Annotated in this window: 32 protein-coding genes and 2 tRNA genes (2 of these 34 cut by a window edge); 13 read left to right on the top strand and 21 right to left on the bottom strand. The window is 62.4% G+C overall.

What is annotated here, in order from left to right; translation table 11 throughout:
* Nucleotides 1-378 carry the 5' portion of a hypothetical protein gene (locus Q4S41_RS01965; RefSeq protein ID WP_305029452.1) on the bottom strand. The gene continues 1,137 nt to the left of window position 1, outside the view, so the window shows 378 of its 1,515 coding nt (coding positions 1-378); its start codon is at nucleotides 376-378; the stop codon falls past the left edge of the window.
* A gap of 253 nt (nucleotides 379-631) precedes the next feature.
* Between Q4S41_RS01965 and Q4S41_RS01960 the strand changes: the two genes are divergently transcribed.
* The 4 genes from Q4S41_RS01960 to Q4S41_RS01945 all read left to right on the top strand — a co-directional run bounded on the left by Q4S41_RS01960 (nucleotide 632) and on the right by Q4S41_RS01945 (nucleotide 6,464).
* A complete protein-coding gene (locus Q4S41_RS01960; protein ID WP_305029451.1) occupies nucleotides 632-1,492 on the top strand; it encodes a hypothetical protein in 861 nt (286 codons plus the stop codon).
* Between the two features lie 162 nt (nucleotides 1,493-1,654).
* Nucleotides 1,655-2,347, top strand: coding sequence for a response regulator transcription factor (locus Q4S41_RS01955; RefSeq protein WP_305029450.1), 693 nt, complete (start codon nucleotides 1,655-1,657; stop codon nucleotides 2,345-2,347).
* 166 nt (nucleotides 2,348-2,513) lie between these two features.
* Entirely contained in the window at nucleotides 2,514-3,935 is a 1,422-nt protein-coding gene (locus Q4S41_RS01950; RefSeq protein ID WP_305029449.1) for a histidine kinase dimerization/phospho-acceptor domain-containing protein, read from the top strand.
* A gap of 219 nt (nucleotides 3,936-4,154) precedes the next feature.
* Nucleotides 4,155-6,464: a patatin-like phospholipase family protein gene (locus Q4S41_RS01945; RefSeq protein ID WP_305029448.1), complete on the top strand. Its 2,310-nt coding sequence runs from the start codon at nucleotides 4,155-4,157 to the stop codon at nucleotides 6,462-6,464.
* A gap of 111 nt (nucleotides 6,465-6,575) precedes the next feature.
* On the opposite strand, the gene Q4S41_RS01940 is transcribed toward Q4S41_RS01945, so the two are convergent.
* Together Q4S41_RS01940 and Q4S41_RS01935 are read right to left on the bottom strand one after the other, a co-directional pair.
* The gene (locus Q4S41_RS01940; protein WP_305029447.1) at nucleotides 6,576-7,289 is read right to left on the bottom strand and encodes an alpha/beta fold hydrolase; all 714 of its coding nucleotides are present in this window, start codon (nucleotides 7,287-7,289) and stop codon (nucleotides 6,576-6,578) included.
* 186 nt (nucleotides 7,290-7,475) lie between these two features.
* Nucleotides 7,476-10,628, bottom strand: a complete 3,153-nt coding sequence (locus tag Q4S41_RS01935) for a rhamnogalacturonan lyase family protein (RefSeq protein WP_305029446.1) — start codon at nucleotides 10,626-10,628, stop codon at nucleotides 7,476-7,478.
* A 21-nt stretch (nucleotides 10,629-10,649) separates the two neighbouring features.
* Between Q4S41_RS01935 and Q4S41_RS01930 the strand changes: the two genes are divergently transcribed.
* Nucleotides 10,650-11,057 (top strand): hypothetical protein, encoded by a 408-nt coding sequence (locus tag Q4S41_RS01930; protein WP_305029445.1) that lies wholly within the window; start codon nucleotides 10,650-10,652, stop codon nucleotides 11,055-11,057.
* A gap of 85 nt (nucleotides 11,058-11,142) precedes the next feature.
* Nucleotides 11,143-11,697, top strand: a complete 555-nt coding sequence (locus tag Q4S41_RS01925; protein WP_305029444.1) for an RNA polymerase sigma factor — start codon at nucleotides 11,143-11,145, stop codon at nucleotides 11,695-11,697.
* Between the two features lie 129 nt (nucleotides 11,698-11,826).
* On the opposite strand, the gene Q4S41_RS01920 is transcribed toward Q4S41_RS01925, so the two are convergent.
* From Q4S41_RS01920 to Q4S41_RS01895, 6 genes are all read right to left on the bottom strand, one after another.
* Entirely contained in the window at nucleotides 11,827-12,747 is a 921-nt protein-coding gene (locus tag Q4S41_RS01920; RefSeq protein ID WP_305029443.1) for an NAD(P)/FAD-dependent oxidoreductase, read from the bottom strand.
* A gap of 143 nt (nucleotides 12,748-12,890) precedes the next feature.
* Nucleotides 12,891-23,126, bottom strand: coding sequence for a right-handed parallel beta-helix repeat-containing protein (locus Q4S41_RS01915; protein WP_305029441.1), 10,236 nt, complete (start codon nucleotides 23,124-23,126; stop codon nucleotides 12,891-12,893).
* 678 nt (nucleotides 23,127-23,804) lie between these two features.
* Nucleotides 23,805-24,476 carry a hypothetical protein gene (locus Q4S41_RS01910; protein ID WP_305029440.1) on the bottom strand — a complete coding sequence of 224 codons (672 nt, stop codon included), beginning with the start codon at nucleotides 24,474-24,476 and terminating at the stop codon, nucleotides 23,805-23,807.
* The gene (locus Q4S41_RS01905) at nucleotides 24,470-25,195 is read right to left on the bottom strand and encodes a hypothetical protein (RefSeq protein ID WP_305029439.1); all 726 of its coding nucleotides are present in this window, start codon (nucleotides 25,193-25,195) and stop codon (nucleotides 24,470-24,472) included. Before Q4S41_RS01905 ends, Q4S41_RS01910 begins: the two co-directional genes overlap by 7 nt.
* A 228-nt stretch (nucleotides 25,196-25,423) precedes the next feature.
* Nucleotides 25,424-28,771, bottom strand: coding sequence for a T9SS type A sorting domain-containing protein (locus Q4S41_RS01900; RefSeq protein WP_305029438.1), 3,348 nt, complete (start codon nucleotides 28,769-28,771; stop codon nucleotides 25,424-25,426).
* Between the two features lie 601 nt (nucleotides 28,772-29,372).
* Entirely contained in the window at nucleotides 29,373-32,189 is a 2,817-nt protein-coding gene (locus Q4S41_RS01895; protein ID WP_305029437.1) for a 4-alpha-glucanotransferase, read from the bottom strand.
* 298 nt (nucleotides 32,190-32,487) lie between these two features.
* Here Q4S41_RS01895 and Q4S41_RS01890 point away from each other — a divergent pair, with 298 nt between their 5' ends.
* On the top strand, nucleotides 32,488-37,743 hold the full coding sequence (locus Q4S41_RS01890; RefSeq protein WP_305029436.1) for a translocation/assembly module TamB domain-containing protein: 5,256 nt from the start codon (nucleotides 32,488-32,490) through the stop codon (nucleotides 37,741-37,743).
* A 10-nt stretch (nucleotides 37,744-37,753) separates the two neighbouring features.
* Nucleotides 37,754-40,129, top strand: coding sequence for a translocation and assembly module lipoprotein TamL (gene tamL / locus Q4S41_RS01885; RefSeq protein WP_305029435.1), 2,376 nt, complete (start codon nucleotides 37,754-37,756; stop codon nucleotides 40,127-40,129).
* 105 nt (nucleotides 40,130-40,234) lie between these two features.
* Here tamL and Q4S41_RS01880 read toward each other — a convergent pair whose 3' ends face one another.
* The 4 genes from Q4S41_RS01880 to Q4S41_RS01865 form a co-directional block, all read right to left on the bottom strand.
* On the bottom strand, nucleotides 40,235-41,401 hold the full coding sequence (locus tag Q4S41_RS01880) for a hypothetical protein (RefSeq protein WP_305029434.1): 1,167 nt from the start codon (nucleotides 41,399-41,401) through the stop codon (nucleotides 40,235-40,237).
* A gap of 126 nt (nucleotides 41,402-41,527) precedes the next feature.
* A complete protein-coding gene (locus Q4S41_RS01875; RefSeq protein ID WP_305029433.1) occupies nucleotides 41,528-41,809 on the bottom strand; it encodes a hypothetical protein in 282 nt (93 codons plus the stop codon).
* 367 nt (nucleotides 41,810-42,176) lie between these two features.
* The gene (locus tag Q4S41_RS01870; protein WP_305029432.1) at nucleotides 42,177-42,476 is read right to left on the bottom strand and encodes a hypothetical protein; all 300 of its coding nucleotides are present in this window, start codon (nucleotides 42,474-42,476) and stop codon (nucleotides 42,177-42,179) included.
* Nucleotides 42,477-42,674: 198 nt separating this feature from the next.
* Nucleotides 42,675-44,009, bottom strand: coding sequence for a tol-pal system protein YbgF (locus Q4S41_RS01865; RefSeq protein WP_305029431.1), 1,335 nt, complete (start codon nucleotides 44,007-44,009; stop codon nucleotides 42,675-42,677).
* A gap of 353 nt (nucleotides 44,010-44,362) precedes the next feature.
* Here Q4S41_RS01865 and Q4S41_RS01860 point away from each other — a divergent pair, with 353 nt between their 5' ends.
* Nucleotides 44,363-45,343 (top strand): aldo/keto reductase, encoded by a 981-nt coding sequence (locus Q4S41_RS01860; RefSeq protein ID WP_305029430.1) that lies wholly within the window; start codon nucleotides 44,363-44,365, stop codon nucleotides 45,341-45,343.
* Nucleotides 45,344-45,480: 137 nt separating this feature from the next.
* Here Q4S41_RS01860 and Q4S41_RS01855 read toward each other — a convergent pair whose 3' ends face one another.
* The 3 genes from Q4S41_RS01855 to Q4S41_RS01845 form a co-directional block, all read right to left on the bottom strand.
* Nucleotides 45,481-46,890 carry an alpha-amylase family glycosyl hydrolase gene (locus tag Q4S41_RS01855; RefSeq protein WP_305029429.1) on the bottom strand — a complete coding sequence of 470 codons (1,410 nt, stop codon included), beginning with the start codon at nucleotides 46,888-46,890 and terminating at the stop codon, nucleotides 45,481-45,483.
* A 48-nt stretch (nucleotides 46,891-46,938) separates the two neighbouring features.
* Complete coding sequence (locus tag Q4S41_RS01850; protein WP_305029428.1) at nucleotides 46,939-49,059, bottom strand: glycoside hydrolase family 97 protein; 2,121 nt, start codon at nucleotides 49,057-49,059, stop codon at nucleotides 46,939-46,941.
* Nucleotides 49,060-49,311: 252 nt separating this feature from the next.
* Complete coding sequence (locus Q4S41_RS01845; RefSeq protein ID WP_305029427.1) at nucleotides 49,312-50,955, bottom strand: DUF6377 domain-containing protein; 1,644 nt, start codon at nucleotides 50,953-50,955, stop codon at nucleotides 49,312-49,314.
* A gap of 202 nt (nucleotides 50,956-51,157) precedes the next feature.
* Here Q4S41_RS01845 and Q4S41_RS01840 point away from each other — a divergent pair, with 202 nt between their 5' ends.
* Nucleotides 51,158-52,033 carry a DNA/RNA non-specific endonuclease gene (locus Q4S41_RS01840; protein WP_305029426.1) on the top strand — a complete coding sequence of 292 codons (876 nt, stop codon included), beginning with the start codon at nucleotides 51,158-51,160 and terminating at the stop codon, nucleotides 52,031-52,033.
* Nucleotides 52,034-52,116: 83 nt separating this feature from the next.
* On the opposite strand, the gene Q4S41_RS01835 is transcribed toward Q4S41_RS01840, so the two are convergent.
* Complete coding sequence (locus Q4S41_RS01835) at nucleotides 52,117-52,467, bottom strand: hypothetical protein (RefSeq protein ID WP_305029425.1); 351 nt, start codon at nucleotides 52,465-52,467, stop codon at nucleotides 52,117-52,119.
* A gap of 312 nt (nucleotides 52,468-52,779) precedes the next feature.
* On the opposite strand from Q4S41_RS01835, the gene Q4S41_RS01830 reads away from it, so the two are divergent.
* A complete protein-coding gene (locus tag Q4S41_RS01830; RefSeq protein WP_305029424.1) occupies nucleotides 52,780-53,106 on the top strand; it encodes a hypothetical protein in 327 nt (108 codons plus the stop codon).
* A gap of 104 nt (nucleotides 53,107-53,210) precedes the next feature.
* On the opposite strand, the gene Q4S41_RS01825 is transcribed toward Q4S41_RS01830, so the two are convergent.
* Both Q4S41_RS01825 and Q4S41_RS01820 read right to left on the bottom strand, forming a co-directional pair.
* A tRNA-Val gene (locus tag Q4S41_RS01825) sits at nucleotides 53,211-53,285 on the bottom strand.
* 103 nt (nucleotides 53,286-53,388) lie between these two features.
* Nucleotides 53,389-53,463 (bottom strand) — tRNA-Val (locus Q4S41_RS01820).
* Nucleotides 53,464-53,716: 253 nt separating this feature from the next.
* On the opposite strand from Q4S41_RS01820, the gene Q4S41_RS01815 reads away from it, so the two are divergent.
* Nucleotides 53,717-54,634, top strand: a complete 918-nt coding sequence (locus tag Q4S41_RS01815; protein ID WP_305029423.1) for a TerB family tellurite resistance protein — start codon at nucleotides 53,717-53,719, stop codon at nucleotides 54,632-54,634.
* A gap of 75 nt (nucleotides 54,635-54,709) precedes the next feature.
* Here the strand turns inward: Q4S41_RS01815 and Q4S41_RS01810 are convergent, their stop codons facing one another.
* Together Q4S41_RS01810 and Q4S41_RS01805 are read right to left on the bottom strand one after the other, a co-directional pair.
* Nucleotides 54,710-55,828 (bottom strand): mechanosensitive ion channel family protein, encoded by a 1,119-nt coding sequence (locus Q4S41_RS01810; RefSeq protein WP_305029422.1) that lies wholly within the window; start codon nucleotides 55,826-55,828, stop codon nucleotides 54,710-54,712.
* 143 nt (nucleotides 55,829-55,971) lie between these two features.
* Nucleotides 55,972-57,234 (bottom strand): ABC transporter permease, encoded by a 1,263-nt coding sequence (locus Q4S41_RS01805; RefSeq protein ID WP_305029421.1) that lies wholly within the window; start codon nucleotides 57,232-57,234, stop codon nucleotides 55,972-55,974.
* Between the two features lie 260 nt (nucleotides 57,235-57,494).
* Between Q4S41_RS01805 and queA the strand changes: the two genes are divergently transcribed.
* Nucleotides 57,495-57,671, top strand: partial view of a tRNA preQ1(34) S-adenosylmethionine ribosyltransferase-isomerase QueA gene (gene queA, locus Q4S41_RS01800; RefSeq protein ID WP_305009841.1) — the start only. 873 nt of this gene lie beyond the right edge of the window; 177 of the gene's 1,050 nt are visible here — the first part of the coding sequence; the start codon lies at nucleotides 57,495-57,497; its stop codon lies off the right edge, out of view.

Here is a 57,671-nt window from a genome sequence, read left to right as displayed (position 1 = left end):
TAGCGGATAGCGCGGGCGCAGCACGAACTGTCTGAAATACTGCAGATTGCCATAGTCGCCAAAAACTAACTGGTATTCTACCTGCATGCTGCCGGCGCGAAGAATGCCTAAATAGCCACCAAACAGATTGTCCGAATAGCGGCAATAGCGGCAATTCGGCGTAGAAACCGCTCCCAGGTTAGGACCAACGCGGGAATTGAAGAAATAAGCGGAGTCGTTTCCCAGTCCTTCACCGCCGCGCTCCAGCCGCAGCGAGTAGAGCGAATCGCTGCCCGCTTGGCTGAATTCGTAAGCAACCCCAGGCCGGAATGGGCGGAAGTTTTGCCCCCGGGCCGTTAGCGTGAACAGTAGAAGGAATAGCCAGTAGCCGTTTTTCATAAGCATTGCGGGAATCGGGGCCGCAGCGGCGCGGCAGCTTGCCAGCAATATAGAAATTAAATAATCAGCTTGTTACTCATTTTTCAGCCGTTGATTTTGGTGTAGTTGAGCGGCAGCTGAAACAGCTGAAGAAAAATTAATGTGGCCTTCAGCCCGGCCTCAGGGCGCGGTAGAAATTTTGTAGCGTCGGAAGAGCAACCGGGGCTCGCCGACACTGACGACTCATCTTTTCAACCCAACTTTATCAATTCCCATGAACAAGCCCTTTTATTCGGTGGCCCTGCTGGCTGCCGCCCTGCTCGCCGGCACCATTCAGGCCGATGCCCAAACCACGACCAAAGTCAAAACCAAAACCTCAAAATCGGCCAAAGCCACGGCCGGCAACCTCGCCACTCCGCCCCCGCCGCCCGCCGACGGCGACGGCCCGGAAGGCCCCGACGGCCCCCGCCCGCCCCGTGGCCCCCGCGGCGAGCGCGGCCCCGGCCCGGGCGGCCCCCGCGGTGAACGCGGCCCCGGACCCCGCGGCGAGCGCGGCGGCCTGCAAACCATCACCGACGTGCGCGGCACCCTGAGCAGCTACGTGGCCAACAACGACGAGCAGGTGTACGACGCCTTCATTCTGAAACCCGAAAGCGGCGCCGTGGACACCGTGCGCTTCCCGCGCCACCTGGGCCAGCAGCTGCAGGCCGCCGCCAAAGCCGGCAGCGCCGTGACGGTGAGCGGCGTGCGCCACACCGGCCCCGACGGCCGCTCCCACTTCCGCTTCGTGAGCCTGACCAGCGGCGGCCAGACCATCAACGACACGCCGCCCGTGCGCCCCAGCACCCCGCCTACGCCCGAAACCGCCACCGCCAAAGGCACCATCAAGGAGCTGCGGCGCGACCCCAAAGGCCGCGTGCGGGGCGTGGTGCTCAGCGACCAGACCGTGGTGCAGCTGCCGCCCTCGGCCCTGGAGCAGCTCGGCGACAAGCTGACCGTGGGCGCCGCCCTGGAAGCCACCGGCAACCTGCGCACCGCCCAGCCCGGCGAGGCCCGCGTGGCCGGCACCAGCGCCCCCCGGGTAGTGCACGCCCAGACGCTGGCGCTGAGTGGCGTGAAGTACCTGGTGCGCTAGTTTCAGAACGCACCAAAAGAGCGTTATGCTGAGCTTGTCGAAGCATCTCTACCGCAAGAGTATTCCTGTCGATTGGAGTGCGTTGCGCGGTAGAGATGTTTCGACAAGCTCAGCATGACGTTTTTGCGTAGTACAGCGACTCTTTCACCCTTTCCTTCCCCCATGCGCATTCTCATTGTCGAAGACGAAGCCCGGCTGGCCGGTTTTATTCAGCAGGGGCTGACGCAGGCCGGGCACGTGGCTGACGTAGCCGCCACCGGACCCGAAGGCCTGGAACAAGCCGCCACCACGCCCTACGACGCCGTGCTGCTCGACCTGATGCTGCCCGGCCAAAGCGGCCTCGACGTGCTGCGCAACCTGCGCGAATTCGGCATCGCCACGCCCGTCATCATCCTCAGCGCCCTCACTGATACGCAGCACGTGGTGAAGGGCCTCGAAGCCGGGGCCGTGGACTACTTGCGCAAGCCCTTTGCCTTCGATGAGCTGCTGGCCCGGCTGCACATCATCGGCCGCAAAACCGCCGGCCCGGCCGGGGCTGAAGCTTTGCGCCTGGCCGACCTCGTGCTCGACCCGCTGGGCCGGGTGGTGACGCGCGCCGGCAAAATCATCAGCCTTACCAACCGCGAGTTTGCGGTGCTGGAGCTGCTGCTGCGCAACGCCGGCCGCGTGGTGAGCAAGACCCGTCTTGCCGAAAAGGTGTGGGACGTGGACTACGACATGGGTTCGAACGTGATTGAGGTGCACATCTCGCAGCTGCGCCGCAAGCTGGACCGGGACTTTGCACCCGCGTCGGCTTTGCTGGAAACGGTGATTGGACAGGGCTACCGGCTGCGCGAGCCGGGGGCGGCGGGGTAAGGGCGCGGGGGAGGCAGGTGAAAAAGAACGTCATGCTGAGCGCAGCGAAGCATCTCGCGTGCCACCACTAATCCTTTTTCAACCGAAGGTGCGGCGTATCCAACGATTGATTTACTACCACACGCGAGATGCTTCGACTGCGCTCAGCATGACGTTCTTTTAAATAATGTCTTTATCCTCCTCCCCCACTCCGCCGCCAATCCGCCGCTTCCGCTTGGGCCTGCGCGGGCAGCTGCTGCTGGTGTTCGGGCTGGTGTTTGGGCTGGCCACGCTGGCGGCGGGCAGCTACCAGTACCGCAGCCTGGGCCGCCTGCTGGCCCGCGCCGACGACGACCGCCTGCGCCTGCGCGCCAGCCAGCTGCTGGCCCGCGTTAGCCTCGACCCGCAGCCCACCCTGCCCCTGCCCGACCAAACCGGCGAAACCATGCGGCTGGTGTTTGAGGAAGCAGGCCAGCCGGCCCGCGAGCTGTTTCGCTCGGCCCGCTGGCCGGTGGGCGACACGGCCGGGCTGCCCCGCCCAGCCGCGCCCGGCCGCGAGTTGCGGCACGGCCGCGTAGTGGCCGTGGCCCGGCTGGCCGCCCCGCCCGGCCCGGGCGCCGACTATGCCGAGCCCACCGGCCGCCTCACGCTGTGGCTGGCCCACCCCGCCGCCCCCCTCGAAAAAGCCCTGGCGCGGGTGCGGCGCACGCTGTGGCTGGGCCTACTGGGCAGCGCGGGCTTGGCCGGGGCGCTGGCGCTGCTGGTGGCGGGCGTGGTGCTGCGGCCCCTGCGGCGCATGGCCGCGCAGGCCCGCCGCATTCAGCAGGCCCAAGACATTGCGCCCCTGCCCGTGCCCAACACCGGCGACGAAGTGCAGGAGCTGGCCGAAACCCTGAACCAGCTGCTGGCCCGCCTGAGGGGCCAAGCCACGGCCCAGGCCAACTTTCTGGCCGCGGCCGCCCACGAGCTGCGCACACCCCTGGCTACCCTGCAAACCGGCCTCGACGTGAGTGGGCGCGACCCGAGTCTGCCGCCCGTCACCCGCGCCGCCCTGGCCGGCCACGATGCCGAGCTGGCCCGCCTGGGCCGCCTCGTGGACGACTTCCTGCTGGTGGGTCGACTGGGCCACGGCGCTACGTTGCCCGTCACCCGCCGCCCCGTGGCCCTTGATGAACTGCTGGTGGCGCTGGCTGACCGCGAGTTGCCCCGCTTCCGGGCCGCCGGCCGCACCCTCACAATTGAGCTGCCAGCGGAGGAAACGGATGTTGCACAAGCAACTGTGGCAACCGATGCCGACCAGCTCACCACCCTGCTGCTGAACCTGCTCGACAACGCCCGCAAGCACGCCCGGCCCGGCACCGGCGTGACGCTGCGCCTGCGCACCGAAGCGAAAACCGGCCCCGTGGTCAGCATCGAAAATGAACTAGCCGCTCCGCTGGGCGAGCATCTGGCGCAGCTCACTACCGCTTGGTATCAGGCCGACCCGCTAACCCCCGGCACCGGTCTGGGCCTTTGGATAGCTGGGCGGCTGGCTCAGGGCCTGGGCCTGCAGCTGGCGCTGGTTGAGGAGGCTGGGCGGCTGCGCGTCACGCTGGGCTTTCCGATGTAGGGACGAGTCTTATATCTACCCTGACGATAGTGCCGTTGCGACAGTTCCAGTCCACGGCAGGCGGGGCTAGGCCCCACGCCACAGCGCTACCTGCGCTCGATTATTTTCCTGATAATCAAGCGTCAAATACTTGCCTCCGGCCGATAAAAACCTAGTGGCCCAACGTGGCGTACCAGCGGCAGTAGCGTAGCTTTAGGCCGCGCGCATTATCCGCATTCTATGACCTCTTTCTTCTCACGGGTATTGCTGGCGGCATTGCTGGCAGGTTCTTTTATGTTTTCGGCCCACGCCCAGCGGGTGGGACTGGTGCTCAGCGGTGGCGGAGCCAAGGGGCTGGCGCACATCGGCGTGCTTAAGCAGCTGGAGAAAAACCATATTCCCATCGACTACATCGTGGGCACGAGCATGGGCGCCGTGGTAGGCGGCATGTACGCGGCCGGCTACTCGCCCGAGGAGATTGAGCAGGTGGTGCTCAGCCCCGAGTTCCAGCGTTGGACCTCGGGCAAGCCCCTGGAAAGCAAAACGTTTAACTTTCTCACGGCCGAGCCTTCGCCTTCGGCGCTGCGGCTGGGTATTGCCATCGACTCCACATTTAAGGCGCGGGTGAGCACCAACCTGGTGAACGACCTGAACCTCAACCTGGCGCTGGCCCGGCTGCTGGCCCCGGCCTCGGCCAGCAGCGGCTACGATTTCGACAAGCTGTTTGTGCCCTTCCGTTGCATGGCGTCGGAGGTGTTTACGCGGCAGGTGGTGGAGCAGAAAAAGGGCTCGTTGTCGGACGCCATTCGCAACTCGATGTCGTTTCCGCTGGCTTTCCGGCCCATTCGCAACCTCGACGGCAAGTACTACTACGACGGCGCGGTGTACGACAACTTCCCCACCGGCACCATGAAGAAGACCTTCGCCCCGGACATCATCATTGGGGTGAACGTGGGCGACGTGGCCATGAAGAAGTACCCCAAAAACGACGACCAGCTGCTGGGCAGCACGGTGGCTTTTCTGGGCACGAGCGTGGCCGACACCAGTAGCGTGGGCAAAAACGGCATCTACATCCAGCCCGACCTCGACGGCATGGGCGTGGGCGATTTTGACCGCGTGAAGGACTTTATCGCCGAAGGCGACACAGCCGCCCTGCGCAGCATGGACAAGATAAAAGCCCGTATCGGCCGCCGCGTCGACTCAACCGACCTGCAGAAGCGGCGGCTGGCCTTCCAGGCATTGGCCCCGAAGCCGCGCTTCATTGATGTGAAAGTGAACGGGCTGCGCCCCGACCAGAACGAGTACGCGGCGCGCTTCTTCCGGAAAACCGGCCGCGAGTATTCGCTCGATGACATTGAGGAAGGCTACTACCGGCTGGCGTCGGACGACTATTTCAAGAATATTTACCCACGCATTCGCTACGATGCGGCGCGGCAGGGTTACGTGTTCAGCGTGGACGCGCAGCGCAACAACAACGTGAGCACCGAGGTGGGCTTCGTGCTTTCGAACCGGCCCATCGACAACCTGTATTTTGGGTTGGAGTACCGCTACCTGCGCAGGCTGCTCTACACGGCCTCGGCCGACGTGAGCCTGGGCCGCTTCTACAACGGCGCGCACGGTTCGTTCCGCATCAACATCCCCGCCAAGTACGCTTACTTTTTCGAGCCCGAAATCACCTATAACCAGTGGGATTTCCAGAACACGGGCGGGGTGCTGGGGCGCGACGTCATCAACACCCAGGTGCGGCAGCAGGACACCAAGCTGGGCGGGCAGTTCGGCGTGAGCCCCACCTACCGCAGCCGGATTCTGCTTGATTTGGCCACCTTCGTGACTAAGGACGAGTACACCAATTCCAAGGAAATCAACTCGGCTGATGTGCTCGATGCCACCGTGTTTCGGGGCGCTACGGCGGCCCTGCGCCTGGCTCGCAACACCCTCAATCGCAAGCAGTACGCCACCAGCGGCCACCGCTATGTGTACACGCTGCGTGGCGTCACGGGCGAGTCGACCTACACGCCCGGCTCCACGGCCCAGCAGCTGGCCAGCACCTCCCATCGCGAGTGGCTGCAGTTCCGGGCCACGGTAGAGCGGTACTTCGTGCTGAAGGGCGACCGCCACGCCTGGGGCTATTTTGGCGAGCTGATGGCTAGTTCGCAGGGCACGTTTTCGAATTACCGCTCGACGCAAACCATCTCGCCGGTGTTTGCCCCGCTGCCCGACTCGCGCACGCTGTTTTTGGATGCCTACCGCTCGTCGCGCTACGCCGCCGTGGGCCTGCGCTACACCCAACCCTTCCTGAAAAAGCTGGAATGGCGCACCGAAGTGTACGTGCACGTCAACGGCCAGCCGCTCAAGCAAGGCGCCCTGCAGGAAGCCGTGCGCCAGTCCGGCTTCGACCGGCCGCGCGTGACGGCCAGCACCGGCCTCGTTTTTCAGACACCAGTGGGCCCGCTGGCCCTGCACGCCCGCTTTTACGACGACCCCGCCGAGCGGTTTGGCGTGTATGGGCACCTGGGCTTCCTGCTGTTCCGCAGCCGCGCACTGGAATAAAACTTAAGCGCTGGACAGCTCTGTCATCCTGAGCGCAGCGAAGGACCTTATCACGTATGAGCAATTCAAGCGTGATAAGGTCCTTCGCTGCGCTCAGGATGACAGTTTTTCTTACTCCCGCACCGCCTCGGCCACTTCCCCAACGGCTTCCAGCGGCAGCAGGTGGCCAGCGCCGGGCACTACGGTGAAGGGCGTGCCAGCCGGCAGCAGCGGCAGCGTGAGCCGGCGCTGCGTATCGGGCGGAATGGGCTGGTCGCCGGAGCCTACCAACAGGTGGCAGGGCACCGCCAGCTGCGGCATCAGGCGGGTGATGTCCTCGCGGGCGCCTTGTTCCAGCCAGATATCCCAGGCGGCCTGGGTGCTGCGCAGGTTGTCGGCGATGACGTGGGCGCGCAGCTCGGGCGCCAGCGGCCGGCAGGTGATTTTGCGGAAGGTTTTTTCGGCCTCTTCGGGTTTGCCGTAGGCGGCCAGCGACGCGGCCCGGTCTTGCTCCGACATGGGCTCGCCCGCGGGTGGCGAGGGCGACAGCAGCACCAGCCGCCGCAGGCCCGCCGGGCGCCGCGCGGCCAGGGCCAGAGCCATTTTGCCGCTCATGCTGTGGCCGATGAGCGTGAACTCGGCCACGCCGTGCTCCGCAATGAAGGCGGCTATCCAATCAGCATAAGCACGCACCGAATAATCGAACCCATCGGGCACCGGCTGCGCGCCGAAGCCGGGCAGGTCGGGCGCAAGCAGTTCGGTATCGGCAGGCAGCAGCGTGCGCAGCACGTCGTATTCGCGGCCGGAGCTGGCCCAGCAGTGCAGGGCAATGACGGTATGAGGCATAAGCAGAACCACTAGCGCCGCACTACAGCCGGGGCGCGGCGAGCCTGAGTAAGCGCAACCCTCCCCTACTTGTTTGGCCCTGCGGCGAAAATCAGCCCGGCTTGCTGGCGCTACCGAACTTCAGCCGCCCACAAAAAAGGACTGCCGCTGCGGCAGTCCTTTTTTGTGGGCGAATCCGAGGTTGCGCTATCGGGCAATCATCAGCTTCTGCGTCTGCACCTGGCCGTTCAGCTCTAGGCGGCAGGTGTAGAGGCCGGCGGGCAGCGTCTTGCTTTCCAGCGTGAGCTGGTAAAGGTGGCCCGCTTCGGCTGGAGCCTCATACAAGTGGGCCACTTCCTGCCCCAGCGCATTGAATACCCGCACCCGTGCCGCCGCCTTTTGCTCGGTGCGGAAGCTGATGGTGGTGCGCTCCGCAAACGGATTGGGATATGCCTCAAACACCAGGGGCTGGCCACTAGCGTCGGCCGACGCGCCGCGAGCGGCCGTGGCGCAGGCGCCCAACTTGTCGTGATGCGCCGGGTTGGTGAGGTGCGTATCCACCGCGTTGGCGGCAATGCAGATGACGGCGCCGTTGTGGCACACCAGCACCTTGTCGTTCTTGTTGCCATTGCCGCAGCGCACGTCAACCACCGTGATGGTGACGGTGGCCGTGCCCGTGCAGCCGTATTCGTTGGTGGCCGTGAGGGTGTAGGTGAAGGTGCCGGGCATAGTGGCGGTAAAGGTTGGGCTAGCCACTTTGTAGCTGCTTAGTCCCGTTGGGCCACTCCAGGCGTAGGCCACACCGCCCGAGGCCGTGAGCGTCGCGCTTTGCGGGCCGTAGCCAATGTAGAGGTTGGTGGGCACACCGCCGGTGTACACCGCGCTGGACGGCGTGACGCTGATGCCCGCCGTGGGCAGGCTACCGATGACCGTGACGGTGGCGGTGGCGGTGCTACTGTTGCCGTTGTTGTCGGTCGCGGTCAGGGTCACGGTATTGGCCCCGATGTTGGCGCAGGTGAAGTCGGCGGGCGCTACCGCCAGGCTGCGAATCCCATAAGCGTCGGAGCTGCCGTTGTCGATGTCGGCGGCCGTGATGGCGGCGTGACCGGTGGCATCCAACGTCACGGTGGCCTCTTTGGTCAGCACTACCGGCGGCACGGTATCGGCTACGGTGAAGGACCACACGGCACCGGCCACGGTTTCGCCGTCGTGGGTGGCGTCGCCGTCATAAAGGGCATCGACGCGCCAGTAGTAGGTACCCAACGCGGCCGGGCTGGCCAGGCTGTAGGTGGTTTGAGTGGTGCCGGCGGCTACGAGTTGCAGCGTTTGGGCCGAGGTACCCACGAACACATTGTAGCGCGTGGCCGTGCCCTGCCAGCTGACGACGGCGCTGGTAGGCTGCACATCGGGCGCGCCGTTGGCGGGGGCCACGTTCTGGGCGCCGGGCTGGATGGGGTTGGTATTCACCAGCAGAATGTTGGCCGGCGGCGGGGTGCTCATGCCTTCGCCCAGGTAGAAGCTCGGGTTCGGCGGCTGGTTATAGGCCGAGTTTTCCAGGGCCACCTGGGTGCGGTATTGCGCGTCGTGCATCAGGGTGGGCAGGCGCACGACCGTGGGACTGGTAGTGGTGTAAATCAGCAGCTTGGTGTTGTCGCGCGAGCGCAGAATGAATTCCTCGCGCCAGTCGCCCAGCAAGTCGGCCGAGACGCAGGGGTTGGCTTTGGTGGTGTTGTTGGTCTGGCCGTCGCCGTTTTCGGGCAGGCTGGGCGTGAGCAGGCGCGAGAGGCTGCCGTTGGCGGCTGTGCCCGTCGGGGGATTCCACTTTTCCAGGCGCACGGTGCTCGCGCCCGAAGTCGTATTGTAGGCGGCATCCAGCAATTCGCGCTGCAAGTCGCCGTCCCACCACAGGCCGAAGTTGACTGTGGGCTTGGTGGTGCCAATCTGCACGCCTTTGCAGGTGTAGAGGCCGCCTACGGAACCCCACACTTCGTAGCCGGGGAAACGCGGGTCCACGTCGGCGGCCATGGCGCGGCCCACGTCGGCCCCGCCGCCGGGCACGCCCCAAATGGGCTGGCCCGTGCGGGCATCGCGGAATTCCAGGCCGTACTGGCCGTAGCGGGCGGGTTCTTCGTGGCACTGCCATACTTCCTGGCCGGGGCGGCTGGGGTCCATGTCGGTCATGTGCAGGGCGTCGCCGTGGCCCAGGCCGTTGGCGTAGAGGCCCTGGCCGTTGTCGTCGATGGCGCTGGCGCCGTTGCACACCTCGTCACGGCCGTCGCCGTCCACGTCGCCCACGGTCAACTGGTGGTTGCCCATGCTGGCGTAGGCGCCGTTGCCGGGCGTGTTGCTGTCAAACGTCCAGCGGTTGGTGAGCTGGCCGTTGCGCCAGTCCCAGGCCACGCGCACCAGGCGGGTGTAGTAGCCGCGGCCCATCACCAGGCTGGGGCGCTGCCCGTCGAGGTAGGCAATGGCCGAAATGAAGCGGTCGACGCGATTGCCGTAATTATCGCCCCAGCTGGTCACGGTGCCGCGGGCGGGCAGGTAGTTGGTGGTGGCCATGGCCGCGCCGGTTTGGCCGTTGAAAATGGTGAGGAATTCCGGCCCGCTCAGCACGTAGCCGGCCGAGTTGCGGTAGTCGGCCGCCGCGTTGCCGATGACCACGCCGCGGCCGTCCACGGTGCCGTCGGCAGTTTTCACGGCCACTTCGGCCTTGCCGTCGCTGTCCAGGTCGTACACCATGAGCTGGGTGTAGTGGGCGCCGGCCCGGATGTTGCGGCCCAAATCGATGCGCCACAGGCGGGTGCCGTTCAGCTTGTAGGCATCGAGGTACACGTTGCCGGTGTAGCCGCTCTGCGAGTTGTCTTTGGAGTTCGAGGGGTCCCACTTCACCACAATTTCGTACTCGCCGTCGCCATCCAGGTCGGCGGGGCTGCTGTCGTTGGCGCTGTAGGTGTAGGCCACGCCGTCGGGGGTGGTGCCGCCAACCGGAATCTGCAACGGGATGGCCTTGTACTGCTGCGCCCACACCGTGGCCGTGGCCGAGCCGGCCTGCTCCACGCCATTCAGCACGGGGCGCACGCTGTAGGTGGCGTTGGTGCTGGCATTGTCCACAAAGTTGGTGGCGCCGGTGAGGGGCGCCGCATTGGCTTTCACGCCGTCGCGGTACACGTTGAAGGCGAGGCCGCTGGGGTCGGTGCCAAACAGGCGCCAGCCCACATACACCTGGCTGGGGCTGGTGCGCACGGCCACCACGCCGCGGTTCAGCTTTTCGAGGTAGCGCTGGGCCTGGGCCGGCATGGCCAGCAAGAGGCAGACCAGGGCCAGCAGCGCCGTTTGAAAGGAAAGGAAGCTTTTTCTCATAGGGTAGGAATTTTTGAGTGTGTGGAAAAGGACATTGGCGGCGGCCACCAAGCCGCCAGCCACTCAAAAGTGCCGGCCCCCCGCAGGCCGGGCATCCTGTTCTTTCCTGGTATTCTGAAGGTTCAAAGCGCGATTGGCATACATAAGCGAATACTCCAATCGCCCGCGCAGCCCGCTGGGCAAGCTGCCAATTTGCTAAATGGGCGCCTCTGTGCCCCAAAACATGACAGTGCAGGTGAGTACTCACCCACAACTGCTGCCTTTGCCAGCATCGGCCCAGCCAAAGCCCCGTTTTCATCTTTTTTGCCGGCCCGCCAAACCGCCGGCCTACGCTTTCTCGTAGGTGCCGCCCAACCTCATATTCTTATTCTACGCCAGCACCAGGGCATTTTTTATTCTTTTACCCGCACTTTTTATTTTATCGTCTGACTCCAACAAGTACCATCCTTTTCCGTAATTATCTATCCTCGCTGTCTCGCCTGTCCGGTGGCCAGAGCCAGCTGTTTCCTCCTTTATGAAATCTACTCTGGCGCTGCTGACGGCGACGGACGAGGAGGCGCTGGTGCAGCGCCTTCTGGCTCGCGACGAACAGGCTCTACGATTACTCCATGACCATTATTCGCGCAACCTGCTTAACGTTATCCTCCGCCTCGTGCGCGACGAAGACCTGGCCCAGGATGTGTTGCAGGAAGGATTATTGAAGGTTTGGCTCAGCATTGCCCGCTACGACCCTGCCCGCGGCCGCCTCTTCACCTGGATGGTGCGGGTATGCTGCAACCAAGCCATCGACGCGATGCGCAGCCCCCGGCACCGATTCCACAGCGCCAACAAATCGCTGGAAGCGGGCGGTGCGCAGCAGGCCTCGGCCCCGGTATCGTTCAATCCCGAGCACATCGGGCTGCGTGAGCTGGTGCTGCGCCTCAAGCCCCGGCAGCGCGAAGTCATCGACCTGCTTTATTTCGGCGGCTGTACCCAGGTAGAAGCGGCCGAGCAGCTCGGCATCCCACTGGCTACGGTGAAAACCCGCGCCCGCGCCGCCCTGCTGGTGCTGGGGCAGCTGGCGAAGTAGCTTTTTTCAGCAAAGGCAAGCATCTTTCATCCTGAGCGCAGCGAAGGACCTTATCACGTCATCACTTAATCGTTCTTCGTTGATAAGGTCCTGCGTTGCGCTCAGGATGACAGGTGTTAGTTCAAGTTCTCACTTCGGGCACTCCTCCCGCGTCAGGCTTTCATTAATGAGAATGGCGGCGCGGTTGCCGGCGGCGGCGGCCAGCAGGGCCTGTTGTGCGCCGGGGGTGGTATCGCCGGCGGCGTAGAGGCGGTGAATAGACGTTTCCATGCCGGCATCGACCCATACGGCGCCCTTGCTGGTGAGGCGGGCGCCCATATCAGCGGCCAGCGTGCTGCGCTGCAGCTGCGGCGCGTGCAGAAACAGGGCGGCCCGCTCCAGCTGGCTGCCGTCTTCGAACTCAATGGCCTGCAGCTCCCGCTGCGGCGAGCCGATGAGCCGGACAATAGGCTCTTCGCGGATGCTGATTTTCTGACGGCGCAGGCGGCGGCGGGCGTTGGGCGTGAGGTGGCCGGGGCCGTCGGTTACCACCACAATGTCGGGGCTCCAGCGGCTCACCAGCAGGGCCAGGCCCGTCACGGTGCGGCCCTGGCCATACACAGCCAGGGGCTGGCCGCGCACCTCCCAGCCGTGGCAATACGGGCAGTGCAGTACCCCCACCCCCCACAGTTCGCGAAAGCCCGGCAAGGGCGGCAGCACGTCGGTCACGCCGGTAGCCAGCAGCACGCGCCGGGCCGTGAGGGTCACGGGCGCGTCGTCGGCGGTGCCGTGGCCGGTGGCCGTGAAGCCGCCCGCCTGCGGCGTAATAGCGTCGATGAGCAGGCACTGCACTTCCACGGTTTCGTAGGGGCGTAGCTGCTCGTGGCCCAGGCGCAGCAGTTCGGCGGGCGCCACGCCGTCGCGGGTGAGGAAGCCGTGCACGCCGGGCGAGCATTCGTTGCGGGGGCGGCCGCCGTCGGCCAGCAGCACCTTGCGCAGGCAGCGGCCCAGCGTGAGGGCCGCCGAGAGGCCGGCGCTGCCCGCGCCAATAATCAGGACATCGTATTGCATCAACTTTAGAGGAAAGAACGTCGGGGGCTCTAACTGTTGGCACGGCGCACAGGTTATGTCCGGCTTCTCAAAATCAATAAAAAAAGCCCTCCCCGGCGTGGGGAGGGCTTTTTGTCGAATCACCGGCCAGGCCGGCAGCGGCCCTATTCCTTGATGAGGCGCTTGGTGAGGTTGATGAGCTGGCCGTTGTTCTGGCCGCGCACCAGCACGGTGTAAGTACCGCTGGCAATCGTGTTCACGTCCAGGGCCTGCGACAACCCAGCCTCGCGCGTGGCGCTCAGTACCATGCGGCCCGTGGCATCCAGCACGCTCACCTGGTAGGTGCCAGCGGGCAGGGTTGTCAGGTCAAGCTGCGTGGTCGAGGTGGCCGGGTTGGGGAACAAGCTGATGGACGGCTCAGCAGCCGTGGCCGTGAAGGCCACCGTGCGCACCGGCGAGTAGGTGGCCGTGCCGTCGGTGTCCACCTGCCGGAGGCGGTAGTACACCAGACCGGCGGCCTTGCGGCCGATGCCGGCGTCGGTCAGGGCGTAGGCCGTGGGCGTGGCGGCGTTGCCCTGGCCTTTCACTTGGCCAATCTTGGCGAAGTCCGTGCCGTTGAGGCTGCGCTCCACCTCGAAGTGGTCGTTGTTTTTCTCCGTGGCCGTGTGCCACACCAGCGCCGCGTCCACGTTTTTCACCGCCGTGGCCGTAAAGTCCGTCAGCTCTACCGGCAAGGGGTTGTTGCCCGTGGTCACCGTAAAGTTCTGCACCGTAACACCGCCGAACAGGTCGACCGTAGTGATGCTGACCGTGGTAGAGCGTCCCGCGCGGGGCAGCAGGGTGCGGTTCACCACCGTGAACAAGCCGGTGCTTGAGGTGTAGCGAATGCCGATGAGGGCCAGGGCCGTCGAGTCGGCCACGCTCAGCTTGCCGAACGAGATACCGTTGCTTACAGCGCCGGTGCCGGTAGCAGGCGCCGTACCGGTGTTGGAGTAAATCAGGCCGGCCGTGTTGTACAGCGCACCGTTCGGGTCGATGCCGTAGGCGAGCACGTCGCCGTTGGCATACTGGTTCGTGTTGCCGCCCTTGGTGGGCGTCGACGTGTAGACAGCGGCGTTGTCCGAGCCCACGGGCACCAGGTAGATGGCCGTATTCGACACCGCGCCCAAAGCATCGGTGGCCGTGTACTGGAAGGCCGCGTTGCCCACAAAGCCGGGGGTTGGGTCGAAGCGCAGCGTGGCCGCCTGGGTAGGCGTCAGCGTCAGGGGGGTAGTCGGGTTAATGGTTACTGCCGTGTAGGTGCCGCCGTTGTTGTAGTAGAGCACACCTTGCGCCGCATCAGGCAGTTGCGTCACCAGGTAGGTGATGGCGTTGCCTTCGGGGTCGATGGCGCTCAGGGGCGAGATGGCCAGCTGGTTGGTGTTGGCCGAGTTGCTCTCGGGGGCCTGCAGCGTGTTCACCACGTAAGCCGCCACCGGCGCCTTGTTGATGATGGTCGTGGTCTGGGTCGAGGTGTTGTTGCCGGTGGTGCCGGCGTCGCCGGTGGCCGTGGCAAAACCCGTCACATCAAACGTAGCCGTGGGGGCAGCGAAGGTGATGACATTCGACACCGCGTTGGCCGCGCCGGGGTTGAGGGTGCCGGGCACCGGGATGGTGATGGTAGCACCCGAAGCCACCGTAATCAGAGCGCCGCCGTTCAGCGAGTAGGCCGTTACGCCGGCGGGCAGCTTCACCGTCTGGGTCACGCCGCTCACGTTCGACAGACCGGCGGCACTGGTTACCACCGTGTAGCTTACCGGCGCGCCGGCAATCGTCTGGCCGGGGCCGGTGATGGCCGTGGCCACGTCCGGAGTCAGCGTCACAGGCTGGGCACGAACGGCCGTGTTGTTGGCGTTGCCGTTAACCGGCTCCGACTGGTCGGCCCGCACTACAGCGCTGGCTACCAGCGGCGTAGCGCCAGGGGCCACCAATGTTACGGTATTCGTCTGGAGACCGGTGGGGAAGGTGGCGTAGCTAAACGTCACGAGGCCCGTAGCGGGGTCGTAGGTGGCACCACCGGCGTAGGTGGCCACGCCCGTCGTGGCGTTCACGCTGGTCGGGGCGGCACCGTTCACCAGCAGGGCGTTGGCGCCCGTCACGGGCAGGCCGGTGGTCAGCTCCAGGGTCTGCACCACGTTGGTGGCCGTGGTGCCGACGGTGCTGTTGCGGGTGTTCACGCTAAAGGTTACGGACGTGCCAGCGGCAACCGAGGTCGGGTTGTTGGATGGCGCCGTGACGCTCACGCTGGTAGCCATGTCAATCAGCGTCGAGGTAGCCGGCTTGATGGTCGTGGCGATGGTGGCCGTGTTGTTGCGCTCCACCTGGTCGGGCACCGCGCCCGTTACCACCGCCATTGCCGTCGGCTGAATCAGGTTGGTGTTGGCGGGTACATCGAAGGTGATGGTGCCAATGCTGGCATCCAGCGAACCGGCGGCTTGGCTGGTTTGAACGCCGAAGCGCACAATGCCATCAGCCGCGTTGTAGCCCGCGGTGGTCGAGTTGACGAGGGCTGTGCCGGCCACGTCGCGCACTACCACGTTGCTTAGGCCGGTGGGCAGCTGCACCGTCGTTGTCACGGTGCCCGCCACGCTGGGGCCGTTGTTGGTCGTCACCACGGTATAGGTCACGCCGCCGCCTTGCACGGCCGAAGTCGGGCCCAGGATGGCTACCTGCACATCCGCCGTCGGCGTCAGGGCGGTGGCTACCACCGTGGCGTTGTTTGTCGTGTTGCTTTCCGGCGAGCTGGTGCTCACCTCGGCGGTGTTGGTCAGGTTGGTATTGCCGTTGGCCGGGGCGTAGTAGGCAATGGTGTTGCTGGCCGTGGCGCCCGCCGCCTGCGAGGTAATGGTGGCGAAGGTCACGAGGCCCGTGTTCTGGTTGTAGGTCGCGTTGCCGTAGGTGGCAGTCGTCACGCCGGCCACGGTGGTCACCGAGGTCGGGGCCGCGCCGTTGATGAGCACGGCGTTGGCGCCCGTCACGGGCAGGCCGGCCGGGATGTTAGCCAGCTGCACCACGCTGTTGGCGGGGGCCGGGCCGTTGTTGGTGGTCGTCACGCTGTAGCTCAGCAGCTCGCCAGCCGTAGCGGCGGCGGGGCCAGCTATGGTGGTGACCACGTCGGTCAGGGCCGGGTTCACAGTCACTTGGGCCGTGGCCAGGTTGTTGGCCGGCACGTTGTCGATGGTCGTGGTCGACACATCAGCCGTGGCCGTCACCACGCCCGAAGTCGGAGCGTTGAACACCAGCGCGTAGGTCTGGTAGTTGGCCGAGCCCGTGGCCTGCGTGGCCGTGGAGCCCGAAGTCACAATGCCCGTGTTCAAATCGTAGGTGATGGCCGTGGCGCCCGAGCCGTAGGTGGCCTGGGTGCTCGTGGTGGTGGTGGGTGCCGCGGGCGTGCCACCGTTCACCCCAATCTTCAGGGCGTTGGGGCCCGTGATGGGCAGGTTTGTGGGAATGGCCACGCGCGTCACCACGCCGGTCGCGGCGTCGCGGCCGTTGTTGCCTTCCGTCACCGTGAAGGTGACCGAGGTGCCGGCGTCCACGCTCGTCACCGGCGTGCCGGGAGTAGCCGTCGCGGCCACGCCCACCGTTACGAAGGCGTTGGCAAACGTGGTGGCTACCGGCGGCGCCGTTACCGTGGCCGAGGCCGTGCGGGAGTTATTGGTCCCGTCGGTGTCGCCACCCGTAGTCGTGGGCGCCACGCTGGCCACCACCGAGTAGTTGGAGTTGGCGCCGGGCGCCGTGAAGCTCACCGTGTTGTTCACCGTCTGGCCGGAGGCCAGCGAGGCGATGGTCGGGAAGGTCACCGTGCTGCCGCTGATGGTGGCGTTGCCCGTCACGAAGACGTTGGTGGCACCGGCGGGCAGCGTCACGGTCTGCACCACGTTGGGGGCGGCCGAGGGGCCGTTGTTCGAGGTCGTCACGTTGTAGGCCACCTGCGTGCCCGAAGTAGCTGTGGTGGGCCCGCTGATGGTCGTGGCCACGTCAAACACCGTGTTCGCGTTGATGGTAGCCGACTGCTGGTTGTTGGCCGTGAGGCCGGCTTCGTTCGAAGTGGTGCTGACCGCTGCCGTCGCCGTTACCGCGCCAAGAGGCTGGGTGTAGGAGATGGTAGCCGTGAGGGCATTGCCCGCACCGGCAGCCAGCGAGGCAACCGCGCCCCCGGTTGGGGTAGCCGTGAAGGTCACCAGGCCCGTGGCCGAGTTGTAGAGGATGGACAAACCCGTGGGCGGGGTGATGGTCACGTTCGTCAGGCCAGCCGGCAGCTGGATGGTGGGCACCACGCTGGTAGCCGCCTGCGGGCCGTTGTTGGTGAAGGTGGCCGTGAACGTGGCGAGGGCCCCAGTGTTCTTGGGGCCGTTGCCCGAAATCGTCGCCAATACATCAGCCACGCTGTTCACCGTGATGGGCAGGTTGAAGGCGTCAGGTGCGGCCGTTACGGTGCCCTGGCTGGTGGTGGTGGTCACGTTGCTGGTCAGCGTAGTGCCGGTACCGGCGGTGTTGGAGGCCGTGTAGACGAAGCTGTACGAGTTAGTCGCGCCGCTGGCCAGGCTCACCGGTGCGCCGGTGAAGTAAATCACGTTGCCGCTGAAGGAGGTGCCGGGGTACAAGCCTACTAAGTTCGTCTGCTGCTGGCTGGTCAGCGACGCGCCGGCGGGCAGGGTCACTTTCTGCGTCACGCCAGCGGCCGTGTTGGGGCCGTTGTTGGTGAAGCTGGCGATGTAGGTGCCCGTCGGCTGGCCGGCGTTCATCGTGGCCGGGCCGGTTACCACCGTCGTCACATCGGCCACGTCCACCACCGGAATGGTGTAGGTAGCCGGGCCAGCGGTAATGGCGCCGCCGTTGCTGTTGGTCGTGCTCGTGATGCCGTTACCGTCGGTCGAGGTGTAGGTGAAGCTCACCGTGGTGGGCACGCCGAAAACGGGCGTGAAGGTCAGAGTGTTGAGCAGCGCCGGGGTAATCTGCGTGGCGGCAATGTTGGCCGCCGTCAGCACCGTGCCGTTGTAGGTCAGCGTGCCCGTGGCGGGCAGCGACGTAATGGTGTAGTACTGAATGCTGTTAGCCGTGCCGTTCGAGAGCGTGCCCGACACCGAGCTGCTCAGGTTGGGGTTGAGCACCGTGGCGCCGTTGTTGTCCGGGATGTTCACGTTGGTCACGGTGTTGGGCACCGGAGCGGTGTTCACCAGCGTGCGGCCCGCAAATTCCGAAGTACCAATGCCGCTCAGGGTGGCGGTGGCGGTCACGCCGTTGGTGTTCAGGTTGGCGAGTTGGCCCGTCGTCAGCGAGCCAATGGGCAGGCTGAAGGTGAAGCCGCGGGCCTGGTTCGAGTTGTCGGCGCCCTGGTTCAGGCCGTTGATGGTGCCCGAGTAGGTGACTGTGGTTGTGGCAGTGTTCTGGTCGCCGGCGCCGTTTTCTACGCCGCCGCCCAGGTAGGTCTGGCCTTCGCCGAAGTTGCCGGCGTCGTTGTCGCGGATAAAGAATTCAGCCGTAACGCCGGGGCGGGCGTAGCCTTTCACCACCAGATTGTTGCCCACAATAGTGGCCGAGGTGATAATCGGGAAGTCGAGGCCCCGGTTGGGCAGCGCGCTGGCCGCCGTGGGGTCGTTGCCGTCGTTCAGGGTCACGCCGTCGCCGTTGCCGTAGGCGTTGCCCGAGCCCACGTAGTAAGCGCTGTTGGCAATCAGGTCGATGCCCAGACCAACGTTGCCGTTGGTGTTGTTCTGGCTGATGGTCACGTTTTGCTGGCCGTAGCCCACCACAATACCGGCGGCCTGCGAGCCAGTAATCACGTTCTTGCTGATGACGTCGGCCTGCGTGGCCGTAGGCGTGCCGGCTGCCCGGCGCAGGTACACGATGCCGCCTCTTTCGAGGGCCGAGCCGCCTGCCCCAGCACCGGTGATGGTGTTGTTATCGACCGTGGTAGCCGAGGTGGAAGCCGTTTCAAACTGGATAGCGCTGGAGCTGGGGGCGGTAAACAAGTTGCCGCGCACCAGGGCCGGGCCGCTGCCGCCGCCATCACCAAACGTGATGCCGTCGCCGCCGCCCGAGCCGTACCCGTTCTGCAGGAATTGGTTGTTCAGAATCTGGGTGGTGCCCACGGTGGTCGTGCCGTTGTCGATGTGCAGGCCCGAGTTGCCGGTGTAGGCCACCAAGGAGTTCTGCACGGTGCCAATGCCCGCGTTGCCGCGGATACCGATGCCAAAGCCGGCACTGGTGAGGTTGGCACCGGGCTGCGCGCCCGCGGCCGTCACGCCCACCGCCAGGTTTTCGAAGAGGTAGTCCGTAGCCGAAGCCGTGTTGCCCACCAGTACCGTGTTGTTGTTGGTGCCGTTGCCGCCGTGGATGGCAAAGCCGCGCAGGGTAATGCTGGCGCCTTCCACATCGAGCACCGTGGCAATGTTGTTGCCGCTGATTTCCACTTCCGGAATGTTCAGCGGGGCCACGCTCTGGTTGCCGTCGACGCCCACCGTGGTAGCGGCCGTGCCCGTGCCGGCCACCTGGCCGGGGGCCGTGTTGCCGGCGGCCGTGCCCAGGTTGAACGTTTGGGTGCCGCCGTCGATGATGGTGTTGGCCGCGTTGGCGCCGGTCAGCGTCAGGGTCGAACCCACCGTGATGAGGGCCACGCCGGTGGTGGGGCCGTTGGTCAGGCCCGAAGCCAGGCCGGCGCGGAGGCCGGGCACGGCAGCGGCGCCCGGAATCATGAAGATGCTGGTTTCCTTGTTGGCCGGTAGGGCCACAGCAGCGCCGGTGGCATCGGCCCGAAAGCCGCTTTGGGCCAGCAGGTTTTCGTCGCCCAGCGCGCTGGCGTTGGCAATGAACTGCCGCAGCGAGCCCTGGCCCGCGTCGTTGGTGTTCACCACCACGTCGAAGTTGAAGCCGAAGTCGGGGCCGGTATTGGCGCCCGAGGCCGCCACCGATACCGTGGCAATGCTCTCAGGCGTGGCGGTGCCGCTGGTCAGAGCCGCCAGAGTCTGCGAGCCGGTGTTGGCGGCCGCGTCGGTGAAGGCCGGGTTGACGCCGCCCACGGCGCTGGTGCTGCCGTTGTAGGTCTGCACGGCTACCTGGGTGCTGGTGTAGCCGGCCGTAGCCGAGCCGGTGAAGGTGGCGCCCGTGCGGCTCGAAATAACCGAGCTGTTCACCACGCGCACCGTGTAGCCGGTGCCGGCGGGGGCATTGAGGGCATACTGGCCGTTGGCGTCGGTGATGGCCGTGGCCACCAGCGCGCCGCTGCTGTTGTAGAGTTCCACTTTGGCGCCCGGGCGGCCCACGGCGCCGGTGGCCGTGCGGGGCCGGCCCGCGCCGCCGCCGTAGTTCACGTCTTCAAATACGTAGCCCGTCAGGGCCTGCACCACGGCTGCATTGCCCGAAAACTCGGACGTGGAGTTGCCTACCGTGGCCGTGCTGGTCAGCGCCGAGCCCACGGCGGGCGGCGTAGCCAGCGGAATGATGAAGGAGAAGCGGTTGGTGTTGTCGGTGCCCTGGTTTAGGCCGTTCACGGGGTTGGTGTAGGTGCCCGTGCCGGCGTCGAGGTCGGCGCCGCTGCCTTCGGTGGCGCTGCCCAGGTAGGTGCGGCCCTGGCCGAAGCCCTGGTTGGCCGTCACGCTGTTGGCCGTGCCGTCGGCCGTGAAGAATTCGATGACCGAACCGGGGCGGGCGTAGCCCTGCACCAGCAGGCCGCTGCTGGTGACGGAGGCGGCCGTAATCACCGGGAAGTTGAGCACGCCGTTGCCGCCCGTGTCGCCGTCGCCGTTGTCGTTGATGCTGACGTTGGTGTTGGCGCCGGTAGCACCGTTGTAGGTGGTGGCGGTGGTGTTGCCTTCGGCCGTGGTCAGCAGGTCAATGCCCAGGCGGGTGTTGCCGAAGATGGAGTTCTGCGAAATCGTCACCAGGTTGGCGGCAGCTTCTACCAGCACGCCCGAGCCGTTGTTGCCGCTCAGGATGTTGTTAGTGATGAGCGTGGTGTTGGTGGAACCAAAAATGCGGAGGCCCGAGCCTTCCACGCCGCGGTTGCTCGCCACGCCCACCCCGTTGTTGCTGATGGTGTTGCCAGTGACGGTGTTGCCGCCCGTGCCGTCGTTGCCGTACGAGTCGATGCCGTGGCCCAGGGTTTCCGTAATCAGGTTGTTCGACACGGTGTTGCCCGTGCTGGCGCCCTGCAGTTCCAGGCCGTCGAATACCAACCCCTCGGTGGGATAGGTCCCCACCAGCACTTCCTGGGCGTTGCCGCGCAACTCGTTGTTGGTGATGGTGTTGCCGTTGGCGCCGTTGGTGCTGCCGTATACCCAAATGCCCATGCCGCCGTTGTAACCGATGAGGTTGTTGCGCACGGTGCCGTTGTCGGAGTTGAACAGGTAAATGCCCTGCTCGGTGCCGCGCACGCCCGTGCCGGGGTCGGTGAAGCTGGTGGCCGTCGTGCCAATCATGTTCTGCTCAATCAACGTGTTGGTCACGTCGGCGGCCACCCCGATTTGCTGCGCGTAGCCATAAATGCTGAAGCCGCGCACCGTAGCGTTAGTGGCCCCTGCGATGAACTCCAGGCCCGTGCCCGCGCGGCTGCCTTTCAGCTGTACCTCGGGGCCGTTGAGCTGGCTCAGGGCCGTGGCGCCGGTGCCCACGGTGCCGCCCACGCCCAGCAGCCGGTCGTTGGTGTTGCCGATGTTGTAGGTCTGGGTGGCGCCGTTGATGGCCACGTTGGCACCCGTAATCTGCGGCAGCACAGCCGCCGTGTTGATGACGGCCACACCGTTGGTGAGCTGGCCGGCCGGAATCATGAAAATGCTGGTCTCGCGCCCGGCGGGCAGGGCTAGGCCAGCGCGGCCAGCGGCCGTGGAGGTAGCGGCCAGGTTTTCGGCGTTGGTGTAGAAACCGGCCTGGGCCAACAGGGTAGAACCCGTCAGCGCGTTGGAGTTGATGATGAATTGCCGCAGCGTGCCCTGGGCGTTGTTGCCGGTCACGGTAGCCACGTCCCGGGTGTTCACCACAGTGTCAAAGTTGTAGCCGAAGTCCGGGCCGGTCACGGTGGCGCCGGCGGTAATGTTCACCACCGCCTGGCTTTCGGCAACGGTGTTGGCGGTGCTGAGGGCCGCCAGGCCCGTGGTCGTGCTGCCGTTGCCGGCATCGTACCTGGCCGGGTCGACGCCCCCTACGGCCGTGGTTGTGCCGTTGTAAGTTTGCACCGGTATCAGGGCCGTGGTGTAGCCGGCCCGCGAACTGGTTACGGTGTTGTTCACCACGCGCACGGTGTAGCTGCCGGCACCCGTTACGCTGAAAGCGTATTGACCATTGGCGTCGGTGGTCGTGGCCGATAGATAAGTACCGCCCGAGTTGTACAACTCGACGCGGGCATTAGGACGGGCCACGCCTCCCGAAGCGGCCAGGCTACGGCCGGCGCCGCCGCCGTAATTCACGTCCTCAAACACGTAGCCGGTAAGCAGGCTGGCCGCAGCCGGCGCCAACTGCGACACACCCACCAGGAATTTCTCCCCCACGTGCATGTTGTCGTTGGTAGCACCGGGGCTTGGGTGCCACCGGTTGCCGTTGCCATCATTAATGAGGTAGAGCCGGAATGAAACGGTGGTGATGGGGGCCGTCGTGTTTACGACCACCGAGCCGCTCGCCCCCCCCGAACCGGTGGTGGGAGAAATGGTGCCGGCGTTGTTCCGAATCCGCGTGTTTGCGTTGGTTACGATAAACTCGGTCGACCCGCTCAGCCGCGACAAGCTGACGCCCGTGGTCAGCAGGTCCATATCGACGGCAAAACCTAAAACGCCATTACTTCCGCCGTCATAGCTTCCCCCCATGCCCGTGATGTGTAGGACCGGGTTGGAAACGGGTTGGTTAAAAGTAATGGTCAGGTCAGCGTACCGGTAGCGGGTGTTGGTGTTTGCATTAAACGCCAGCGCCTGGGCACTCATAAACAGGCTCACGCTACGGTTGACATTGACGCCAATGCCGCCGGCCACGCCCGATGCGGAAGTATAGTTTCCATCGGTTGAACTACCGATGTCGTTCATAAACGGGAAAAGCTCGTCATCAATAGCGGCAATCCCCCCGCCTGCCCCCGTGCCGTTGGCGCCGAAAACAACCCCGGTGCCCGTGCTTACGCGAGTAGTCGGTACGGTTGTAAACTGCTGGTTGCTCAGCGCAAACATGGCCGTGGTCGTCGGCACATAAGTCGCAAACGTGGTGCCGCTGGGGTTGTTGAGGTTGTTTTGAAAGGTAATGGTCTGGTTATTGGTCGTAGTGCCATTACCGGTGGGGTTGTCGGCCCCGGCTGCAAACTCCAGCGTCGGTGTTTGGGCCAGCACGCCGCGGCCGAAAGTTGCCAGCAGCAGCAGCAGCGCTAGGCGCCACCGGTATTGCATTGCAATTTTGGGGGCACGGCTGGCACCTGGAAGGGGTACCCGCACCGTACTTCGTAAGGTTGTTCTCATGCTTTTGCGTTGTTGAAAGAAAACGGTAAAATGAAAAATGAAGAAGAAACTACTTGAAAAGCAAAGCCCTCGTGTCAGAGTACTATTCAGCTGTAAAATTAAATTTGCTCCCTCCTTGCGGGTGAAGCTTTTCGCCTAATCTCCTCGCTTTGTCGGTAAATGCACAGTATGCAGGGGATGAGCGGAGGCCACATATTGGAATCCATATATTTTTTACAGCTCCAGTCCGGCTCGTGTGGCGACGAACAACTTCGTTCGATAGCTTAAAAGTATAAGTAAACTTTAAATACATAAAACGCAATTATATTACTTAATAAAATCTCCCCCTGGGGTGCTGAATGCATTAGAAATCCGGAAAATGCTCACTGCCAGCATGAACCGATGCGTAGCTACGAACCAAGTATAAGTTCGGATTGCGCCTAAAATCAACGTTTTATTATGTCTAAATAATTATTAATAAAATACTGTAGCCGATTTATTCCTACGTAAATACCACATGCCCACTGCAGCACTCAAAAAGCAAAAAAGCCCTCCCCGTTTTGGGGAGGGCTTTTTTATCGAGTCACCGGCCGGGCCGGCAGCGGCCCTATTCCTTGATGAGGCACTTGGTCAGGTTGAGGAGCTGGCCGGGTTCGGGTACAGGCCGATGGCGGGCTCAGCGGCGGCGGCCGTGAAGGCCACCGTGCGCACCGGCGAGTAGGTGGCCGTGCCGTCGGTGTCCACCTGCCGGAGGCGGTAGTACACCAGACCGGCGGCCTTGCGGCCGATGCCGGCGTCGGTCAGGGCGTAGGCCGTGGGCGTGGCGGCGTTGCCCTGGCCCTTGACCTGCCCAATCTTGGCGAAGTCCGTGCCGTTGAGGCTGCGCTCCACCTCGAAGTGGTCGTTGTTCTTCTCCGTGGCCGTGTGCCACACCAGCGCCGCGTCCACGTTTTTCACCGCCGTGGCCGTAAAGTCCGTCAGCTCTACCGGCAACGGGTTGTTGCCTAGCACGATGCTGACCGTTTGCGTGGTCACGCCGCCGAACAGGTCGACGGTGGTCACGGTCACCGGAATCGTCTGGCCGGCGCGGGGCAGCTTGGTGGCGTCGCCCACCGTGAACAGGCCGGTGGTCGTGTTGTACACAATGCCTACAGCCGCCAGCGTCGTGATGTTGGCCGCCGTGATGGAGCCCGGCTGGATGCCGTTGTGTACCGTACCCGTGGCCGCGGTGCCGTTGGCGTTGTACACCAGGCCCGAGCCGTTGTAAGCCGCGCCGTTGGGGTCGATGCCATAAGCTACCACGTCGCCGTTGGCGTACTTATTGGCGTTGCCGCCCTTTTACCAATGGTCGTGTACACCGAGGCGTTGTCCTGGCCCACCGGAATGGTGTAGCGGGCCACGTTCGACGTCAGGCCGTTGTTGTCGGTGGCCGTGAAGAGGAAGAAGTCGTTGCCCGAAGCCAGCGTCGAGGGCGTCGTGGCACCCTGGGCGCCGGTAGCGGCCGGGTCGTAGGTCACCACGCCCGTGTTGTCGTCGTATACGCCGCCGTTGGTGGTGGTCACGGTGCCGCCGTTGCTCACAATGCCGGCCGGCAGCTGCACGGTGCGAATCACCCCAGCCGCGTCGTTCACACCAGCGTTGGTGAAGTTCACGGTCAGGGCCAAGGAGCCCGTGGCCCTGACCGAGGTCGGGTTGGTGGCGGGGAACGTTGCCACCACATCGACCACCGCCGATACCGGAATGGTGTAGGTAGCCGTGTTCGCCAGGAAGCCGTTGCTGTCGGTTGCGCTGTACTGGAACGAAGCATTGCCCACAAAGCCCGGGGTGGGGGTGGGCTGGTAGGTCAGCTTGGTCAGGTCCGTGATGACGGTGGCCGTCGTCATGGTGGCGCCGTTGTAGCGCAGGGTGCCGTTGATGCTGCCCAGGTTGGTCACCGAGTAGCTCGTAATCGTCACGCCGGGGCCGTTGGGCATAGCCACCAGATTGGGGTTCAGCACTGTGGCGGCGCTGGTCGTCAGCACGGCGTCGTTGGCGATGTTGTCGGCACAGCTTTTTGTATCCTACACCCAACCGATGGCTGCGGCGCTGTAGGCAGCGTGCCGCCGGGGCCTGAGTTGAGAAAGCCCGGGCAACCGTCGACGCCTCACCCGGCACGGCGAGGCATAAAAAAAGCCCGGCGATTAATCGCCGGGCTTTTTGCCGTGTTAGTGGAGCTTTTACTCCTGCTTCATGCTGGGCCAAACCACAGGCTAGCGGCGGATGAGCGGCAGGGCCTGGCTGGTGCCAGCGCCCTGCACCAGCACGATGTACGAGCCCTCGGGCAAGCCTTCCAGACTGAGCACAGTGGCTTCGGCGCCGGCTTGCTGCGTGCGTAGCACGCGGCCGGTCAGGTCGATTACCTGCACTTGGTAGGTGTCGGCAGCCAGTCCGGTGAGGTCCAGCGTCGCATTTTCCTGGCTTGGGTTCGGGTAGATGGACACCCCCGCCTTGCCCGGGCCGAACACCACCTTGCGAATGGGGCCGTACGTTGCGGTGCCGTCAGCATCGACCTGTTGCAGGCGGTAGTAGGCCGTGCCTTGGGCCCGCCGCCCCGCGCCGGCATCAGTGAAACGATACTCCGTGGCCTGGGTGGTGCTTCCCTGGCCGCGCACGGTGCCCACGGCGCCGAACGTACGGGCGTCAAAGGAGCGCTCCACGACGAAATGGTCGTTGTTTTTTTCCGAAGCCGTGGTCCAGGTCAGGAGGGCATCGGTCGGGTTCGCGGCTTTGGCCGTGAAAGTGGCCAGTTCTACCGGCAGGGGCACCGCCACCGCATTGGTGCGGAACAGGTACTGGGTGCCGGCGGTGTTTTTGGGCGCGGCCGACATCGAACCGCCATAAGCGGGGTCGTAGAGGTCCACTACTCCGTTAAAATTGTCGTCGTGATAATACGGGCTGTCTATGTCGAGGAAGTTCGGAATCTTGTCGTTGTCTGAATCCTGCAGGAAAGCAGAGTTCAGTGTGATGTTGCCAGGCGCGGCAACCGGGTAGTACGTGGCTTTTTCGGCATTGGCAGCAGCAAAGGCCCGGGCTTTGGCAAGGATTTCGTCGCCGGCTCTGCCGTTGCCGTTGGTATCGAAGCCCTCGGTCCAGTCAGCCGTTTGCTGGTATACCGGCTTGCTGCCATTGGCCGCGTTGTCGTTGTCGGAATCCAGGTCGAATATATCGGCTTGGCCGTCGCCGTCCGAGTCCACAGCGGTGGTCAGGCTGGTGCCGGCAAGGGCCGTGCCGCCGGGGCTGCCGTCGTAGGCATTGTCGAGGCCGTCGCGGTCGGTGTCGAGGCCGGAGGGGGCCACGTAGGTCAGCGTGGCCTGGGCTTCGCGGCCGTCGTCGATACCGTCGTTGTCGGAGTCGGCATCCAGAAAGTTATAATTGCGCGACGGGCCGTTGGTGGCGGTGTAGACGTCGTTGTCGTTGTCGGTCAGCGTGTATCTGACGTTCGGATTGTCGGTGTTCACGGTGCCGTCGTTGTTGTAGGCCATGCTGGGTTTCACGGCATCGGGCAAGCCATTGCCTCCCACACTGGAAGCGGCTGTAGTGGCCGCAGTGGCCATATACCGCGCCTGCGCGCTGTTGTAAGCGCTCGATTTAGTGCCGGCGGTGGTGACGCGACTGTATGTGTAGGTGGGCGCGGCCATCGTCGTGCCATTGCCCATGGCTTCCACAGCATCGGGCAAGCCGTCGTTGTCCGAATCCAGGTCGAAATGGTTGGGGATGCCGTCCAGGTCGGTATCGAAGAGGTCGTTTATGCCGTCGCCGTTGACATCGCGGAACACGCCCAGCACGGGGTGCACGTAGTCCACGTCGAGGTAGCGAATGGGCGATGCCGCATCCGCAAAAACACTGGGGTTGATGTTGGTGGTCCCGGACAGGGTTTCCACCACGTCCAGCACGCCGTCGTTGTCGTCGTCGATGTCGTTGTTATCGGTGATGCCGTCGTTGTCGTTGTCGCACACGTTCACCGTGGTGTAGGAGAGGTTGCTGGCGGTGCTCACAAAGCCGTAAGTCCAGCTGTTCACCAGTTTATTGTCGCCCACGGTGTTGGTGCCGTTGCCCCAGGGGTGGCCGGCGCCCGCAGCGTTGGTGCCCGTGGTCTGAACGGTGGGCGTTGGGAACCCGGTCAGGTTGGTGTCGTCCCAATACAGCAGGTCGGTGCCGGCCGACGAAGGCCGCATGTTGCGCACTATAAAGCCGCCTTCGTTGCCCTCGGCATCGTAGAGGGGGAAGTTCACGGCCACGCCGCGGTTCACGAAACTGTAGGTAATGGTTTGGCCCGCCGGCACCCGGGTGCCGTTCACTAGGCCGTCCCACAGCACAGTGGACGACTTGCCGGCCGTTACATCGGTCGTTAAGGTCTGGGTGTTGCCGCCATAAGTGATAACAATGTCAAACCGGCCCGTTTCCGACGAGTAGGCCGTAAAGGCCACTTCCGTGTTGCCGCTGCGGCAGTAAGGCTGAGGCGTGATGCTCGCCACCGGCACGGGCGCACTGGGCCAAATGGCTTGGTCGGGGTCGTTCACGAAGCTGGGGTACTGCGCGTAGGACGTGTTGCTGTTCTGGCTCCGGCGGCGCAGGGCCAGGGTGTTGCGAGTCGCGTTAGCCGTAGAGCCAAATTCGTTCGTTACGAAGAAGAAAGCATAGGGCCGCAGGCCCGCCAGCTCAATGGCTTTCACGTAATACTGGCCCGGGGTGGCCCGGCTTTCCACCAGCGGGTAGAGGGTAAAGTTTCTGGACAGCCGGTTCTCAAACGTGGTGGTGGCCGGCGATTGCGAAGGGCCGGTCGAAAATGCCCAGAACTTGCTGAACAAGCGGCCCGTTTTCTCCAGGTTATCGGTGCCGGTTACGGTAAAGTCCCACTTATCGTACACGCTGTAGCGCTGGTTATTAAAGGTCGTGCTGCGGGTCTTCAAATCGTTGAAGCCGGGCTGCGTGCCTTGGCTGGTGTATTCGCCCACTTGCGTAAACTCCACGAAAAAATCCTGCGTGGTGCCGGTGTTGTTGGTGTAGGTAAGGGGCGTGTAGCCATTCGCCACACCCGGGCCGGCCGTGGCCTGGGCATAGCTGTTAATCACGCCGGCCTGGGTAGTCAGCAGCTGGTAGGTATTGGTGGTCGTGCTGGCACGGGTCAGGGTTTTCTGGTCCACGATGGTGCCATCGCCCGTGCCGTAGCGCAGCGTAATCATCAGGTCCTGGTAGGTGCCGGTGGTGCCATTTACCGCCGCAATGATGGGAGCAGCCCGGTTTACGCCGTAGGACAGCTTCTCGCCGGGCAGCAACCGAACGTACAGCCGCTGGTCGGGCGAGAAAGAAACCCCGGCCGCCGTGCTGGTCCAGCTGGCGGGCTTCAGAAACCCATACGAGATATCCAACCCCCCGGAGGCCACGTCCGAATCGTGCACCAGGAAACCGGTCCGGTCGTTGGTCGTGGCGGTTAGGGCGTCGGTGTTGGTGCCCGGGGTCAGGTTTTTCGACCCTTCGGCCCGGGCCATCGGGCCAAAGCTTACGTTGGCCAGCAGGCTCCCAAACACCACGGCTTTAATCAGTAATTTCTGTCTCATAAAAAAGGAAGTAGTGTAGAATAGCTTATAAAAGGGGCCGCGGCGGTGCTAGCAGCCCAGCGCGACAATGAGAATCGGAGTGTTGAGATTTAGCCGTGGCAGGGGCCGTTGTTGTCAGTGCCGCTTCCCGAGGTTGTGGTGCTATCCCGGAAAGGTCAGCGGCATCGCTGCCCATTCGTGGTCATAATATCGGTTAAATTCAATCTTATCAATCTCATTTGAAAGCAAAATTAAAGCAAGGCTTGTAAAATTGTACAAGTAAGATAGTAAAAATAACATGACTTGCTCATTCACAAATTTCATCTACAAGAAAACTATAGCAACCGTATTTTGCGATTAAATTTTTGTTTATCAATTAGTAGTATTTAAGAAATAAGGGTTTTTACATAAATTAATTTCTTATAAATAATTGCACTATTTTTTATAAAAGCACAATTTCATATTTCGCATTGTCCAATTTAAATACAAATCAAAAACTTCAATATGTTCTAAATCTGGATTAAATAGTGTGATACTTGAGAGGAACGTAAAAAAGCGGGCGGGCAACCACCAATCTGGTTACCCGCCCGCTAAGGCGATGCTAGTTAACTAAGTGGATAAACTATGCCCGCCCGCTGGCTGCCACCAGCTGGTGCAACGGCTCATTGAAGCCCACGGCCTCCACCAATTCCTCCAGGGGCAGGTGCAGGCGGTACTTCCAGAAGTGCGTGGGGTTGCTGGGCACGTTGATTTGCTCGTCGTGCGGGTTAGCGCGGCGCAGGTGGCTGTCGATGGCCAGCAGGTCCTGGAGCGGGAAAATGGCCCACATGGCCGGCGAGTGCAGGTGTTGCACCAGGATTTCGCGCGCCACCCAAGGCTCGCAGTAGAAGGGCGCCACCTCGCGCCAGTGGCCCAGCATGGTTTCGAAGAAGCGCTGGGTGCGCACCCGGTCCTCCTCCCACCAGCCGCGCACGGTGCTCATGTCGTGGCTGCTGGTTGTCACCACGCTCAGGTAGGGCGCCGCGTCGGGGTGGCCGAACTCGGTGGCGGGGTTCGAGGGCATGCGCTGGATGTTGAGGCCCAGAATGCCCAGTTCCTTCATCACGCCGGGCACCGAGGCGGGCACCATGCCCAGGTCTTCGCCGCAGATGAGCATATCGGTGGCGTAGCGCACGGGTGGCAGCTTCACGAGGCCCTGCTGGCGCCAGAATTCTTCGTGGCGGCGGAAGAAGAAGTCGATGTAAATGTCGTCGTAGAGGCGGCGACGGTCCTCGTCGTTGTCCAGCTCGCGGAAGGAGTAGCTCTTGTTGAGCGTGATGCGTGGGTGGTAGAAGTCGTTGCCGGCCGGCACAAACAGCACCTCATTCACCAGCTTGAAGAGGCCGGTTTGCAGCCACTGGAAGTACTCGGTGTGCTCGGGGTAGTCGGCTATTTTCTGGGCGATGTAGGCTTCGATTTTGCGCTGGTCGTCGACGTTTTCATTCAGGTGAATGCGGCCGTAGCTGGCATCGTACATGTACTCGTCGAACACCTGTTGCGCTTCGCCCTGGAAGATGTCCTGCAGCATGTGCCAGCGGATGTAGGGCTCGCACAGGCGCGAGTAGTCGAACCAGCCGAGGCGGCGCTCAATCTCGTGGCGGTGCAGCGGCAGAGCGGGCGAGAAGTGGCCCAGCAGCCCTTCCACCGACTCAATCGGCATTTCCCAGATGCGGAAGAAACCCAGGATGTGGTCGATGCGCAGCGTGTCGAAGTAGCGGGCGAGGTGGCCCATGCGCTGCTTCCACCACTTGTAGTCGTCCTCGGCCATGCGCTCCCAGTTGTAGGTGGGGAAGCGCCAGTTCTGGCCGGTGGTGGAGAAATCGTCCGGCGGGGCGCCGGCCTGGGCGTTCATGTGGTAGAGCTCGGGCTGCGTCCAGGCATCCACCGAGTGGCGGTAGATGCCGATGGGCAGGTCGCCCTTCAGCACCACCCCTTTCGAACGGGCGTAGTCTACGGCGGCCAGCAGTTGCTTGTCGAGGTGGTACTGCACGAAGAAGAACAGGCCGTACTCGTCGTAGTCGGGTGCCGTCTCGGCGGTGAGGGCTTCCAGGTTTTGCGGGCGGCGGAACTCGGCGGGCCACTGCTGGAAATCGGCGGTGCCAAACCGGTCGCGCAGGGCCGAGAAGGCCGCGTAGGGCACCAGCCATTCGGCTTGGCTGGCGTAAAATTCGCGGTAGCCGGCATCGGCCAGGAAAGCCTGCTTCTCCTGCTTATAGAGCAGCTTCAGAAACTTCCATTTGGCGTTCATCACCGGCTCGTAGTCCACGAAATCCTTGGTGTTGAATTCCTGCTTGAGCTGGGCCAGCTCCTTGGCGGCTTTCTTGTCCTTGAGCGCGGCAATGCCTTCGAGATGGATGAACTGCGGGTGCAGCGCAAACACCGAAATAGCCGCGTACGGGTACGAATCGACCCAGGTATGCGTGGCCGTGGTGTCGTTGATGGGCAGAATCTGGACCAGTTGCAGGCCGGTTTGCACGGCCCAGTCGGTCAGCAACTTCAAATCGGAGAACTCCCCTACCCCAAAGCCATTCTCCGAACGCATGGCAAACACGGGCAGCGCCACCCCGGCCCCGCGCCAGGCCGTGGCGTAGCGGTAGCCTTCGTCGTTGAAGACGCGGGCGGCGGTGGCGTCTTGCGTGGCGGGCACCACGCGGTTGTCGCCGCCTTCCATGTCGAGGGCGTGGCCGGCGGCGGCATCCCACATGGCGTATTTATAGTGGCAGTCCTCGCCGGGGTTTTGCAGCTTGAAGCGGCCGCTCCAGGTCGGGTAGTCGGTATCCGACAGCACCAAAGCTTTGGTGTTGTCCCAGGCGCCCAGCGCAGGGTCGGAGCCGAGGATGCAGAGCCCCAAGTGCGGCGCCACGCGGGGTGCCACCAGTTGGAAGACGGTTTCGCCAGCGGCGGGGGCTACGGTAGTTTCCGGGCTGCCGGTGGGCACCGGCGACGCTTCGGCCGTGGCTTTGGCAGCTTTAGAGCCTTTGGCCGGGGCTTTTTTGGCTTTCGGAGCCGTCGCTTCCGGCAGCGTGGCCCGGCTGGGGCGACGGAACAGGGCCTTGGTGAAGGCGGCGGTTAGCAACTCGTTTTCGGGCTGGGCGGGGGCGCGCCAGTAGTCGGCCAGGCGCACGGCCTGGGTGCGGGCGGGGTCGTAGGCAAGGCTGCGGTTGGGGCCGTATTCCCAGTGCTGGCTGCCGGTGTTGGCGTCCAGCAGCACGTACTTATAGGTAAGGGTGCCGGCGGCATCGGGCACCTCCAGGTCGAGGCGCCAGCAGGTGGTGGCTTCGTCGTAGTGCATCAGGGCCGCGCCGGCCAGCTGCCAGTTGCCCAGTTCCGGGCGCGAGCCGCACACGGCCAGCCGCTGGCCCAGCACCGTGCGATAAGGAAGAGAAAAACGTAGTGTCATGGGGAACTTGGTGGGATTTCGGGTCGAAAGATAAGGCCCGACTCCATGAGAAATAAGGAATGAAAGCTCGTCGTGCGGAGGAGGTTGGAGTAAGGCGGCTGCTTTTGTGCAATCGATTGAACTACCTGTGTGGCGGAGAAGCTCCAACAAACGCCGCATGGCGGACTTGTTGGCCCGGATTCTCTGTCGCTCATTCTACTTTCTTTTCAGAAGCACAGCTCCGGTTTCCAACCCCGGCGTACGGTTTTCCGTTTGGAATGGCTGCCTTGCTTTGTGTTGCTGCTAATCCCGTCCTGCTTTGTCCACTTTTCTGCGTCGTGCCCTTTACGGATTACTTGGGTTAATTGCCCTCGTGCTGCTGCTCGTTATCGCGGTGGTGGTATTTCTGCAATTCGACGCCGGCCAGGATTTTGTGGCCAAGAAAGCCGAAAGCTACCTGCGCGGCAAGCTGAACACGGAGGTACGAATCGGCAAGTTTCGGACGGACTTCCGCCACGCCATCAACCTCGACGGCGTGTACCTCGAAGACCAGAAGCGCGACACGCTGCTGTCGGTGGGCCACCTCGGCGTCGATGTCGACATCTGGGCGCTGCTGCACAGCCAGGTCAATGTTTCGAACGTGGAGTTGAACGACGGCCGCGTGCGCCTCACGCGCACCGAGCCCGATTCGGTGAACAATTACGATTTCATCATCGATGCTTTCACCGACCCCACCGCGCCGGTCGATACCACGTCCTCGGGCCTGAAATACGACATCGGCAAGGCCCGGCTCACCAATATTTACTTCACTCAAAACGACCAGATAACCGGCTCCGATATTCGGGCGCGCATCGGCGAGTTCACGGCCAACATGGACGAGGTGGATGTGGACAACTCCATCTACAAGGTGGATAACGCCGCTTTGCGCCGCTCGGCCATCAGCATCACGCAGACGAAAACGGCGCCGGAAGTTGAAAGCCCCGGCCCTACCGAGCCTCTCACCTTACAACTGGGCCTGAACCGGGCCACGCTCGACAGCGTGCAGTTCACTTACAAAAACGACCCGGCGGCGCAGTACATCAACACCAAAATCGGCCTGGCCGACATCACTGCCAAAGACATCGACCTGCAGCGGCAGCGCGTGAGCCTGGGCAAGCTCACCCTCAAAAACACCACCTTCGCCTACGCACAAAACGAGCAGGTGCCCGTGGAAGAGCGCGTGGTGAACCCCGCCGAGGCCGTGCGCAAGCTGGATGAGGCTACTGACCAGGCCAAAGCCGCCACCGGCCAAACCGCTGCTGCGCCCGGCTGGCGCGTGCTGCTCGACGAGTCCGACATCAGCGGGCTGGCAGTGAAGTTCGACAATTTCAACCAGCCTCAGCAGCGCACGCGCATTCCGGCGCTCGACTACAACCACCTCGATTTTACCAACCTCGTGCTGAACACGCACGACCTGAGCTATTCGGAAAACCGCACCACGGGCAAGGTCGATAACCTGGCCGGGCAGGAGAAAAGCGGCTTTCGGGTCGATTCGTGGAAGGCCAACGTGGTGTACGACTCGGTGCAAATCCGCCTCGACAGCCTCGATTTGGTGACGCCGCACACCCGCATCCGGCGCACGCTGGCCATTGGCTACGAGAGCCTGGCCGCGCTGGGCGACGTGAAGAAACTGCCGGATTTGAAGATTGAAGGCGATTTGCGCGACGTGCGGCTCGGCTTCCGCGACATTCTATACCTGGCGCCGGACCTGGCTGGCACCTCCCCTTTCAATACCGGGCCGAACCAATCGGTGCTGCTCAACGGGCAGATTGCGGGCCGCGTGGGTGATTTCACGGTGCGCAACCTGGAGTTTGTGGGCTTGCGCAACACGGTGCTCAAGGCGCGGCGCGGCCGGATTCAGGGCCTGCCCAATACCGACGCGCGGCTGTATGCCGACCTCGATATTCAGGATTTCCACACCACGCGGGCCGACATTCTCAGCTTGGCGCCCAAGGGCAGTATTCCGAACAACATCAGCATTCCGCCCACGGTGGCGGTGAGCGGCACCTTCAAAGGACGGCCGACAACGCTGGCGTTTGATACGAACCTGAAGCTGCGCAGCTCCTACGGCAACCTGGCGTTCAGCGGGCGGCTGGGGGCGGCGCAGGCCAACGGGCGGCAACCGCTGGTAGGCACCTTCGCGGTGGGCGGGTTCGATTTTGGCAAGCTGCTGAAAGACCCGACTATTGGCCGCGTCACGGCCACGGGCCGCATCAACGCCACCGGCGACCTGAAAGACCCCGGCACGCTGGTGGGCCAAGTGCGCGCCAACGTGCAGAGCGCCCGCTACAACGGCTACACCTACAAAGGCGTGGCCGCGACGGTGGACCTTGACCGCAACCGCTACGTCATCAACGCCAGCAGCAAAAACGACCCCAATCTAAACCTCGACCTGAGCGCCGTGGTGAACCTGCGCGACCCGCGCAACCCCACTTATGAAGTGACCAAGCTGAACCTGCGCGGCGCCAACCTCACGGCCTTGGGCTTCTATACCGGCGGCGACCTACGCGTGCAGGGCAACCTGGTGGCCAACCTGCGCGGCTCCAGCCTGAATACGCTGAATGGCACCTTCAGCGGCCGTAACATCGTCATCGTGCGCGACAACCAGCCCTTCCCGCTCGACTCGCTCAACGGCCGCATTGTGCAGACGGCCACCCGCACCACGGCCGTCATCACTTCTGACATTGCCAATGTGAACCTCGATGGCAACGTGCATCTCGGCGACATCGCCACGGAGCTGCAACAGCACTTGGACCGCTACTTCGATGTACCCGGCGTGAAATACGTGCCCAGCGCGGCCGACCGGCACTTCACCTACTCGCTCAGGCTGAAAGACCCCAAGCTGGCCACCAAGCTGGTACCGGGCCTGAAGAAGATTTCGCCCTTCACGCTGGCCGGCGACTACTCGCGGCAGGCCGCCCGCCTCACGGCCAACACCAGCATCACGCTCATTCAGTACAACAACTACCGGCTCGATTCGCTGCGCCTGAACGTGGATTCGGACCCCGCCAAGCTGGACTACGGCCTGCGCCTGGCCCAGGCCGCGCAGGACACCACGCTGCGGCTGCGTCGGCCCAGCATCGTGGGCAACGTAGCCAACAACAAGCTATTCACCCGCGTGGCCATTCTGGGCGACTCGGCCAACCGGGAACGGCTGGCGGTGGCCGGCACCTTGCAGGCCCTGGTGCAGGGCGGCGGCAAAAATAGCAGCGTGGTGTATGAGTTCCAGGCTGCGCCGGAGCAGGTGATTAATTACGAAAACTGGACGGCCGGCGCCAACAACTTCGTGCGCTATTACCCCAGCGGCGCCGTGGTGGCCGATGGCCTGAACCTGACCAACGGCCGAAGCACCCTGGCCCTGCAAAGCCAGAACCCGCAGGTGCCCACCTCGCCGCTGGGCGTCACGTTCACCAATTTCGAGCTGGCCGAGCTGGCCAAAATCGTGCAGCAGCAGGATTCGCTGGTGGCCGGGCAACTCAACGGCACGGCCCGCATCGACAACCTGGGCAAGCCCAATCAGGCCTTCACGGCCGATGCCACCATCAAAAACCTGGTGTTCCAGAAAGCATCCATCGGCGACATTGCCTTTAATGCCACCAACCCCAGCGCGGGCCGCTACGACATCGACGCCCGCCTGACCGGCGGGGCGGCCGGCACCGTGGGCGGCGCCGGCAACGACGTACACGTGACAGGCACCTACCTGGCCACCAGCGCCGCCCCGCTCAACCTGACGGTGGACGCCAACCGTCTCAACCTGAAACTGGTGGAGCCCTTCTCGGTGGGGCAGGTGCGCAGCGCCACGGGTTACATCCGCGGGCAGCTGACGGTGACGGGCGCGCCCTCCGCCCCCATTGTGCGCGGCACGCTCAATACCTCGGACGATGCCGGGTTCATTGTGCCGCAGCTGGGCTCGCCCTTCCGGCTGCCCAATCAGGCGCTCACGTTTGATGACCGGGGCATTGCCTTCAACAACTTCACGGTGTTGGATTCGGCTTCGAACAAAGCCGTTATCAACGGCTACCTGCTGAGCAAGGACTTTGTGAATTATTCCTTCGACATGCGGGCCACGACCAACAACTTCCTGGCCGTGCGCAGCACCCGCGAAAACAACGAGCTGTTTTACGGCCGCCTGGTGCTTGATTCGGAAACGCGCCTGACCGGGCCGGTCGACCTCATCAAAATCGACACCCGCGTGACGGTGGTGGACGGCTCCAACCTGACGGTGGAATCCCCGGCGGCCACCCCCACCACCCAGGAGCGCACGGGCATCGTTGAATTCATTGACAAGAGTGCCCCGCTCGATACCATGCTGGCCCGCAAGGTGGCCGTGGATACCACGAAGGTGAACGCCACGGGCTACGACATCACGGCCGTGGTTACCATCACCAACCGCACGCCGTTCACCATCGTCATCGACCCGGCCAGCGGCGACAACCTGAAGGTGCGGGCCGCCGGCACGCTCAACACCAACATCGCGCCCGACGGCACCATCTCGCTGAGCGGCCGGCTGGACGTGGCGCGCGGGCAGTACCACATGTCGCTCTATAACCTGGCCCAGCGCGATTTTATCCTCAGCCGCGGCTCGTCCATCACCTGGGACGGTGACCCCTATAATGCCACGCTCGACCTCACGGCCATCTACAAAGTACAGGCCGCACCGGCCGAGCTGCTGGCCGGCCAGGGCACCGACGACCTGACTAGCGCCACGGTATCGCGCAACCGCCTGCCGTTTAACGTGCTGCTGAAAGTGACCGACCAGCTCAGCAAGCCCACCATTGGCTTCGATATTACGCTGCCCGAGAACCAGCGCGGTGCCCTCGGCGGGCAGGTAGAAGCCAAGCTGGCCCAGCTGCGCCAGCCCAACCAGACGTCGGAGCTGAGCAAGCAGGTGTTTTCATTGCTGATTCTGGGCCGGTTTGTGGCGCAAAACCCCTTCCAGACCAGCAGCGGCGAAGGCCTGGTGGCCACGCAGCTGCGCGGCAGCGCCAGCGCCGTGCTCACCGACCAGCTCAACAACCTGACCGGCAAGTACCTCTCGGGCCTGGGCCTCGACCTGGGCGTGACCAACCAAGCCGCTTACGGCGCCGACGGCAGCCAGGGCAGCCGCACCGACCTGAACGTGGCCCTGCGCCGCCAGCTGTTCAACAACCGTCTCACCGTGCGCGTGGGCACCGACATCAACCTGAGCGGCGGCTCGGGCACTCAGGCGACCCAGGGTCAGAACAGTGCCAGCAACCTGGCCGGCGACGTGAGCCTGGAGTACCGCGTGCTGGCCGACAACCGCCTGCGGGTGCGCGTGTTCCGCCAGAATAGCTACGAGGACATCGATGGTCAGATTATCCGGACCGGCGCCGCCCTCGTGTTCCAGCGCGACTACCAGGATTTGAAGGAGCTGTTCTCGAAAGTGCCCAAGGACATCAAGGCCGAGCGCAAAGCCGACAAAAAAGCCGCGAAAGCCGACAAGCAGGCTGAGAAGGATTCCGTGCAAAGCCAGCCCTCGGCACGGATGGACACCACGCGGGCCGTGAAAAAATAAGGAACCAAGCATGAGCATTGGAGAATACGATATAGCCCACAAAGACTCGAAAACGAGCAGGCGGCAACTGCTCACCGGGCCGTTGCTGCTGCTTTACGCCTCGTTTTTAGCGCTTTCCGCTTGCTCGGGCCTGAAGTATGTGCCCGAGGGCCAGAAGCTCTACACCGGCAGCAAAGTCACCATCAAGGCGCCTGAGAAGCTGCCGAACCAAAGCGCCCTGCAAACGGAGCTGGAATCTGTCATCACGCCCAAGCCCAACGCTTCGTTTCTGGGCTTGCGGCCCAAGCTGTATTTCTGGGGGCAGGGCCAGGGCAAGAAAAAGGGCTTGGGCAAGTTTCTGGCCGACAAGTTTGGCGAACCGCCGGTGCTGTTGAAAGACGTAAAAATTAAGACCACCAGCGGCCTTATTACCAACCGCCTCTACAACAACGGCTTTTTCAAAGGCGTGGTGACCAACGAGGTGAAAACCCAGGACAAAACCGCCCAGGTGAACTACACGGCCACCACGGGCAAACCCTACATCATCGAGAAGATTTTCTTCCCGGACCGCGACACGCTGATTGACAAGGACATCCGTGCCACCCAGCCGGGCACCTTGCTCAAAGTTGGCGATGCCTACAACCTCAACACCTTCACCGCTGAGCGGGTCCGCATCGACAACGACCTGAAGAACAGCGGCTATTTCTATTTCAACCCCGACTACATTCTGTTTCAGGTTGACAGTACGCTGAACAACAAAATCAACGTGTACCTGCGCGTGAAGGCTTCGGCACCGGCCAAAGCCACCCGGCCTTACTGGCTGAAACGCATCCGACTGAATACCAGCTACGTGCTGACCGATACCACCACGCGGCAGCCGATGATGTACAAAAAATACGAGTACTACCCCGACGAGAAGGTATTTAAGGCCAAGGCCATTACCAACGCCACCTTCATGTACCCGGACAGCCTGTACCGGCGCAAGCGCCGCGACCAGACCATCAGCCGCCTGATGAGCCTGAACACGTTCAAATTCGTGGAAATCCGCTTTCTGCCTTCCGCAGCCGGCGACTCGGCCGGCCGCGGAAGGCTCGATGCCGACGTGCGGATGACCCAGCTCAAGAAGAAAAGCCTGCGGGCCGACCTGCAGCTGGTGAGCAAGAGCAACGGCTTCACCGGCCCGGGCCTGAACGTGTCGTTCCGCAACCGCTCGGCCCTGCGCGGCGGCGAGCAGCTGCTGGTGAACCTGGTGGCCAGCACCGAAACCCAGTCCGGCAATGGCAACGGCGCCCTGGGCCTCACCAGCTACGAGCTAGGCATAAACGGGCAGCTGATTTTCCCGCGCCTCGTGGTGCCCCACCTACCGTTGCTCGACATCCACCTGCCAAATTCCGACTTTCAGCCGCGTACCACCATCGGCGCGGGTGTGCGCGCCGTGACGCGGGCCAACTACTTCACCCAGAACTTCTTCAACCTCAACTACGGCTACACGTTCAAGACCAAGATTACCAACGAGCAGGAGGTGCGCCCCATCGACATCACCTACGTGCAGTTTTCGCCTACCGATGTATTCACCGCCATTCTGAACTCGCCGGAACGCAGCTTTTTGCGCAGCGCCTTCCAGCAGCAGTTCATCCTGGCCAGCTCGTACCGCTACACCTACAACCAGCAGGTGCTGGAACAGCGCCGCCAGCAGATTTACTTCAGCGGCCAGGTAGAAGGCAGCGGCAACCTGGCCCAGGGCATCGTCAGCTCCTCGGGCGCCAAGAAGAACGACAACGGCAAGTACACCATTGGCGGACAAGAGTATAGCCAGTACCTCAAGTTTGATTTGGAGATGCGCGAGTATTACCGAATCAGCCAGAACCCCACTTCTGGCAACCGCATTGTGGCCCGCTTGCAGGCCGGCATCGGCACGCCCTACGGCAACTCCGACGTGCTGCCCTACCCTAAGCAATACGGTATTGGCGGCCCCAACAGCGTGCGCGCTTTTGCTGCGCGCGGCATCGGCCCGGGCACCTACAAGCCCGCTACCGGCGAGCAAACCCTCAACAGCTTCTACGACCAAGTGGGCGACATCCGCCTCGAAGGCAACATAGAGTACCGCCAAGACTTGGTACCCTACCTGAAAGGCGCTCTGTTTCTGGACGCCGGCAACATCTGGCTGGCCAACCCCGACCCGGGCCGCCAAACCTTCGGCGCCGATGGCCAGCCCGACGGCAAAAATGGCCAGTTCCGGCCCAGCACTTTTTTAAAAGAGCTGGCCGTGGGTGCCGGTGCCGGCCTGCGCGTCGACGTGCAGTTCTTCGTTCTCCGCTTCGATTATGCGTTCCCGCTCAGTACGCCCACCGGTCCGCCCGACAACCAGACCGGCCGATTTAATCTGGCTATCGGGTATCCCTTCTGATGTAAAAAGCCCCGGCACTGCGCAGTGCCGGGGCTTTTTACATCAGAAGGCTGGGTGCTTAGCACAGGACGGATTACTTCGCTGCGCTCGCAACGACAGGTCCGCTCACCGAATGATTGGCATCCGCTCAAACGGCCGCTCCCGGTCAAACAGATAGCGGTAAGTGGCGTGCGTCTTCAGAATCTTGGCGCCGATGGAGCGCGTGGTCACCAGCATGCGCGGGTTGAAATCGCCAATCCAGTTCATCTCGATTTCGGCGTAGCCCGCGTCGATAAACGCCTGCCGGGCATACACCAGCATGGCCGCGTCCACGCCCTTGCCTTGGTGCTCGGGCACCACCCCGTAGATGATGCCAAACAGCTTCTTGTCGCGCCGCTGCATGTAGCGCCGCTGCTCCCACAAAAAGCGCAGCTTGCCCACGAGGTTCAGCCGCCGGCCCACGTGCTTGAAAATCTGGTTCAGCTCGGGCAGGCTAATGAAAAACGCCACCGGCTCCTCGCCGTGGTAAGCAAACCAGAGCAGGCGCTCGTCCACCACGGGCTTCATTTCCTTCACAATCTTGCGGGCCTCGTCCAGCGTCATGGGTTTCACCCCCGAGTGCCTGGCCCATGCCAGATTGTATACGTGGTGAAAATCCTGGGCGAGTTTCTCGGCGTCTTGCTTGCGGGCGTGGGCGAAGCGGTAGGTGCCGGCGTGCTCTTCGGCCCGCTTCGCAAAGCTGGGATGCAGTTCGGCCGCCGTGGTCCGGTAGCAGGTATACTGCTTGAAATAAAGCTCAAACCCGTAGTTCTCGAACAGCGGCCGGTAATACGCCGGGTGCCAGAACATACCGTAGTTCGGCTCCAGGTCGTAGCCCTCAATGAGCAGGCCCCAAAATCGGTCCCGCTCGCCGAAGTTGATGGGGCCGTCCATGGCTTGCATGCCCCGGGCGGCCAGCCAGAGCCGGGCCACGTCGAACAGCTGGTTGGCCGCCGTCTGGTTGTCAATGCACTCAAAGAAACCTAAGCCGCCGGTGGGCAGGTCGGCATTTTTCACGTCCACCGCGTCGCGGTTCAGAAAGGCGGCCACCCGGCCCACGGCCTGGCCGTTGGCATCCGTCAGCACCCAGCGCGCACACTCGCCATTCTGCAGCTTCGGGTTTTTAGCGGGGTCGAAAACGGCCTCCACCTCGTTTTCCAGCGGACCAATGTAATTGGGTACGGCGGCGTGCAGGCGAGCGGGCAATTCAATAAACATCCGCGCCAGGCGGGCATCAACAACTTCAAGCAGCATAGTAGGCAGCGCCCCGCGCCGTGGCCACGCGACTGCGTGCCCCAACACCACCGGGAACCGCTGCAAAGAAACGGCTCAACCGCCGCTTGATTCTTCCCTGCCCGATGGCAGCCGAAAGCCTTCCTACTAGGCCAGCGACTGCCCGCTGTGTGCCGAAGCGGCAAAACCCGCCTGCGCGGGCACCTGGCTGCCGGCCGGGACTAGTGTGCCGGGCATATCGACAAATTTATTGGAGCGGAACTGCCCCAGCACGAAGCAGAAAGGACACTCCTTACGGCCATCGCCGGTACCGCCAATGCGGCTGTCTGGTGCAATCTGCTGAGCTATACGGCACTCTGGATGCGTATGATAAATCTCAGCAGCAGCATTTTCCGCCTCCGCTGAATAGAATGGCAAATTGTATCTCATGGTGTTAGAAGTTGGTTCTCCCCTAATACTATTTGCCGTCCAAGGCAATGTGCGCATCGTCGAAATAAATGTACTAAAAAAATAATCAATTTACCTATTTTATTAATTAATCTTTTTTAATATTTGAAAAAGATTAATTAATAAATCAGAGTTGATAATTATTTCTGTTCTCATTGTCAATCAGATAAGCAGGCTGGCATTAAATGTTACGGGCCCGCCCGTCACAGTAAAAAAGGTTTGCAATTCCGCCTCAATTCAATAATCCAACTACCATTAAAGTCGTATCATTCAAGCGTTATCCACACAAAAGGCCGACCTTAAGTACTTAAGGTCGGCCTTTTGTGTGGCCCTTATAGGCGGGTCAGAACTAATCTTTGGGCTTCACTTTGGTTTTGCCGCTGCGCTTGCCCTTAATTTTCGTATCGCGCGGGACAACAGTGGTTGGTACGACAGTGGTGGTAGTAGATGGCTCTACCGTGGTAGTCGTCGACTCCGTGCTGGTTGACGTGGCTGGCGTTTGGACCGGAGTGGCCGGATACGCGGGGGTGGCCGGCGTGGCCGGTGTCACCGTGGTCTGACGCGTGGTGGTGGTGGTGGTGCTGGTTTGGGCACTGGCCGAGTAGCCCACCGCGGTGAGCAAGAAGGCCAAGAAAAGTTGCTTTTTCATAGGATGGATGAGGTTGGGAGAACATTCAGCCGGCATAAGTCAAATCCCGGCTTTGAGTTGACTTAAACGACAACTCCGCCGAAAGAGTTGACGAAGGCCTACTCTGCCTAGCCCGGCCAGTTGTTAAATTAAACACGCACGAAGGCCCGCTGGCGCAATGCCAGCGGGCCTTCGTGTGCTGTGCCGGATATCCGGCGCTTAATTAGTAGCGACTGCCTCCATGGCTACGGAGCTTCTGGCTTTTGCCCCTTTGCGCAGATAGCGGTTGGCTTCCTGGTACAAGTCCGATTTGTGCTCGGCCTGGTCCAGCACTACCTGAAAGTAGCGTCGCGCCAGCGGCTGATTGCTGGCCTGGGCCGCCAGCCGGCCCAGGCCGGCCGCGGCAAACAGGTAGTAACCACCCTTGGTCTGGCCCACCGATTCGCAGAATACTAGGCAGCGCTGGTAGAAATCCTGCGCGGCGGCGGGGTTGTTGTGCCGGTGCTGCTCCACATAGCCGAGGTAGTAGGCGGCAGCGCGGCCACTGAAGCCCTCGTAGCCGGGCAGGCCTTTGTTCACTTTGGCCAGGATGTCGCGGCTGGTGCGCTCGCACTCGGTCAGTTCGCCTTCGGCAAAGGCGTTTTGGGCCCGGGCGCGCTGGAAACAGCTGTTGTCGGGAAAGTCGCGGGTGAGGTCGCGGGCGACGGCGAGGGCGGCGGCGGTATTGTTTTCGCGGGCACTGCCCAGAATACGCATGCGGAAAAACCGAGCCTCGGCTGCCGTGTAGAAACCGTGCTGGGCCACCTCTTCCAGTTGGGCCAGCCCGGTGCTGCGGTTGCCTTTGGGGAAAAACCAGAGCACCGGGCGCAGCCAGCGGTATTCATCGGCAATCCAAACAGCGTAGTAGTTGAACAAGCCTTCACCGAACACGAATTCGGGGCTCAGGCCATTGGCTTCGCGGCTTTTTTGCAGGTAGGCCAGGGCCCGCTTGCTGCTCACGGTGGCCTTGCGCCAGTCGTGCCGCTCGGCGTGCAAGCGGGCGTCGAAGCCGTAGGCGGCCGAGAGGAAGAAGCTGGCTTCGTAGTTGTTGGGGTCGGCGTCGTAGAGCTTCTGGGCCTTGGTGGTGGCCGTGTCCATGTAAGCGAAGAAGGTCTTGTCGTATTGCTGATTGTAGGTGTTGCTGGGCATTATTTTCCACCACGTGCTCAGGCCCAGCAGGAAATAGGGCATGGGGTGCTGGGGGTAGCGCCGGCGCAACGACCGGAACTGCCGCTCGGCCTGGTCGAACTTGAAGTTGTAGAGGTTGTGCACCGCGCCGTCCAGCTCGGTCTGGATGTCGGCGTTGAGCAGCAGCCACTCCTTAGAGTCGACGGCCGCCGGGGCCACCAGCACATCGTCGAGCGCCACGTCGGGCATGGCGCGCACGGTATCGGCGGCCGAAGGCCACAAAGCGGCGGCCGGCGCCTGGGCCAGTACAGTGCTCAGCGAAAAAAAAGTTAAAACTCCCGCTCCCACTAAACGCAGGGAACGACGAAACCGGTAGAGATTTGCCATGAGCGAGTGTGTATATAATTTAATCGATAATTTTCTTAATGAATGCAGGAGAAATAAAAGCCTGTAATCTCGCTAAAACCTTGCTTTATCATTGCTTTAGCCGTTTGACAGAATAACTACCCCAAAGTTAACGAATGGAATTTTTCCAATTTCAACAAAAATATATGTTCATGCAGAAACCCGGCATAATGCAATATTTTGGCCCTCTTTTAAATCCCATTTGGGCGAAGTTGTTGCGCCGCCGAAGCTTTCCATTTTGAAAACCTGACCTACGAGTTTGCGTTTGGATACAGATTTCTCACGCCACCTCACAAGTGCCGGGTTTCTGGCCGGGCACGCTTCCCCAATCCACTATGGAATACCTCCGCTTAGGCAATACCGGCCTGCAGGTTTCGCGCATCTGCCTGGGCACCATGACCTACGGCACGCCCACCGAACGCTGGCCCTGGGCCCTGAAAGAAGATGAGAGCCGGCCCTTTATTCAGAAGGCGCTGGAATTGGGCATCAATTTTTTTGATACGGCCGATGTGTACAGCAACGGTGCCAGCGAGGAAGTGGTGGGCCGGGCCCTGCGCGATTTTGCCAAGCGCGACGAGGTGGTGCTGGCCACCAAGGTGTTCAACCCCATGGGCCCCGGGCCCAACGATAAGGGCCTCTCGCGCAAGCACATCATGAGTGCCATCGATGCCAGCCTGAAGCGACTGGGCACCGATTATGTGGACCTGTACCAGATTCACCGCTGGGACTACCACACGCCCATTGAGGAGACGCTGGAGGCGCTGCACGACGTGGTGAAGGCCGGCAAAGCGCGTTACATCGGGGCGTCGTCGATGTTTGCCTGGCAGTTTGCGCAGGCCCTGTACCTGGCCGACAAGCACAACTGGACGCGTTTTGTGAGCATGCAGCCGCACTACAACCTGGTGTACCGCGAGGAGGAGCGCGAAATGCTGCCGCTGTGCGAAGACCAGAAAATTGGGGTCATTCCGTGGTCGCCGCTGGCGCGGGGGCTGCTCACGGGTGGCCGCGGCAAGGCGCGCAACGAAACCGAGCGCGCTAAAACCGACGCCTTCGGCAAAAGCCTGTACGGCCGCGACGACGACTTCGCGGTGGCCGACCGCGTGACGGAAATTGCCCAAGAACATGGCCTGCCCAACGCCCAGATTGCCCTGGCCTGGATGCTGAGCAAACCGGCCATCACAGCGCCCATTGTGGGCGCCAGCAAGCCCGGCCACCTCGAAGACGCCGTGGCAGCCGTGGATGTGAAGCTCAGCGCGGAAGAAATCCGGCGGCTGGAAGAGCCGTATCAGCCGCACCCGGTACTGGGGTTTTCGTAGGGTTTAGATAGAACGCAAAACAGAACGTCATGTCGAGCTTGCCGAGACATCTCGCGTGCCAGAGTAAATAATTACTTCGGCACGCGAGATGTCTCGGCAAGCTCGACATGACGTTCTGTTTTCCTAAAACCCTTCCCCTACTTCTTCAGCACCAAATACCCGTAGGCCGGCAGCGAAACGGTAGTGCCCACGGTGTAGGTGCCACCCTGCAGGGCGTTGGTCCAGGTGGTGTTGGCCAAGGCGGCGGGCACCGTGAAGGTCTGCACCGAATTGCGCGTGTTGGCCAGCACAAAGGCCTGCTCCGAGCCGGCGGTTTTGGTGAAGGCGCACACGCTGAAGGTGCTGTAGCCGGTGGGAGTGCCGGACCGCAGAGCCGGGCTGGCGGCGCGGGCAGCCATGAGTTGCTGGTAGGCGCGCTTCACGTCGGGGTTGACGCCCCACTGCACTTTCACGGAGGTGAAGGGGAAGGGAATGTTCGCGGCCATGCCGGTTTCCTGGCCGTTGTAAATCATGGGCACGCCCTTGTACAAAGCCGCCACCACAAAGGCCGACATGGCGCCCGCCTTGCCGCCAAACAGCGCCACGGGTGAGCCGTCGGAGCCATTCACGTCGTGGTTGGTGATGTAGCGCACCACCTGCTGCGTGCCCGTGGCGCCCGCGTATTCGGTGGTGTTGAAAGCATCAAAATTGGCAGCGGACTGGCCGTTTTTATATATGTTGAAGATGCCGCCGTAAAAATTGAAGCCGTAGTTGTAGTCGAAGCCCGAGGTGAAGTTGGCGCTGCGGTTGCCCTCGGCCAATAGCAGCAGCTTGTGGGTTTTCACGTTGCGCAGGGTGTCGGTGGCCTGCTTCCAGAAGTCGCCGGGCTGAAAGTCGGCGTAGTCGAAGCGAAAGCCGTCGACGTTGGCCGTGAACACCCACGACTTGATGGCTGAAATCATTTCGGCCCGCATGTAAGCATTGCCAAAATCGAGTTGGGCCACGTCGTTGTAGGTCGTGCCGTTGTTGGACACGGCCGCAATGGCCCCGGCCGAGTTGTGCACGTACCAGTCCGGGTGGGCGGTTATCCAGGCATTGTCCCAGCTGGTGTGGTTGGCCACCCAGTCGAGCATCACGCTCATGCCGCGGGCGTGGGCCGCGTCGACCAGCGTGCGCAGGTCGGCCAGGGTGCCGAATTCGGCGTTTACGGCGCGGTAGTCCTTCACGGCGTAGGGCGAGTTCACCGATTTACTGTCGGTGCCCACCGGGTATATCGGCATCAGGTACAGCACGTTCGTTCCCACGGCCTTGATGGAATCGAGCCGGGCCAGCACGCCCGCAAAATTGCCAGCTTGGCTAAACGCCCGCATGTTGACCTGGTAAATCACCGCGTCCTCGCGGTTGGGCACTCCATTGAAGGGCGTGCCGTACTGCGGCGGCGTGGGCGTAGAGGTGATGGGCGGCGTGACGATGGCGGGCGGCGTGGTGTCTTTGTTGCAAGCTGCCAGCAGGCTCACAGTAGCCAGCAGCACCAATGCATTTGCACGCAAAATGTGTCGAATAGACATTTAGAAAAGATTAGGTAATGCGGAGAGGAATGAGAAAGGGATAGAAAATTATTTCCGGACCGGCTTGAAGCTGACCGCCGCGCCGCCGCCCGGCGCCAGCTGCAGCTTGAGCATCGATTTGCTGGTCACCACCTGCTTGGTGATGCGGTAGGCCATGGGGTTTTTCTGCCAGTCGGCGCCCGGGCCATCAGCGTAAATAATGGCCTCGTAACGCTGGCCGGGAGTTAAAAAGTCCAGCTTGATGGGCTGCTGCCGGGCGTTTTCGTCGGTGATGCTGCCGAGGTACCATTCATCCTTGCCTTTGGCCTTGCGCACAGTGGTGAGGTAGTCGCCGGGCTCGGCCGCCAGAATGCGGGTATCGTCCCAGTCCACGGCCACATCTTCGATGAACTGGAAGGCATCGAGGTGCTTATTATAGGCTTCGGGCAGGTCGGCGGCCATTTGCAGGGGCGAGTACATGGTCACGTACAGGGCCAGCTGCTTGGCCAGGGTGGTGTGCACCTGCTTGCCTTGGTTGCGGGCGGGGTTCCAGTCGTCGAGCTTGATTTGGAAGATGCCGGGCGTGTAGTCCATTGGGCCGCCCATGAGGCGGGTGAAGGGCAGGATGGTTTCGTGTTCGGGCGGGTTGCCGCTGCTCCAGGCATTGAACTCGTTGCCGCGGGCGGCTTCGTTGGCCAGCCAGTTGGGGTAGGTGCGGTGCAGTCCGGTGGGGCGCACGGACTCGTGCATGTCCACCATAATGCGGCTGGCAGCCGTGAGCTGGGCGGTGTGCACGTAGTGGTTCACCATCCACTGGCCGTCGTGGTGCTCGCCGCGCGGGATGATGCGGCCCACGTAGCCGGTTTTCACGGCATCGTAGCCGTGCTGCTTCATGAAGCGGTAGGCAGCATCCTGCCGGCGCTCGTAGTTGGTGACGGACGACGAAGTTTCGTGGTGCATGATGAGCTTGACGCCCTTGCCGGCGGCGTAGCGCTGCAGCTCATCCACATCAAAATCGGGGTACGGCGTCACGAAATCGAACACTTCTTCCTTCCAGTTATTGGCCCAGTCTTCCCAGCCCACGTTCCAACCTTCCACCAGCACGCCGGGGATGTGGTGCGCGGCGGCGAAGTCGATGTAGCGCTTCACGTTGGCGGTGTTGGCGCCGTGGTGTCCGTTGTTTTTCAGGGTTTTCCAGTTGGTACCGGCCAGCTTGATGTTGCTGGTGTCGGCGTAGTTCCAACTGGCGCGGTTCACGTGCATCTCCCACCACACGCCTACGAATTTCTGGGGCTGAATCCAGCCGGTTTCGGCCACTTTGCTGGGCTCGTTCAGGTTCAGAATCAGCTTGCTGGCCAGCACGGCGGGCGCGTTGTCGGCCACCACGATGGTGCGCCAGGGCGTGTGCTCAGGTGCCTGCAGGTAGGCTTTGGCGCCGGTGCCGGTGGCATCGGGCACCAGCTGGCTGCTGAGGCTGAATGTCTTGGTATCCACGTTCAGAAACATGGCCGGGTAGTTCACCAGCGCCGCCTCGTGGATGTTGATGTACAGGCCGTCGTCCGATTTCAGCATCAGCGGCGTTTGCACGCGCTTGGGGTCGGCTTTTTGCTGAATGGCCTCGATGGGCGCGGTGTTCACCTCGCTCAGGCGGCTGGTGGTGTAGGCGTACTCGTTCGAGTCGTAGTCGCCCGGAATCCAAAAGGCCTTGTGGTTGGCCGGCAGGTTGAACTCCGTGTGTTCGTCCTGCACCGTGAAATACTGCAGCCGGGGCTGCCTGGGAAACTCGTAGCGGAAGCCCACGCCATCGGCAAACACGCGGAACACCACGTCCAGCGTCCGGCCCGGGGCGGCCGGCTGGCGCAGGTGCACCGTGAGCTGCTGGTAGTGGTTGCGGATGGTTTTCACCTCGCCCCACACCGGCGTCCAGGTCTCGTCCACGTCCTTGGTTTCGCTGCCGGCCAGCACCAGCGGGCCGTCGAAGCCCTTGCCGTCGGCAAAGCTCAACCCCAACCGCGAGGGCTGAACAACGGTTTTGGGGCCGTAGGCCACGGCGTAGGTGGGGCGGCCATCAGCCCCCAGCGCCACCGTCAGGGCGACTTTGTCGAGGCGGGCTTTCAGGGGGGCGGCGGGCTGTGCCTGGGCGCAATAGCCGGCCCCAAACAGGCCAACGACCAGCAGGATTCTTTTCATAGATGGGTATCGAATGCACGAAGCCGAAGGGCCGTATCGCATTCGTTTTGAGTGGGAATACAACAAAGCTAGCCTTGCCCTCGCCCGCCCGTTATTTATCAAGCCCGAATATGAAAAATATTAATCAATCAAACAGTCAACCAATTATCAACCAACACGCTAAATCATAAAAAGCAAACAAAAATATCGACCCGATATTGTCGTTTTCCTGGTCGGTTCTACCGAAAAAGCACCCGCTTTCCGCCCCACTATCTACACGGCCTCGATAGCTAGAATGCGCGCTTCGAATTCCTCGTTGGGCACCAGCGAGCGGTTCTTCACCCGGGTTTTGTAAGTGTAAATCGTGTTGATGGAATAGCCCAGCATGCGGCTGATTTGCTCGCTGTCATTAATGCCCAACCGGATGAGGGCGAAGATGCGCACCTCCGTGGTCAGAAGCTGGTCGTCGGCCAGCATCACCCGGTCCTCCTCCCGAAAAAGGGCATTGAACTGCGTAATAAAATTCGGAAACAGCCGCAGAAAAACCGTGTCGAAACCCTTCAGCAGCTCGTTGCGCTCGGTCTTGATGTTCACGCCATCGACCAGCTTCTGCAGGCCGGCGTATTGCTTGCTGCCGAGTAGGGCTTCCACCCGCTTCTTGAGGGTTTCGAGCTTGTCGATGTACTGCGAATTGTTGTGGAAATAGTAGCCGATGTACTCCTCCTTAATGGTATTGGCTTCGTTGAGGCCGCTGTTGAGTTGGTGCAGCTCGTCGTTGCGGGCCTGCAACTGCCGGTTGGCGGCGAAAATCAGCTGGTCGGCCCGGCGCAGCTTGCGCAGGGCCAGCCCGCTCACCAGCGCGAAGGCGATGACCACACCGGCCAGCAGCGTCATGATGATGGCGTAAGTTTTCAGCGACTTGCGCTGGTTTTCAATGATGTTGATTTTCTGCCCTTCGATAATGGAGGAGACGTGGCTGATTTCAATCTGCCTTTGGCGGGCCTTGTAGAAGGTAGCGTTTTCGCGGGCCTCGCGGATGAAAGTGTAGGCGTTTTTCAGGTCGCCCTGCCGGTAGCAGTAGTCGGAAAGCTTGAAGATGGCCGTCGTTTCCTTGGTAGCCGTCTTCACGTCGGCAATGGCCGATGTTAGCAGCAGTTCGAAGGCTTTTTCGGGCTGGCCGGCCTGCTCGTAGAGGTAGGAAGTGGTGCTGGCACTCACGGCCAGCTGGTGCAGCGAGAGGCGTGGTAGCCGCAGAATCTGGCGGTAGACGGCGGCTGCGGCGGCTAGGTCGGCGTTTTTCAGGGCCCGGAATTCCTGCACCTCCAGCCACTCGTAGGAGCCCGGGCGGCAAAACTGCAGGGCCGTGTCGGCGTAAGCCAAGGCTTTGGCGTAGTAGGCCGGCCGGTAGGTTTGGTCCTGGTTGAAATTACCCAAATCACTGTAGGCCCGCGCTTTCAGAAAATACAGGCTCTGCTTGTCGGGCAGCGTGAGGCGGCGCGCGTTGATGCTGTCGAGCGTCTCAAACGTTTCCTTGAACAGGCCCGATGATAGCAACACGAAGGCCAGCTTGAGCTTGGCTACCTCCAGCTTTTCAGGACTGCGAAGCTGTTTAGCCAATCGTCTGATTTTCTGACAATAAACAAAGGCCGAATCGTATTTAAACGACTTGTACTCATCGTAGATGCGCAGAGCCAGGTCGAACCGGGCGTTGTCGTGGGCTTCTGAAGCGGTAAAATCGGCCGTGAGCACCGCAATGCGATTCAGGCGATGCCCGTCGTATTCCTTTTTGTGGGCCAGCGCCTGGTTGAGCTCCGTCAGCAGGCTGTCGGTTGGGCTGGCGGCTGCACTTGGGCAAGCCAACAAACTACTGAGCAGCAAGCCCCAAAAGACAAAAAACCGCTTTATGAAGTAGCTCAAATTGCAAAATAGCCGCAGCGCGACGGAAGGGTGTAAGTGGGGCAAAACGAAAAGCAAAGCCGCACGGCAGCCGCGGAATGTTCCGGCAATTTATTGCTGCATGCCATTTTTGAACCGGGCAACGCAGCTTCGTTCCTACAAATCTATCGCTGCCGTTGCCAGCTTACGTAATAGGCGACATCCTCTTCCGCCAACCTCTTTTATGAAAACACGCCTGCCGCAATTTCGCTTGCCCATTCTGGCCCTCACGCTATTTCTGGCGGCCTGCCAGAAGGACGCCGTGCTCCCCACGCCCGCTAGTCCGGTCATGCCGGTCGCTGCGCTTCCCGAGCACCTCACCCTCGGCAACCCCAGCGGCGCCACCACCGACCCCACCCAGCCCACCAACTACCTGCTGCTAAAACCCCAATACGCCCTGAGCTACCACCGCGACCGTGGCACGCCCAACTGGGTAAGCTGGCACCAGAGCGCCGACTGGCGCGGCAGCGCCGCCCGCCAGGACGACTTTCGCGCCGATGCGACCCTGCCCGCCGGGTGGTACCAGGTGCAGGCCAGCAGCTACACCAACTCGGGCTTCGACCGGGGCCACCTCTGCCCCTCGGCCGACCGCACCAGCACTGTCGCCGATAATTCGGCCACCTTCCTCATGACCAACATGACGCCCCAGGCCCCGCGCCTCAACCAGCAAACCTGGGCCAACCTGGAAGACTATTGCCGCAACCAACTGGCCACCGGCAACGAGGTCTATATCATTGCCGGCTCCTACGGCCGCGGCGGCACCGGCAGCAATGGCTACCTCACCACCCTCGACCAGGGCCGCGTCGCGGTGCCGGCCCGCTGCTGGAAAGTAGTAGTAGTGCTGCCCACCGGCGCCGACGATGCAGCCCGCGTCAGCCCCAGCACCCGCATTATCGCCGTCGACATGCCCAACGATAACGCCATCAGCACCAGCTGGGGTACCTACCGCACCACCGTCGACGCCATTGAAGCCGCTACCGGCTACGACATCCTGTCCGCCGTGCCCGCGTCGGTACAACAAGTGGTCGAGGCGCGCGTGGACAACGGGCCGACAAGCTAATACTGCGTTGCAGGACCCGAAAAAGCCCCGCCGATGGGCGGGGCTTTTTTTTAATGCAGCAGAGACGTCGTGCCCCTGCGTTGCTACTTCTGCTGAGCCGTGGGTTCGGCTTCCAGTTCGCCCACGTCCGTGCTGTCGGCCGCCAGGGTCAAGCGGGTTACGGCGTAGGAATTAGGGCCGGTCTGCACGATGGCAAACTGGCTGTAGGCGGTGCCCGACGACGTGTACGGGGCCGCCACAACCGGCCCGGACGGCGTGAAGACGGTGGCCGAGATTTCGGTCACCAGGCACACGCCGCGGCTGCTGGCGGTCCAGTTTCCGCCGTTGGCGGATACGGTGTAGTCGTCGTTGCTACAGAAGATGCTGGCGTACGAGACTTTGCCCGACGCGCCGTAGGGCGTCGAATCGGTGATGCTGACATTGGTGTATGCCATGGTAGTTGTGGGGGAGTAGGTTACGTCGGAGAAACTATTTTCCCGATGCTCAAAGGTGGTGGTCCCGTGGAGCGGGGTTTAGCGTAAAAACCCCTGATTATCACAAACAGGTAGTTTTACGTTCCCTACACCAAGCTCCGCAAGCGCAGCAAAAGCGCCCTTGCCAGCAGCGCCCTACCTGCCTGGCAACGAAAAGTCCCGACAGGCAGGTGGGTGGCGGGGTTTGGCGGGGCAGGGGCAGAAAAGTGCCGTGGCCGTCTTTGCCCTTTTACCGTACAAGTCGAAGCCCAACCGTCCCTCATCGCCCCTCTTATGCGTACGCCCCTGCTGCTTGCCCTTGTTCTGCCTCTGTTTGCCGGCCCGGCTCTGGCCCAGGTTCCCCGCCGGCCCCCTACCCCTATACCACAAACGACGGGCTTGCCGGCCCAATCCGGCGCGGCGCCCGCGGCGGCCGTGCCCGCTTACCACAACGGCTACACCAACAAGCACCTGGGCGGCACCACCAGCCCCACCTTCCCCAACGGCTTGCCCGAGCGCGACCTCGACCACGGAACCAGCCGCGCCGACCAGCCCCGCGCCAACCAAGCCCAGCCGGGCACCCGGCCCACCCGCAGCCTGGGCGGCCGCAAGCAACGCTGATACCAGCGCGACGGACAACGCAAAAGTCCCGGCGATGCCGGGGCTTTTTTTGTGAACTAGGAAAATAAAAAAGACCCCTCCGCGCAACGCCGAGGGGTCTTGTGTGGGAAGTAAAGGATTCGAACCTTCGACCTCTTCGGTGTGAACGAAGCGCTCTAAACCAACTGAGCTAACCTCCCAATACATCCAAGCACCGAATGTGCTAGCAGGCAGTAGGCACCAACGTGGGTACCAAAAGTAAACAGCCACTTTGCTTTGCAGCTAAGTGGCTGTCTTTCAGTGTGGGGGATGTAGGGTTCGAACCTACGACCCTCTGCTTGTAAGGCAGATGCTCTGAACCAGCTGAGCTAATCCCCCGTGGCGTTGTTCCCGTTTGGGATTGCAAAGATGGGAGGTGATTTTGGAAGCGCCAAACAAAATCCTGATTTAAGCGCCAGAATTTTCTGTCAAAAGCGGCCCTCACGGGGCAATAACTTCATTTTCAGGGCCAGAAAATTTACGCCCACCGCGCAAAAAAATCCGTCCGAGTCTCTGGTTGCCGTCAAGCAACGTATTCGGGCGCCTCCCGTTAAGCCATCGAATATTCCACTCAACCAACCTTTCTTTCCCTATGGACGCGCAACTCCTCCAGAACTACTCCGAACCAGAGAAAACCGCTTACCTGAGCGCCATCGCCAGCCTCGCCACTGCCGACCGCCAGGCCTCGGGCGCCGAAACCCAGTTTCTGCAGGCGCTGGCCCAGCAGGCCGGCCTCTCAGGTGGCGCCACGCAGCAAGTGCTGGCCGCCGCCCAGGATGCCAACAACCAAAGCATCCAGCAAAACCTCGACGCCCTGAAAGGCAGCGACCTGCGCTTCTCGCTCGTGACTGACCTCATCAGCTTCGCCCGCGCCGATGGCGCCTACGCCAACGACGAGGAGGCCATGATTGGCAAGATGGCGCAGTACCTGGGCATCAATCCGGAGCAGAAGCAGGCCCTGGAAACGGTGGTCGACCAGGCCGCTACCGTGGCCCACGACCCGCAGGACCCCGCCAAAGAAGGCTTCTTCAGCCGAATCGGCGACAAGCTCTCCAGCGTGGGCATCCCCAAAAGCGCCCTGATGACGGGCCTGCTCGGCGTGGTGGCCCCCATGGTGATTTCGCGCGTGATGAGCGGAGGCAGCCAGAATTCCGGCAACTACGGCAGCCAGAGCAGCGGCGGCGGGCTGCTGGGCGGCCTGGGTGGCGGCGGTAGCCTGGGCGGCCTGCTGGGCGGCGCAGCCCACAGCGGCCTGGGTGGCATGCTAGGCGGTTTGCTCGGCGGTGGCATGCTAGGCGGCCTCATGGGCGGCGGCAACTCGCAAGCCGACCTGCCGCAGCAGGGCTCGGCCATTGGCAGCGGCGGCCTGGGCTCGATGATGTCCATCCTTGGCGGCCTGGGTGGCCGGCCCAATTCGCAGCCGGCCAGCGCGGGCGGCGGCGGCCTCGGTGGTTTGCTTGGCGGTAGCAGCCTGGGCGGCATGCTCGGCGGCTTGTTCGGCGGGCGCTAGGAATAGTTTCTAAACCCTTGCTTAAAGAAAAAGGCTGCTCAATCGAGTGGCCTTTTTCTTTACCAAGCATAAGGCTTAAACCTTACCGGCCACGGGCGGTGCCACAACTGGCGTGCCCGCAAACGTGCCGCCGTGCTGCTCCACCACTTCCACGATGCGGTAATTGAGGTCTTCCTTCACGTCGAGGTACTCGTCGTAGCTCGTGGTATCGACGAAGTACTGCACGGTTACTTCGCGGCCAGCGGGCGTGAGGGCGTTGAATTTCATCTGCACGTCCTGCGTCACGAGCGGGTGGGCTTGCATGGCCGTTATCGCGCCGGCAATGATTTCGTGGAGCTGGGCGCTGGTGGTTTTTTGGTCGAAGATGAGCGTGAAGCCCACGCGGCGCGAGGTGCGGAGCGAGAGGTTGTCGAGGGGCTTGTCAATCATGCTTTTGTTGGGCACGGTCACGTAGCTTTTCTCGGCGGTGCGCAGGCGGGTGCTGCGGAACCCGATTTTCTCCACGGTGCCGCTCACGTCGCCAGCCGTCACGAGGTCGCCCACGCCAAAGGGCTGGTCGAGGAAGATAGTGAAGGAAGCAATGAGGTTTTCGAGGCTTTCCTTGGCCGCGAAAGCCACCGCCAGCCCGCCAATGCCGAGGCCGCCAATCAGGGCCGTCACGTTCACGTTGAACACTTCGCCCAACACCACCAGCACGCCGATGATGATGATGAGCACCTTCAGCAAATCCTTGGCGAAAGGCAGAAACTGGTTGTCGAGTCGCGTGGCGCCGGCCGTCTGGCGCAGCTCGTTGCGGCGCTGCACCACCAGCAAAGCAAAATCGACCAGCCGCAACACCACCCAGGTAATGGTGAGGATGACCCCCAGCAGAAACGCCCGCAGCAGCGCCACCTTGGGCCAGGGCTCAACGCCGGGCACTGCATTGGGCGGCAAGGGATAGCGCAACACGCCAAACGCCAGGTACACCGTGAACAGCAGCAGCAGCACCGACAGCGGCTGAATCAGCAGCTCGTGCAGTTCCTGCTCGGTCACGCCCGCCGTGTAGCGCTTGGTGAGGCGAAAGAGCACTTTGCTCAGCAGCCGCGACAGCAGCCGCCGCAACGCTGCACCCACCAGCAGAATGAAGGCCGCCAACAGGTATTGGCCCAGAGAATTACCCAGAATTTCGTAGTTCAGAAAAGAAGGAAGCGCCATCAAGCAGGAAAATGGTTGTGCCGTAGAGACGCATAATTACGCCTTGATGTTGAGCTGGCACAGTTAAAGCGCCGCAAACGCCACAAATTAAAGAACGTCATGCAGCGCGCTGCATGACGTTCCTTTTGTTTGGTTTCCGGCTCCTACTTGGCCCTGATGGCTATCACCGGGTCCAGATTGGCCGCCACGGCTGCGGGCACAATGCCGGCCACCACCCCAATGGCCACCGAAATGAGCAGGCCCAGCACGATGCGGGCCGTGGTCATGGTGAGCGGTAAGGCATCCTGCGGAATGGTGGTGACGAGCCAGACCAGGAAAATGCCCGCGCCACCGCCAATGAGGCACAGGCAAATGGCTTCGAACAGGAATTGGAACAGGATGAAGAAGTTTTTGGCCCCCAACGACTTCTGAATACCGATAATGTTGGTGCGCTCCCGCACCGACACGAACATGATGTTGGCAATGCCGAAGCCGCCTACCAGCGTGGCCAGGCCGCCAATCATGGCCCCAATCACGCCGATACGGCTGAAAAGGGTGCCTATCACGGAGGCAATCATTTCGGGCCGGTTCAAGGCGAAGTTGTCTTCCTCGCGGGGCTTGAGGCCGCGGATGTTGCGCATCACGCCCTGCATTTCGTACTCCAAATCGAGCAGGCCCGCGTCCTCGTCGCGGCCCTTCACGGCGATGGACACGCTGGGACCACCGCCTTTGCCGGTGGTGCTTACGGAAAGCAGCTTGGCGAATAAGTTAAACGGGATGATGCAGTTGGCGTCGTTGCTGGATATGGTGAGCAGCTTTTTGCCCTCCTTTTCCATCACGCCGATGATGGTGAACGTGCGGCCACGCGCCTTGAACTCCCGGCCCAGGGCGCTGCCGCTGGGAAACAGGTTTTCGGCGATGGTGGCGCCGATGATGGCCACCGGCCGGCCGGCGTCCATTTCCTGCGTGGTGAAATAGCGGCCTTCCTTGAGCGGCACGTTGCTCACGATACGGAAATCGTAGGTCACGCCCTGCAGCACGCAGTCAGCCACCGAGTTGGAGCCGGCTTTGAGCGTATTGCCGCTGTTGGCGGCGAACATGGCTACGCCTTTATTATTGGGCCCGAGCTGCCGGCGCAGCTGCTGGAACTCGCGCGGCGTGGGGTTGGGGCGGTTGAAATATTTCCACCAGGGCGAATCGGGCGAAAAAATAAACGGCCATTTCTGGACGTAAATAATTTTGTCGCCCACAAAATCGAGGCTGCTGCGGATGTTGCTTTCCAGCGAATCGACGACGGTGAAGACGGCGATGATAGAAAAAATGCCCACCGTGACACCCAGCAGCGACAGTATCGTGCGCAACAAATTGGCCTTTAAGGCATCCAGGGCGAATCGAAAGCTTTCGAAGACGAGACGGAGCGTGAGCATAGGATAAGGGTGAGGTGCAGAAAAAAGCGGCGGTGCGCCGGTGGCACCTGCAAAAGTGCACCGGATAACTTTTGCCAACGGCGGCAGTTTCTCGTAAAGCTTGTTTACAAGTTCAAAAGACGGGAAAGCGCGGGGAAGTTGCTGACGATGAAAGCACGCCCCGCCTTCGGAGTATTCACCAAAAAATGGATACTCCGAGAAAAAGCCGTACTTTTGCCTCCCCAAAATTCCGTATATTCCCCCAATCCTGCCCTATGGCGATGAAATTGCATGAGTTCAAGTTCGAACTCCCCGAGGAGCTGGTGGCCATGCACCCGGCCCGCAACCGCGACGAAAGCCGCCTGATGGTGGTGCACCGCGCCACCGGCCAAATTGAGCACCGCAACTTTAAAGATATTCTCGATTATTTTAACGAGGGCGACGTTTTGGTGTTCAAC

This window comes from Hymenobacter convexus (assembly GCF_030580955.1).
In the GTDB taxonomy this organism is placed as follows: Bacteria; Bacteroidota; Bacteroidia; order Cytophagales; family Hymenobacteraceae; genus Hymenobacter.
The sequence above is the reverse complement of the archived record's forward strand: the minus strand, read 5'-3'. Positions and strand labels throughout refer to the sequence as shown.

Excerpts from the sequence above, each read along its gene's own strand:
- Q4S41_RS01960 (WP_305029451.1), top strand. The coding sequence starts at position 632 with ATGAACAAGCCCTTTTATTCGGTGGCCCTGCTGGCTGCCGCCCTGCTC.
- Q4S41_RS01955 (WP_305029450.1), top strand. The coding sequence starts at position 1,655 with ATGCGCATTCTCATTGTCGAAGACGAAGCCCGGCTGGCCGGTTTTATT.
- Q4S41_RS01950 (WP_305029449.1), top strand. The coding sequence starts at position 2,514 with ATGTCTTTATCCTCCTCCCCCACTCCGCCGCCAATCCGCCGCTTCCGC.
- Q4S41_RS01945 (WP_305029448.1), top strand. The coding sequence starts at position 4,155 with ATGACCTCTTTCTTCTCACGGGTATTGCTGGCGGCATTGCTGGCAGGT.
- Q4S41_RS01940 (WP_305029447.1), bottom strand. The coding sequence starts at position 7,289 with ATGCCTCATACCGTCATTGCCCTGCACTGCTGGGCCAGCTCCGGCCGC.
- Q4S41_RS01935 (WP_305029446.1), bottom strand. The coding sequence starts at position 10,628 with ATGAGAAAAAGCTTCCTTTCCTTTCAAACGGCGCTGCTGGCCCTGGTC.
- Q4S41_RS01925 (WP_305029444.1), top strand. The coding sequence starts at position 11,143 with ATGAAATCTACTCTGGCGCTGCTGACGGCGACGGACGAGGAGGCGCTG.
- Q4S41_RS01920 (WP_305029443.1), bottom strand. The coding sequence starts at position 12,747 with ATGCAATACGATGTCCTGATTATTGGCGCGGGCAGCGCCGGCCTCTCG.
- Q4S41_RS01915 (WP_305029441.1), bottom strand. The coding sequence starts at position 23,126 with ATGCAATACCGGTGGCGCCTAGCGCTGCTGCTGCTGCTGGCAACTTTC.
- Q4S41_RS01900 (WP_305029438.1), bottom strand. The coding sequence starts at position 28,771 with ATGAGACAGAAATTACTGATTAAAGCCGTGGTGTTTGGGAGCCTGCTG.
- Q4S41_RS01895 (WP_305029437.1), bottom strand. The coding sequence starts at position 32,189 with ATGACACTACGTTTTTCTCTTCCTTATCGCACGGTGCTGGGCCAGCGG.
- tamL (WP_305029435.1), top strand. The coding sequence starts at position 37,754 with ATGAGCATTGGAGAATACGATATAGCCCACAAAGACTCGAAAACGAGC.
- Q4S41_RS01880 (WP_305029434.1), bottom strand. The coding sequence starts at position 41,401 with ATGCTGCTTGAAGTTGTTGATGCCCGCCTGGCGCGGATGTTTATTGAA.
- Q4S41_RS01875 (WP_305029433.1), bottom strand. The coding sequence starts at position 41,809 with ATGAGATACAATTTGCCATTCTATTCAGCGGAGGCGGAAAATGCTGCT.
- Q4S41_RS01870 (WP_305029432.1), bottom strand. The coding sequence starts at position 42,476 with ATGAAAAAGCAACTTTTCTTGGCCTTCTTGCTCACCGCGGTGGGCTAC.
- Q4S41_RS01865 (WP_305029431.1), bottom strand. The coding sequence starts at position 44,009 with ATGGCAAATCTCTACCGGTTTCGTCGTTCCCTGCGTTTAGTGGGAGCG.
- Q4S41_RS01860 (WP_305029430.1), top strand. The coding sequence starts at position 44,363 with ATGGAATACCTCCGCTTAGGCAATACCGGCCTGCAGGTTTCGCGCATC.
- Q4S41_RS01855 (WP_305029429.1), bottom strand. The coding sequence starts at position 46,890 with ATGTCTATTCGACACATTTTGCGTGCAAATGCATTGGTGCTGCTGGCT.
- Q4S41_RS01850 (WP_305029428.1), bottom strand. The coding sequence starts at position 49,059 with ATGAAAAGAATCCTGCTGGTCGTTGGCCTGTTTGGGGCCGGCTATTGC.
- Q4S41_RS01840 (WP_305029426.1), top strand. The coding sequence starts at position 51,158 with ATGAAAACACGCCTGCCGCAATTTCGCTTGCCCATTCTGGCCCTCACG.
- Q4S41_RS01835 (WP_305029425.1), bottom strand. The coding sequence starts at position 52,467 with ATGGCATACACCAATGTCAGCATCACCGATTCGACGCCCTACGGCGCG.
- Q4S41_RS01830 (WP_305029424.1), top strand. The coding sequence starts at position 52,780 with ATGCGTACGCCCCTGCTGCTTGCCCTTGTTCTGCCTCTGTTTGCCGGC.
- Q4S41_RS01815 (WP_305029423.1), top strand. The coding sequence starts at position 53,717 with ATGGACGCGCAACTCCTCCAGAACTACTCCGAACCAGAGAAAACCGCT.
- Q4S41_RS01810 (WP_305029422.1), bottom strand. The coding sequence starts at position 55,828 with ATGGCGCTTCCTTCTTTTCTGAACTACGAAATTCTGGGTAATTCTCTG.
- Q4S41_RS01805 (WP_305029421.1), bottom strand. The coding sequence starts at position 57,234 with ATGCTCACGCTCCGTCTCGTCTTCGAAAGCTTTCGATTCGCCCTGGAT.